Genomic DNA, 57261 nt, shown 5'->3' with positions numbered 1-57261 from the left:
TCCTCGCCCGCGCCGGTGCCCGTCGGCGAGCGGGGCATCGACGCGCGGGACCTGCTCGGCGCGGTGCTGCCCGTGGCCCGGGAGCTGCTGCGCGAGGCCGGCGCGGACCGCTGCGCGGCCGTCTGTGTGGGCGCGGCCGGCATGGCCATGCTGGGCGACGACCTGCGCGCCGCGCTGCCCGCGGCCCTGCGCGACGCGCTCGGCACGGACCGGCTCGCGCTGGCCTCCGACGCGGTGACGGCCTACGCGGGCGCCCTGGGCCAGCGGCCGGGCGCCGTGGTCGCGGCCGGCACCGGGGTGGTCGCGCTCGGCACGGACCTGACGGCCGGGGGCGGCTGGCGGCGCGCCGACGGCTGGGGTCATCTGCTCGGTGACTGCGGCGGCGGGGCCTGGATCGGCCGGGCCGGCCTGGAGGCGGCGCTGCGCGCGTACGACGGGCGGGCGGGCGGCTCGCGGGCCCTGCTGGCGCGCGCGGAGACGGTGTTCGGTCCGGCGCCGGGGCTGCCCGGGAGGCTCTACCCGCGCGCGGACCGGCCGGCCGTCCTCGCCTCCTTCGCCCCCGAGGTGGGGCGCTGCGCGGCGGACGATCCGGTGGCCGCGGGCATCCTGCGGACGGCCGCCGGCCACCTCGCCGCCGCGGCCGCGGCGGTGTGTCCCCCCGGCGTGGGGGAGGTGGCCCTCACGGGTGGTCTGTTCGGCCTGGGCGCCCCACTGCTCGAACCTTTGCAAGAGGGATTGCGTTCGCACATTCCCGGAGTCCGGACGATCTCGGCGCAGGGTGATCCACTGGCCGGCGCGGTGACCGTGGCCACGGCACTCGCGACGGACGGGCTGACGCTCCCGGTGGACGGAACGCTGCTCTGGATCATTTGCTGATCATATCTGCGCTGATCGTATGAGCCATCGAATAAATCCGGACAGACGTTGCGCAGATACCCCCCACCCGAACGTCCGAGCCCCATGAACGACTACGATGCGGCGCCATGAGCTCCCCCACAGGGCCCACGCCCGGCCTGCCTGTACGAATGCCACGTCCCCGCCAGCCCGGACGGCACCGGCGGCCGGAGCCCGTGGCCGCCCCGGCGGGCGCGCCCCCGCTGGTGCTGGCCGTGACCGGTACGCCCGACATCGCCACGCGGCGCCTCGCCGAGGAGACCCTGAGCATCGCCCGCTCCGAGCTCCCCGGCCTGGACGCGCGCGTCGGCTACGTGGACGCGGACGCCGACGCCGAGGGTTTCCCCCCGCTGGAGGCCGTGCTGTCCTTCGCCGCCTCCCAGCGCGCCGCTCGCGATGGCGAAGCGGCTGACGCGGCGGGCGAAGGGAACGTCTGGGCCCAGGCGCCCGACGCCGTCGTCGTGCCGCTGCTCGCGGGGCCGGACAGCGCCGCCCTGCGCCGTATACGCCAGGCCCTGATGAACAGCGGCTCGGCCAGCGAGCTCACCGACACGCTCGGCCCGCACCCGCTGCTCGCCGAGGCGCTGCACGTCCGCCTCTCCGAGGCCGGCCTGTCCCGCGCCGACCGCGCCCGGCTGTTCACGGTGGCGACGGCCGCCGACGGCATCGTGCTCGCCACGGTCGGCGGCGACGAGGCCGTGCAGGCCGCCGGCATCACCGGCATGCTGCTCTCCGCCCGGCTCGCGGTGCCCGTGCTGGCCGCCGCGCTGGACGAGGAGGGCGCCGTGGCCCGCGCCGCCGACCAGCTGCGCGGCTCCGGTTCCCAGCACCTCGCCCTGGCCCCCTGCCTCATCGGGCCGGAGGTCGACGAGACGCTGACCGCCATGGCCGCCAAGGAGGCCGGCTGCGCCGCCGCCGAGCCGCTGGGCGCCTACCCGGCCGTCGGCAAGCTCGTGCTCGCCAAGTACGCCGAGACGCTCGGCATCTCCGTACAGCCGGCGCCGCAGGGCGTGCCGGTCCGCTGACGCGTCATCGGGACACCGCCGCTGGAGGGGCCTCCGCCACAGGAGGCCCCTCCAGGCGTTCCCGGGGGCGTACGGGCCTCCTGGAGCCCGGACGGCATCCGACGGCCCGTCAGGCCCTTGTCGGGCCACCTCGGACGAGCAGCACGCAGGACGCGGCCGGTACCCCGAGCGAGCCGCCCCAGACGGGCATCCCCGTCGAGGGGTCCACGGTGAACCAGGCCACGTCGCCGGACCGCTCGTTGGCGGCGTACAGCAGCCGCCCGTCCGGGCACGCCGTCAGATCCCGGGGCCAGTGGCCCCCGCAGCCCGTGGTGCCGCGCAGCGCGAGGCCGTCGCCCGACGCGTCGAGGGCCAGGGTGGCGATGGCGTCGGCGCCGCGGACGGCCGCCCACAGGAACCGGCCGTCGGGCGAGACGACGGGCGCCGACGGATAGCTCGGCGCCTGTGCGCCCAGAGGCAGGACCCGGGTCTCCCCCACCGGCTCCAGCGTCCCGTCCGCGGCGTCCCAGCGGCAGACGGTGACGGTGGGCTCCAGCTCGTTGAGCACGTACGCCCGGTCGCCGCGCGGATGGAAGACCAGGTGGCGGGGGCCGCTGCCCGGGCGCAGCGCCGTCTCGCCGCGCGGGGCGGGCGCGCCGGTGGCGGGGTCGAGGGCGTACGTCCACACCGAGTCCGTGCCGAGGTCGACGGCCAGCAGCCAGCGCCCCGAGGGGTCGGGCACCACCGCGTGGGCGTGCGGGCCGGCCTGGCGGTCCGCCACCGGTCCGGCGCCGCGGTGCGGGAGCACCGCCGAGGGCCCGCCGGGCAGCCCGCCGCGGCGGACGGGCAGGGCGCTGACGCTGCCCGAGCCGTAGTTGGCGGTGAACAGCCAGGGGCCGGTGGCGGCGAGGTGGGTGGGGCCGTCGCCGCGCACGGGGACGGGTGCCCCGAGCGGCTCGGGGCGGGCCGGGTCGGCCAGCGAGAACGCGGCCGCGCAGCCCTCGTCCGTCTCGCTCACCGCGTAGAGCACGTCACCGCCGGGCGACAGCGCCAGGTACGACGGGTTCGTCACGGCGTCGGTGGTGTACAGGGGCGTCAGGGCGCCGGTGGCGTCGTCGGCCTCGGCGACGGTCAGTCCCGGGCCGCCCGCCTCGGTGAACGATCCGATGTACGCCAGCCGGCGACCCCGCCCCGCCGTTCCCGCACTGCCCGCCATGCCCCGCCCCTCCCGTCGTCGCGGCCGCGGAGGCGACCGTCGGACCCGACGCTACAGGGTGCCACCGACGGTCACGCAGGGTGGTGGGTGACCGGGCGCGGGCTCAGGCGTCGACGAGGACCTCGCGCCGCCCGCCGCGCAGCGGCGCGGCCAGCGAGACGAGGGCGGCCTCCAGCTCGTCCAGGTGGGCGAGGGCGCGCTCCGCGCCGGGGTGGTGGACGACGCCCGCGGGCCCGGCGGCCGGCACGCCCTCGGCCGGGCCGGCCACGGCGAGCAGCGCCGCCTCGACCCGGGCGCAGGCGGCCGTCAGCCGGGCGTCGTGGGACGCGTCGGGGTCGGCGGCGACCTCGGCGAGGCCGCGGGTCTGCCGTACGCACTCGTCGAGGTGGGCCATGACCTCCACCGCCCGGGCGCGGCGCGCCCGCAGCGGGCTGAGGGGGTGCAGCAGCGGCGCCAGCGACACCCGCACCTTGGCGAGCAGGGACTCCAGCTCGGCGACGTGCGGGGCCGGGTCGGCGGCCGCGTCGCCCGCCAGACGGCGCGCGGACTCGGCCGTGCAGCGGCGCACGGCCAGCAGCGCCCGCCGGATCCAGGCGTCGGTGGCGCCGTGGGTGGTGACGGGCAGGACGACGGAGACGGCGATCGCCGCGCCGGCGGCGCCCACGAGGGTCTGCTCCAGGCGCAGCTCCAGCAGGCCCGGGTGGAGCACGCCGAGGAGCCCGTAGAGCAGGCCGGCCATGACGGTCACGAAGAACATCATCCAGCTGTACGAGGGCGCGGCGGTGTAGAAGATCCCGAAGACGCAGACCGCGACGAGGGCGGCGGTGGGCGCGGGGGCGCCGTGCAGCGGCACCGCGACGAGGAGGCCCGCGCCGATGCCCACGAGGGTGCCCACGACACGGCGGAAGCCCCGGACGAGCGTCTCGCCGCGCGAGGCGGTGTTGACGAAGATCCACCAGGCGGTGCCGACGGCCCAGTACCAGCGCTCCTGGGAGACCAGCTGGCCCACGCCCAGGGCGAGGGCGCAGGCGACGGTGTTCTGGACGGCCAGCCGGGTGGTGGGCCGCGCGAGGCCGCGCGCCTGGAGGGGGGCGGGGCCGGCGGGCGGCGGGGTGCGGCGTTCGACGCACCACAGTCCGAAGCGGACGAGACAGGAGGCGGCGAGGGCCAGGGTCACGGCCGCGTACAGCGCGGGCAGCTGGTCCGGCACGGCGTGGAGGAACTGGGTGGCGAAGAACATCATGAAGCCGAAGATCCCCAGCGCCTGGCCGCGGGCTCCCCAGCGCCGCGCGTAGACCCCGCAGAAGACCACGGCGAGGAACACCACGTCACGCGCCAGGGGCAGGCCGTGGAGGGACGCCGCCAGGGCGAGCACGGGCAGGCCGACGACCGGCAGCAGCCCGGTGGTGACCACCTGGCGCCGTACGGTCGCGTCGCCGACGGTGAAGAGCGCGAGGAGCGCGGCGAGCCCGCCGAGGATGACGGCGGGCAGCGGCAGCCCCGCCGACCGGGCGGTGGCGACCGCGAGCCCCACGCCCAGCACGGCGCGGAGTCCGGTGCGCAGCCTCAGCCGCCCCGGATCCGGCGCCACGAACAGCCTCCTCAGCACGAATGCCCGTCCTTCCCGAAGATCGGCACGAAAAAGGCGCTGGGGAGGACCCACAGCGCCATCGACTCCCCCATCAGAGCACCCCGGCGGCTGATGGCTCAAGGCGAGGCGAAAACGCTGTGCCATTGGCCCAGCACCGGGCCGGTGGGGGTGGTCCGGAGGGGGCCAATGGCGCTGAGGTGCGGCCATCTCGTCCCGAGCCCATGGTGGGAAGGAACGGCTACGGCCCGTCCGTCGACGACGGCGTGGTCCGGCGCCCCCGGCGCACCGGACCGCCGGGATCGGGTGATCACTGTGACGACCTCGCCCTTCGGCTCGGGGGACCCCTTCTCCGACCTGTTCGACCGCTTCTTCGGCATGAGCCCGGCGGCCTCGCCGCCGGCGGTCCAGCGCGTACCGATCGGCCGGCTGCTGAGCGACTCCGCGCAGGAGCTGCTGGAGGCCGCGGGGAAGCGGGCCGCCGAGGACGGCGCCGACCTCGACACGCCGCACCTGCTGTGGGCCGCCACCCGGGTGGCGCCCGCGCGCCGTCTGCTCCAGCGGGCGGACGTCGATCCCGACGACCTCGCCGCGCGGCTGGAGGGCTCGCTGCCCGCGGGCGGCGCCGACGGCGAGCCGGCCCTGTCGCCCGCCGCGAAGCGGGCGCTGCTGGCCGCCCACGCCCTGTCCCGGGAGACCGGCTCCTCGTACATCGGCCCCGAGCACATCCTGTCGGCACTGCTGCGGGACCCGGCGTCGGGCGCCGCCGCCGCGCTGGGCGGCGACGGTACCGGCGCCGGCCCGCTGCGCGAGGGACTCGGCGGCGGCCAAGGCGTCGCCGGCGGGCAGGCCGCGGCGGGCGGGCGGAGTGCCACGCCGACGCTCGACGAGTACGGCCGCGACCTGACCGAGGAGGCCCGGGCCGGCCGGCTCGACCCGGTGGTGGGCCGCGCCGAGGAGATCGAGCAGACGGTGGAGGTCCTGTCCCGGCGCGCGAAGAACAACCCCGTGCTCCTGGGCGACCCCGGCGTCGGCAAGACCGCGATCGTCGAGGGGCTGGCCCAGCGGATCGTCTCCGGCGACGTCCCCAAGTCGCTGCGGGACCGCCGGGTGGTCTCGCTGGACCTGGCCGGCCTGGTGGCCGGGTCGAAGTACCGCGGCGAGTTCGAGGAACGCCTGAAGAAGGTGATCGACGAGGTCACCGCCGCGGAGAAGAACGTCGTCCTGTTCGTCGACGAACTGCACACCGTCGTCGGTGCCGGCGGCGGCGCCGAGGGGGCCATGGACGCGGGCAACATCCTCAAGCCCGCCCTGGCCCGCGGTGACCTGAGCGTCGTCGGCGCGACCACCATCGACGAGTACCGCAGGAACGTCGAGAAGGACGCCGCGCTCGAACGGCGCTTCCAGCCCGTGATGGTGCGCGAGCCCACCGTCGACGAGACGGTGGAGATCCTGCGCGGCCTGCGGGACCGCTACGAGGCCCACCACGGCGTGCGCTTCACCGACGAGGCCCTGGACACCGCGGCGGCCCTCTCCGACCGCTACATCACCGACCGGTTCCTGCCCGACAAGGCCATCGACCTGATGGACCAGGCGGGCGCCCGGGTCGCCCTGCGCGGCGGCGCGGACGACGCGGTGACCCGGCTCCAGGACGAACTCACCCGGCTGGGCCGGGAGAAGGACGAGGCGGTCGGCGCCGAGGACTACGAACGCGCCGCCGAGCTCAAACGGCGTGTCCAGGAGACGGAACAGGAGCTCTCCGGGCTCGGCGGCGAACGGGAGCCCACCCCGCGCGTCACCGCCGAGGACATCGCCGAGGTGCTGTCGCGCCGCACCGGCATCCCGTTGTCCCGGCTGACCGAGTCCGAGCGCGAACGGCTGATGAAGCTGGAGGAGACCCTCCACCGGCGCGTCATCGGCCAGGACGAGGCCGTCACCGCCGTGGCGCAGGCGGTGCGCCGCGGCCGCGCGGGCATGGGCGACCCCGGCCGGCCCACGGGCAGCTTCCTCTTCCTGGGCCCCACCGGGGTCGGCAAGACCGAGCTGGCCAAGGCCGTGGCGGAGATCCTCTTCGGCGAGGAGGACCGCCTGATCCGCTTCGACATGAGCGAGTTCCAGGAGCGGCACACGGTCTCCCGGCTCGTCGGCTCGCCGCCCGGCTACGTGGGCCACGAGGAGGCCGGGCAGCTCACCGAAGCGGTGCGCCGCAAGCCGTACAGCGTCCTGCTGTTCGACGAGGTGGAGAAGGCCCACCCCGACGTCTTCAACCTGCTGCTGCAGGTCCTCGACGACGGCCGGCTGACCGACGCCCAGGGGCGCACCGCCGACTTCCGCAACACGGTCGTCATCATGACCAGCAACATCGCCTCGCAGCGCATCCTGGACCACCACGGCGCGGTCGACGAGATCAGGGACGACCTGATGGCCGAGCTTCGCCGGCACTTCCGCCCCGAGTTCCTCAACCGCATCGACGAGATCGTGGTCTTCCACGCCCTGGACCGGAGCGACCTGCTCAGGATCGTCGACCTGCTGCTGGAGAACAGCAGACGCCGCCTCCACGCCCAGCGGATCGGCCTCACCGTCACCGAGCGGGCCAAGGGGTGGCTGGCCGACCGCGGCCACCAGCCGGAGTTCGGGGCCCGGCCGCTGCGCCGGACGATCCAGTCCGAGCTCGACAACCGGCTCGCCGGGCTGCTGCTCGACGGGACCGTCGGACCGGGCGACACCGTGGTGTGCGACGTGCAGGACGACGAGCTGGTGTGCGCCACGCGGCACGAGGAGGCGTCCGACGAGACACCCGCCGAGGATTCCGGCGCGGGGTTCCCCGGATGATCCGGGCCGAGGCTCCGCCGGGCGGGCCGTCGCGTCCTCCCGGCGGGACCATGGAGGGGGGACACGTCCGGTCCGGCCGCCGGACCGGCAGAAGGGTCAGGTGACAGCTATGGCCGCAACGAATCCCGACCCGGACCCGGACCGCACCAGCGGTCTCGAGCCGGGCGGAGGCGTCCCGCCGGGCGAGACGCCTCCCGGCGAGAGCAGCATGTCCGGCGCGGGGCCCCGGCAGCCGGACTACGACCAGCGCGGCTGGGCGACGGCCCCGGTCCTGGTGATCGGCCTGTTCGTGCTCCTGTTCGCGCTGACCGTCATCATCTGGGCCGCCCTGGTCTGACCCGCGCGGCGCGTGCCCGGGGTCCGGCGGTGGGCCATTGGTACAGTGCGAGGCCGCCGATACCGACCACGAGGGAGCCGGGCCCCATGGCCGTGGACGCGCTGGACGCCAGGATCCTGCGGCTGCTGCTGGAGCAGCCGCGGACGAGCGTGCGCGAGTACGCGCGGCTGCTGGGCATCGCGCGCGGCACACTCCAGGCACGGCTCGACCGGCTGGAGCGCGACGGGGTGATCACCGGGACGGGGCCGCGGCTGTCGCCCGCCGCCCTCGGCCACCCGGTGCTCGCCTTCGTCCACATCGAGGTCACCCAGGGCAACCTGGACACGGTGGCGGACGGCCTGGGCTCCGTACCGGAGATCATCGAGGCCTTCTCGATAACGGGCGGCGGCGATCTGATGGCCCGTGTCGTCGCGCGGGACGCGGCACATTTGGAGGACGTGATCCAGCGGCTGGTCCGGCTGCCCGGAGTGGTGCGCACCCGTACGGAGATGGTGCTCCGCGAGCGGGTGCCGTACCGGATGGTGCCGCTGGTGGACGCGGTGGGCCGGGCGGCCGGCGGACGGACCTGACGCCGCGTGCTGACGGCGCGTCCTGACCCCGCGTCCTGACGGTGCGTCCGGAAAAAGCCCCGGCCGGGGGCGTGAGGGGGCCCTGACGGGGACCTGCCTTCTCGTGGCGCATGAGCTGGTGCGATCATCTGCCTCTCATCCCGACCACCGAGAAAAGGTCCGTACATGGAGCGAAGTGGGAGAAGAACCGCGCGTCGTTGGGGCGCCGCCGCGGTGGCCTCGACCGCGGCTGTGGCCGTCGCCCTCCCGGCGACGACGGCCCAGGCGGCCGGCGGTCCGACCGGCATAGCCGCCAAGGGCGCCTTCCTGCTCGACAGCGGCGCCGACCGTGCGCTGTGGGGCAAGGACGCCGACACCAAGCGGCAGATGGCCAGCACCACCAAGATCATGACCGCGGTCACGGTCCTGGGGATCAAGGGCGTCGACCTCGACAGGAAGGTCACCGTCAAGCAGTCCTACCGCGACTACGTGACCCGCACCGGGGCGAGCACGGCGGACCTGCGCACGGGCGACAAGCTGACCGTCCGGCAGCTGATGTACGCCCTGATGCTCCCCTCGGGGTGCGACGCCGCGTACGCGCTCGCCGACACCTTCGGCACCGGTTCCACCGAGGCGGCCCGTACCACCTCGTTCATCGCCAAGATGAACAAGAAGGCCGCCGACCTGGGCATGAAGAACACGCGGTACGACTCGTTCGACGGCATATCCCGGGCGGGGAACAACTACACCACCCCGCGCGACACCGCCAAGCTCGCCCGCAAGGCGCTGGCCAGCAAGACGCTGAGCACGGTCGTCCGCACGACCACCACCAAGCAGAAGGCCGCGAACGTCAATCGCACCTACTACTGGGACAACACCAACAAGCTGCTGGGCAGCTACCAGGGTGCGATCGGCATCAAGACCGGGACCGGCACGGCCGCCGGGCCGTGCCTGGTCTTCGCGGCGCAGCGCGGCAAGCGCACGGTCGTGGGCGTCATCCTCAACGACCCCACCAACCGCTACCCCGACGCCGTCAAGATGCTCGACTGGGCCTTCAAGACGAAGACGTCGGTGAAGCTGCGTCAGCTGCCGCCGTCGGCGCAGAAGGACTGACGCACCCCGGCGGACCTGTCGGTCGATAAAAGATCAGCCGATAAAAGATCAGCCGAGGAAGGTCAGCCGCACCTGGCGGTCGGGGTTGTCGCGGTTCGTGTCGACCAGGCACACCGACTGCCAGGTGCCCAGCTCCAGCCGGCCGCCGATGACAGGGAGCGTCGCGTGCGGCGGCACGATCGCCGGCAGGACGTGGTCCCGGCCGTGGCCGGGGCTGCCGTGCCGGTGCCGCCAGCGGTCGTCGGCCGGCAGCAGGTCGTGCAGCGCGGCGAGCAGGTCGTCGTCGCTGCCGGAGCCCGTCTCCAGGATGCCGATGCCGGCGGTCGCGTGCGGCACGAAGACATTCAGCAGGCCGTCGCGGCCGGCGGCGGCCTCGCGGAGGAAGACCTCGCACTCGTGCGTGAGGTCGTACACCCGCTCCGAGCGGCCGGTGGTCACATGCAGGACGTGGGTGCGGAAGGTGTCGGTCATGACTCCATCTTCCCCGTCTTCCCCTGTGACGTGATCCGGCCCCCGGGAAGCGATCCGGCCCCCGCGGTGTTGGGGCGGGCATGAGGGACAGCGGAACGCGTGCGGCCGAGGCCGAGGTCGATGTCGTCGTCGTGGGCGCCGGGCAGGCGGGCCTGTCCGGCGCGTACCACCTGCGGCGCGCGGGGTTCGAGCCGGAGCGGGACTTCGTGGTGCTGGACGGCTCGCCGGAGCCGGGCGGCGCCTGGCAGTTCCGCTGGCCGACGCTGACGTACGGCCGGGTGCACGGCATGCACGCCCTGCCGGGCATGGAGCTGACCGGCGCGGACGACCGGCGGCCGTCCTCCGAGGTGATCGGCGGCTACTTCGCCGCGTACGAGCGCGCCTTCGACCTGCGCGTGCGGCGGCCCGTACGGGTCACGGCGGTCCGCGAGGGCGACGGCGGCCGGCTGCGCGTCGAGACGTCCCGGGGTGTCTGGTCGGCCCGCGCCCTGCTCAACGCCACCGGGACCTGGGACCGGCCCTTCCGGCCCCGCTACCCCGGCCAGGAGACCTTCCTCGGCCGCCAGCCGCACACCGCCGAGTACCCGGGACCGGAGGCCTTCGCCGGGCAGCGCGTGGTGGTGGTCGGCGGCGGCACCTCGGCCGTGCAGCACCTGATCGAGATCGCCGGGGTGGCGGCCGCCACGACCTGGGTGACCCGGCGTCCCCCGGTCTTCCACGACGGGCCCTTCGACGAGGCCCGCGGTCGCGAGGTCGTCGCGCTGGTCGAGGAGCGGGTGCGGCGGGGGCTGCCGCCGGGCAGCGTGGTGTCGGTGACTGGGCTGTCCATGACGGAGGCGGTGCGGCGGGCCCGCGCGGACGGGGTCCTCGACCGGCTGCCGATGTTCGACCGCGTCACCCCCACCGGTGTGGCGTGGGACGACGGCCGGACCGTCGAGGCGGACGTCATCCTGTGGGCCACCGGCTTCCGTGCCGCGCTGGGCCACCTCGCGCCGCTGCGGCTGCGCGAACCCGGCGGCGGCATCCGTCTGGAGGGCACCCGCGCCGCCCGCGACCCCCGCGTCCACCTGGTCGGATACGGCCCGTCGGCCAGCACCGTCGGCGCCAACCGGGCGGGCCGGGCCGCCGTGCGCGAGATCCGGGCACTGATCGCCGACGCGCCGCCGCGACCTTCCCAACAGGACCTCGCTGCGGCAGTATGAGCCGCCGGACGATCAACCGGTGACCGGGGGGCGACCCGCGGATGACCGGCGGGCGACCGCGCCCGGGGATCGGCGGCGGCCGGGAGGTGCCGAGGTGTCATGCGCGTAGGGCTGTTCGTCACCTGCGTCAACGACATGCTCCACCCGGGCACGGGCCGCGCGGTCGTCTCCCTCCTCGAACGGCTCGGTGTGCGGGTCGGCTTCCCCGCCGAGCAGAGCTGCTGCGGCCAGCCGCTGTACAACACCGGCTACCGGCGCGGCGCCGAGCCCCTGCTGCTGCGGCACGCCGCCGCCTTCCGCGGCTACGACCACATCGTCACCCCGTCCGCCTCCTGCGCCGCCATGGTCCGCGACCACTACCCGCGCATGGCCGCCCGCGCGGCCGCCGAGGGCCGCGGGCCCGCGGCCCGGGCGCTGACCGGGGCGGCCGAGGAGGTGGCGCCCCGGACGTACGAGCTGACCGAGTTCCTCGTGGACGTGCTGGGCGTCACCGACGTCGGCGCGTACTTCCCCCACACCGTCGCCTACCACCCCACCTGCCACGGGCTGCGCGCCCTCCGCCTGGGCGACCGGCCGCGGCGGCTGCTGGAGCACGTCCGGGGGCTCGACCTGCGCGAACCGGACGGCGCCGAGGAGTGCTGCGGCTTCGGCGGCACGTTCGCCGTCAAGAACGCCGCGGTGTCGGCAGCCATGGGCGCCGACAAGGCGCGCGCCGTCCGCGACACGGGCGCCCGCGCGCTGTGCGCGGTGGACAACTCCTGCCTCCTCCACATCGGCGGCGTCCTCGCCCGTGCCGGCTCACACGTCCGGCCGCTGCACCTCGCCCAGATCCTGGCGAGCACGGACGGGAGGATTCCATGAGCCGGACGTACGTGGGCATGCCCGCCTTCCCCCGGGCCGCCGCGGACTCGGTGCGCGACACCACGCTGCGGTCCACCCTGCGGCGCGCCACCCACACCATCCGCGCCCGGCGGGAGCGGGCCGTCGCCGAGCTGGACGACTGGGACGAGCTGCGCGCGGCGGCCGCCGCCGTCAAGGACCGGACGCTGCGTCACCTCGACCACTACCTGCTGCGGCTGGAGGAGAACGTCACCCGCGCCGGCGGCACCGTCCACTGGGCGGCCGACGCGGACGAGGCGAACCGCCTCGTCGCCGGCCTCGTCCGCGCCACCGGGGAGCGCGAGGTCGTCAAGGTCAAGTCCATGGCCACCCAGGAGACCGGCCTCAACGCCGCCCTCGAACAGGCCGGCATCCGGGCCGTCGAGACCGACCTGGCCGAGCTCATCGTGCAGCTCGCCGACGACCTGCCCTCCCACATCCTGGTCCCGGCGATCCACCGCGGCCGGACCGAGATCCGCGACATCTTCCGCGCGCACATGGCGGAGTGGGGGCGTCCGGCCCCCGAGGACCTCACCGACCGGCCGGCCGACCTCGCGGAGGCGGCCCGGCTGCACCTGCGGGAGAAGTTCCTCACCTCGAAGATCGCTGTTTCAGGTGCCAACTTCCTGGTGGCCGAGACCGGCACGGTGGTCGTCGTCGAGTCCGAGGGCAACGGCCGGATGTGCCTGACGCTGCCCGAGACCCTGATCACCGTCGCGGGCATCGAGAAGGTGGTCCCGACCTGGCGGGACCTGGAGGTCTTCCTCCAGCTGCTGCCCCGCTCCTCGACCGCGGAGCGCATGAACCCGTACACCTCGATGTGGACCGGCACCACCGACGGCGACGGGCCGCGCGCCTTCCACCTCGTGCTGCTCGACAACGGCCGCACCGACGCCCTCGCCGACACGGTGGGGCGGCAGGCGCTGCGCTGCATCCGCTGCTCCGCCTGCCTGAACGTCTGCCCGGTCTACGAGCGCGCCGGCGGCCACGCCTACGGCTCCCCCTACCCGGGCCCGATCGGGGCGATCCTCACTCCCCAGCTGCGCGGCCCGGTCTCCCCGCTGGAGGACTCCCTGCCCTACGCGTCCACGCTGTGCGGCGCCTGCTACGACGTGTGCCCCGTCGCCATCGACATCCCGGAGGTCCTGCTCCACCTGCGCGAACGGGTCGCGGAGGGCGGCGAGGCGACGGTCCGGGGCGTACGCGTCCGGATCCGGCCGGCCCGGCGGCGCACGGCCGAGCGGGCCGTGCTGCGCGCGGCCGGCTGGACGCTCGACCACCCGGCGGCGCTGCGCCGGGCGCAACGGCTGGCCGCGCGGTCCCGCCGGCTGCGGCCCCGGCGGCTGCCCGGCCGGCTGGGCGCGTGGACGGACAGCCGGGACCTGCCCGAGGTGCCCGCCGAATCGTTTCGGGACTGGTGGTCCCGGACCCGTGGGGAGGCCCCGTGAGCAGCGATCCGAGCAGGGAGCGCGTCCTGGCGCGGATCCGCCGCGCCCTCGCCGACGTCCCGCGCCACGAGCGGCCCGCCGACCACCCCGTGCCCCGCGCCTACGCGCGCGTCCACGGCACCCGCGCGCCCGGCGGGTCCGCCGCGCTGCTCGCCAACCGGCTGACCGACTACCGGGCCGTCGTGCACCGCACCGGGCCGGACGGGCTGCCGGCGCTCCTGGGCCGGCTGCTGGAGGAGCGCGGCGCGCGGCGCGTGGTCGTACCACCCGGGCTGCCGGAGGCGTGGCTCGCGGGGACGGGCGCGGAACGGGTGCCCGACTCCCCTCCGCTGACGGCCCGTGAGCTGGACGGTGTGGACAGCGTGGTGACGGGGTGCGCGCTGGCGATCGCCGAGACGGGCACGATCGTCCTGGACGCGGGTCCGGGCCAGGGGCGCCGGGCGCTCACCCTCGTGCCCGACCACCATGTGTGCGTCGTACGCGTCGCCGACCAGCTGGTGGACTCGGTGCCGGAGGCCCTGGCCCGGCTGGCGCCCGGCCGGCCGCTGACGTGGATCTCGGGCCCGTCGGCCACCAGCGACATCGAACTGGACCGGGTGGAGGGCGTGCACGGCCCGCGCACCCTGGAGGTGGTCCTCGTGGGCGGGACCGGGGAACCGTGACGGGGGCGCCCCTGCGCGGTGTCACGGTCATCGCCCTCGAACAGGCCGTGGCGGCGCCGTTCGCCACCCGGCAGCTCGCGGACCTCGGCGCCCGGGTCATCAAGATCGAGCGGCCGGGGCGCGGGGACTTCGCCCGGGACTACGACCGGCGGGTCAAGGGGCTCTCCGCCTACTTCGTGTGGGTGAACCGCGGCAAGGAGAGCGTCGTCCTGGACCTGCGGGACGAGGCCGACCGCGCGCTGCTCGGGCGGATCGTCGCCCGCGCCGACGTGTTCGTCCAGAACCTCGGCCCGGGCGCGGCCGGCCGGCTGGGCCTGTCCCCCGCCAAGCTGCGCGCCGCGCACCCCCGGCTGATCACGTGCGACGTCACCGGCTACGGGGCCGAGGGCCCGTACCGCGACAAGAAGGCCTACGACTTGCTGGTGCAGTGCGAGGCCGGGCTCGTCTCGATCACCGGCGGGCCCGAGGCCCCGGCGCGGCCCGGCATCTCGATCGCCGACATCGCGGGCGGGATGTACGCCTACACGGGCGTCCTGGGCGCCCTCTACGAGCGCGAGCGCACCGGCGAGGGCTCCCAGGTGTCGGTCTCGCTCCTCGACGCGCTGGCGGAGTGGATGGGGCAGCCGTACTTCGCCCAGGCCTACGGCGGCGCGCCGCTGACCCGTAGCGGCGCCCGGCACCCGTCCATCGCGCCGTACGGGCCCTACGGCTGCGGCGACGGCGAGCGGGTGTTCCTGAGTGTGCAGAACGACCGCGAGTGGGTGGCGCTGTGCGAGCGGGTGCTGGGACGGCCCGGGCTGGTCCGTGACCCCCGTTTCGCCGACAACCCGGCGCGGCACGCGCACGACGGGGAGCTGACGGAGGTCATCGAGGGGTGCTTCGCGCGGCACACGGCGGACGGGGTGCTGGCGCTGCTGGACGGCGCGGGCATCGCCAACGCCCGGCTGCGGACGGTGGCCGGCTTCGCCGCCCATCCGCAGCTGGCGGCCCGCGACCGCTGGCGGGACTTCTCCTCTCCGGTGGGTCCGCTGCGGGGCCTGCTGCCGCCGGTGGAGGTGGCGGGCCGGGAGGCGGCGATGGGCGCGGTGCCGGGTCTGGGGGAGCACACGGCGGCGATACGGGCCGAGTTCGGGGGCTGAGCGGAGGCGCCCGCGGGTGCTGGGCCGGGCGGTTGCCGCCGCCCGGCCCGCGGCGTTCCCGTCCGACCCGGTCCGGGTCGGTCCGGGTCGGACCGGGTCGGACCGGGTCGGACCGGGTCAGACCTTCGCGGTCAGATGGGCGTCGCGGCGCACCAGCGCGGCGTAGTGCCCGTCGTCGGCGAGGAGTTCCTGGTGGGTGCCGCGTTCGGCGATGCGGCCGCGGTCGAGGACGACGATCTGGTCGGCGTGGCGGACGGTGGAGAGCCGGTGCGCGATGGTGATCGTGGTGCGGCCGGCGGACAGCGCGTCGATGGCCCGCTGGACGGCGTGCTCGGTATGGGTGTCGAGCGCGCTCGTCGCCTCGTCGAGGATGAGCACGGGCGGGTCGCGCAGGATCGTCCGCGCGATGGCCAGGCGCTGCTTCTCCCCTCCGGAGAAGCGGTAGCCGCGCTCGCCGACCAGGGTGTCGTAGCCCTCGGGGAGCGCCGCTATGTAGTCGTGGATCTGCGCCGCCTCGGCCGCGGCCCGGATCTCCTTGTCGGTGGCGTCGGGTTTGGCGAAGCGGAGGTTGTCGGCGACGGAGGCGTGGAAGAGGTAGGTCTCCTGGGAGACCACGCCGACGGCCCGGGCGAGGGTGTCGAAGTCGAGGTCGCGGACGTCGACGCCGTCCAGCAGGACCCGCCCGCCGGTGACGTCGTAGAGGCGGGGCACGAGATAGCCCAGGGTGCTCTTCCCGGAGCCGGTGTGGCCGACGACGGCGAGGCTACCGCCGGCGGGCACGTGGATGTCGATGCCGGAGAGGGCCGTGCCGGGGGGTTCGTAGGAGAAGGTGACGTCCTCGAAGCGGACCTCGCCGCGGATGGTGTCGAGCCGCACGGGCTTCTCGGGCTCGGTGATGTCCACCGGCAGGTCGAGGTATTCGAAGATGCGCTGGAAGAGCGCGACGGAGGTCTGTACCTGCACGCCGGTGGAGAGCAGGCCGACCGTGGGCCGGAAGAGGCCCTGCTGGAGGGAGACGAAGGCGACCAGCGTGCCGAGGGAGATGTCCGGGCCGCCGGTCTTCAGCGCGATGCCCGCGGCCCAGTAGATGAGGGCCGGCATGGCGGCCATGACGATGCCGATGGTGGACATCCGCCACCGCCCGGCCATGTTGGTACGCACCTCGAGGTCGACGAGCCGCTCGGACTCGGCGGCGAAGGAACGGGTCATGGACTCCGAGCGGCCCATCGTGCGGCCGAGCAGGATGCCGCTGACCGAGAGGGACTCGGTGACCATGGCCGCCATGCCCGCCATCTGGTGCTGCCGCAGGGCGGTGATCCGCTTGCGCTCGTCGCCGACCCGGCGGCTGATCCAGACGAAGACCGGCAGCAGGAGGAGGGAGACGACCGTCAGGCGCCAGTCGAGCGCCACCATGGCGATGACGGTGGCGATGACGCTGGTCAGATTGGAGACCAGGGATGTGGCGGTGGAGGTGACGGTGGCCTGCATGCCGCCGATGTCATTGGCGATGCGGGACTGCACCTCGCCGGTGCGGGTGCGGGTGAAGAAGGCGAGGGGCATGCCCTGCAGCCGGCCGTAGACCGCGGTGCGCAGGTCGTGCATGACGCGCTGGCCGACGGTGGTGGAGATCAGGGTCTGGAGCACGCCGAAGACGCTGTTGACGATCGCGGCGGCGATCATTCCCAGGGCGAGCAGGCTGAGCAGGCCGGTGCGGCCGTGCGGGATGGCCTCGTCCAGGACCTCGCGCAGCATGAACGGCGAGGCGACCGTGACGAGCGACGATGCGGCCACGAGCAGCCCGACGAGGGCGAGCCGGCCGCGGTACGGGCGGAAGAGGCGGAGGATGCGGCGCACCTGGGCGGGCTTCTCCGGGTCCGCGGGAGGTGGTGTCCAGTTCAGTTCGTCGTGAGGCATGGGCTCCTTCAGTCGCTCCGAGGGCTCCGACGTCGTACAGAGCTTAGCTCACTGTTACCTATATTCACAATGGACGAGGTCCTGATAACATTGCGATCATGACGGCCCCCGACACGTCCGGCCAGCTCGCCGAGCAGTTGCTGCGGCTGACCCGCAGGCTCCACCGCGCCCAGAAGCGCTACCTGGACCCGGTCGGCATCACCCCCGCCCAGTCGCGGCTGCTGCGCACCGTCGCGCACTACGAGACGCCCCCGCGCATGGCGGATCTCGCGCAGCACCTGGAGGTCGTGCCCCGGGCGGTCACCACCCTGGTCGACGCCCTGGAGGCCAATGGCGCGGTGCGCCGGGTCCCGGACCAGTCCAACCGCCGCGTGACGCGGATAGAGCTCACCGACCAGGGACGGGCGACGCTCCGCGCCCTGCGCGACGCCCGGCGCGCCGCCGTCGAGGACATCCTCGCCCCCCTCGACACCGAGCAGCGCGACGTCCTCGGCGGCCTCCTGGCCACGCTCCTGTCCGGCGCGGACCGCGTCTGACCCACCACCCCGCGCACGGCACGGGCGGGCCCGCGGGGCCCGTACGCGGCCCCGCCGGCCCGCCCGGCGGCGGACGGTGTCCTCAGCAGGCCCGGCGGTCCTCCGTCAGCTCGCCCTGCGCCGTGGCCAGCGTCCGGTCGTAGCAGAGCCCCGGCCCCTGGAGCCGGTAGCGCTCGCGCGAGACCCCGGTGGCGTGGCGCCGCTCGCGCGGCACGTTCTGGTTGTACGCGGCGTCACCCGTGTAGGTGTCGTCCATCCGGGACCAGTCGAGGCGCCGGCCGGCGCGCAGCGTGACGCTGTCGGCCCGGTCGCCCATCGTCATGACGGTCCGCAGGCGGTCCCCGGCGCCGGTCGTGATCGCGCCGTCCATCGTGTAGACGCGGTGGGCGGCGGTCGTCGTCGCCGGCCCGCGTCCGGTGACGGTGACCGTCTCGTCGTCGGTCCAGCGGGCCTTCAGCGCGTCCGCGGTCTCGCCGTCGGTCCAGCGGTGCGCGGACGTGCCCGCGACGGTGCGGGAGACCGTCGTGGCGACCCGCCCGTGCGAGGTGTCGACGTAGCCGGCGACGGTGAGCGCGTGCCCGCCGTCCGACGTCACCCGGTGCTCGGTACTGGGCTCGTACGCCGTGGTGTTCGCCGGGGTGCCCTCGCGGTGCGCGGTGAGCGCGCCGGTCACCCGGTCCGACCCGGCGTCCTGCCAGACCAGCACGTTGACGGGGGTGCTCCAGCCGCTCTGCCCCTCCGGCACACCGGCGACGGAGACCCGCACGGTGTGCGGCCGGCCGTCGTTGAGGAGGCCCGCGAAGGGGGTGAGGTCGTACTCCACGGGCCGCACGTCGAAGGCGCGCGGGCCGGGGATCACGTACCAGAGGAAGGGGTTGGACCAGCCGCCCGTCCACACGGCCGGATACGGTGCCGCGATCCCGGCGAGTCTCCCGTCGACCGAGACCCGCACCTCGCGGTACGGCCCGTCCTTCGCCTTGCACGAGTAGGGCGCCTTGTCCGGCACGGCCAGGTACCAGAACTCCTCGCAGCCGCCGCCCGAGCCGGTGGCGTAGACCTCCGCGACGATACGTTCGCTGTTGGCGGGCGTGGACAGCGTCCCGGTGTGCACGGAGCCCTCGTCGTGCGCGCCGTCCAGGGTGAGGACCTTGTCCGGGGTCCTGGCGGGCTCCGCGCGGCCCTCGGCCTTGTAGAACGTCAGCGTCGCCGTCACCTTGATGACGCCGGTGTACGTCTCGTTGACGAGGTTGCCGATGAGCATCTCGACCGGCTGCCGGTCGCGCAGGGTGGCGGAGTAGCGGGTGACGTCCTTCTCCACCGTCCAGGTGATGCCCTCGGGCGAGGGTTCGGGGGTCGAGGTCCGCAGCACCTCGACCCCGCCTATGCGCAGATAGCCGAGACGGTCGTACTGCCGTCCGGCGACCGCGCCCTCCAGCCGCAGGACGACCTTGTTCCAGCGGTCGCCGCAGCCCTTGGGCGGCAGGTAGGTGCCCTTGTAGGGCGTGTAGTCGCGGAACTCGGTCCGGACGAGGGTCGCCCGGCACGACGTGGTGCCGGGTGTGGTCACGGGCGGACCCGCGGTGACCGGGTCGTGCCAGTCGGTACCGAATTCGGGGGGCGCCGCGGCCGCCGCGGGCCCGGCGAGCGGCAGCAGGCCGAGGAGGGCGGCGCACAGCACGAGAAACAGTCGTCTCATGGGGCAGGAGTGAAGCGCTTCGCCGGGCGGCGCACCAGTAGCGGTCTGGCCTGATCCGGGACCGCGCGGGAAAAACCAGTTGAACCCGGCGCGCCGGTGACGCCAGCCTGGCACGGTCCCCGCCCACCCCTCGCCGAAGCCGGGAACCCATGCGCATTCGCGATCTTCCGTACGCCGACCCGGGCCGACCGGACGTCCGGTCAGGGCCGCGCCTCCTGCTCTGGCTCGGGCGCGAGCAGATCGGCGGTCAGCTGAGGGCCATGCTGTGGGGCACCCTCCACATGGCCTCGGTGGCGCTGTTCCCGCTGGCCGTCGGCATGGCGGTACAGGCCGTCGTGGACCGGTCGGGTGGCCGGCTGGCCATGGCCGGCGGGCTGATGCTGCTGCTCGGCGCGCTCACCACCCTCGGCGACACCATGCTCCACCGCGTGTCGGTGACCAACTGGATCACGGTCGCGGCGCGGCTCCAGCAGCTCCTGGCGCGCCGGACCGCCGAGTTGGGGGCCGCCCTGACCCAACGGGTCGCCGCCGGCGAGGTGGTGGCGGTGTCCACATCCGATGTCGAGAAGATCGGCTGGTTCGTGGAGGGCCTGTCGCGTTTCGTCGCGGCCGCGTTCACCACGGTGGTGGTCTGTGTCGGCCTGGTGGTCTACGAGCCGGCGCTGGGCGGGCTGGTGGCGCTCGGCGTGCCCGTACTGGCCCTGGCCGTCCTGCCGTTGCTGCCGCACGCCACCCGACGGGCCGACGAACAGCGGGAGAAGGCCGGCCGGGCCACCGAGCTCGCCTCGGACACCGTGGCCGGCCTGCGGGTGCTGCGCGGCATCGGTGGCGAGGAGCTGTTCCTCACCCGCTACCGGCGGGCCTCGCAGGAGGTGCGCGCGGCGGCCGTGCGCAGCGCGCGGATGTGGGCGCTGATCGCGGCGGTGCAGGTGGCCCTGCCGGGACTGCTGCTGATCGCGGTGGTCTGGTACGGCATCACGCTGGCCCAGGACGGCCGGATCGGGGTGGGCGAGCTGGTCACGGTCTACGGCGTGGTCACCTTCCTGCTCTTCCCGCTGCGGCAGTTCGAGGAGATCGCCATGGCCTATTCCTTCTCCCGGCCGTCCGCGCAGCGCGCGGCCCGGGTGCTGGCCCTGGAGCGCGGCGCGCCCGCGGCGGAGCGGAAGGAGGACGGTCCCGCGCCCGGTGGCGATCTGTACGAGCCGGCGAGCGGGCTGCTGGCCCCGGCCGGGCTGCTGACGGCCGTGGTGTGCGGCGACCCGGACGCGGCGGGGCGGCTCGCCGACCGGCTCGGCGGGCACCCGCCGGGCGACCGGGAGGACGGACCCTCCGCGCTGCTGGGCGGCGTGGCGCTGGACGAGCTGCCGCTGGAGACCGCCCGGGCGGCGGTGCTGGTCCAGGACAAGGACCCGGTGCTGCTGTCGGGCACGCTGGACGAACTGCTGGACGTGCCGTCCTCGGGCGCGGTGACGGCCCGGGAGGCGCTGACGGCGGCGCAGTGCGACGACGTCCTCGCGTCCCTGGCCCAGGGCTCGCCGGACTGCGGCGGCGATCCGCACCGGGCCCGGATCACCGAGCGCGGCCGGTCGCTGTCGGGCGGCCAGCGGCAGCGACTGGCACTGGCCCGGTCGCTGGTGACCGACCCGGAGGTGCTGGTGCTCGACGAGCCCACCTCGGCCGTCGACTCGCACACCGAGGCACGGATCGCGGACGGGCTCCGCTCCCTGCGGCGGGGGCGCACGACGGTGGTGTTCTCCTCCAGCCCGCTGCTGCTGGACCGGGCGGACCGGGTGGTGTTCCTGCGCGACGGCCGCGTCGCGGCGGCGGGCACCCACGCCGCCCTCGTACGGACCGACCCCGCGTACCGCGCGGTCGTCACCCGAAGGACGGACGACGAGCTCGCCGGGCACGGCGAGCGGGAGCAGATCGAGGAGTCGGCATGATCGGGGTGACGCCCCCGGCGTACGACCCGGCCGCACCGGAGTCGGCGACGACGCTGCCGGTCGGCGGACCGGCCACCGTACGAGGCTATGTGCGCGAGCTGCTGCGCCGGCACCGCACGGCCTTCACCGTGCTGGTGGTGGTGAACGCGGTCGCGGTGACGGCCTCCATGGTCGGCCCGTATCTGCTGGGCGGACTGGTCGAGGACCTCTCGGCGGGCGAGCGCGAGCTCCACCTCGGGCGGACGCTCTCGCTGTTCGCCGTCGCCCTCGCCGTGCAGACGCTGTTCGTCCGCACGGTACGGCTGCGCGGGGCGGTGCTGGGCGAGCGGATGCTGGCGGACCTGCGCGAGGACTTCCTCGTCCGGTCCGTGGCGCTGCCGCCTGGCGTGCTGGAGCGGGCCGGCACGGGCGACCTGCTGTCGCGGATCACCACCGACATCGACCGCCTGGCCGAGGCCATGCGGGAGGCCGTGCCACAGCTGGCCATCGGCTTCGTGTGGACCGGTCTGCTGCTGGGCGCGCTGACGGTGACCGCGCCGCCGCTGGCGCTGTGCGTGCTGCTCGTGCTCCCGCTGCTGATCGCCGGCTGCCGCTGGTACTTCCGCCGGGCGCCGGGCGCCTACCGCTCGGAGGCCGCGGGATACGCGGCGGTCGCCGCCTCGGTGACCGAGACCGTGGACGCCGGGCGGACGATCGAGGCCCACCGGCTGGGCCGCCGCCGGGTGGAGCTCGCCGACCGCCGGGTCGCGCAGTGGACCGCTTGGGAGAACTACACGCTCTGGCTGCGCTCGGTGCTCTTCCCCGTGATCAACCTGACGCACGTCCTGCTGCTCGGCGCGGTCCTGCTCCTCGGCGGCTGGTTCGTGCTGCGCGGCTGGCTGTCGGTGGGCGAGCTGACCACGGGCGCCCTGCTCACACAGATGCTCGTCGAGCCGCTCGGGCTGATCCTGCGCTGGTACGACGAGCTCCAGATCGCCCAGGTGTCGCTGGGGCGACTGGTGGGCATCCGCGAGATCGAGGCCGGGGCCCCGGACGAGCACGTACGGCCGCGGGGCCGGGAGGTGCGGGCCGAGAAGGTGCGCTTCGGCTACACCGAGGGCACCGACGTGCTGCACGGGGTGTCGCTCGACGTCCGGCCGGGCAGCCGGGTGGCGCTGGTGGGCCCCTCGGGCGCGGGCAAGTCCACGCTCGGGCGGCTGCTGGCCGGGATCTACGCGCCGCGCGCCGGCGCGGTGACCCTGGGCGGCGCCGAGCTGTCCCGGATGCCCGCGGAACGCGTGCGCCGCCATGTGGCGCTGGTCAACCAGGAGCACCACGTCTTCGTCGGCTCCCTGCGCGACAACCTGCTGCTCGCCCGGACCGGCGCGGACGAGCAGGAGCTGTGGTCGGCGCTGGAGGCGGTGGACGCGGACGGCTGGGCGCGGGCGCTGGAGGAGGGGCTGGACACCGAGGTCGGCTCGGGCGGTCTCGCCCTCACCCCGGCCCAGGCCCAGCAGGTCGCGCTGGCGCGGCTGGTGCTGGCGGACCCGCACACGCTGGTCCTGGACGAGGCGACGTCGCTGCTGGACCCGCGGGCCGCCCGCCATCTGGAGCGCTCGCTGGCCAAGGTGCTCCAGGGCCGCACCGTCGTGGCCATCGCGCACCGGCTGCACACGGCGCACGACGCCGATGTCATCGTGGTGGCCGAGAACGGCCGGATCAGCGAGCTGGGCAGCCACGACGAACTGGTCGCGGCGGGCGGGGCGTACGCGGCACTGTGGCGCTCCTGGCACCAGTAGCCGCCCCCCGCCGGCCGGGCCGGGGCCCGGGACGGTCAGATGACGTCCAGGGCCCCGAGCCCGCTGATCCCGCCGAGCACCATGAACGCCGGCATGAGCACCTTCACCTCGACTCGGCTGCCGGCCCGGAACCGCAGGCCCTTGGGCGGCCCGAGCGGATACCACCGCTTGCGGGCGATGGGCAGCGGCCACAGGATCGGGCAGCCGGAGACGGTCAGGGCGTCCCCGATGTCGTGCACCAGCGCGCCGAGCACGATCGGCAGGCCCAGCCACAGGTACTCCTGCCCCGGGCCGTCGAACAGCCAGGTGGCGCCGTTGCCCGGCTCGTCCAGGACGCCCGCGAGGATCCAGGCGCTCGTCGCGCCCAGCAGCCAGACCAGGACGTCGCTGGAGGTCCGGGCCGCCCGCCACAGCAGCCCCTCCACGGCGAGCACCATATGGACGAAGAGGATGCCGAGCACGGCCCAGCGGTCCCCGGTCATCGCCAGGGCCGAGGCCCCGGCCCCTATCAGCACGGCCCACAGGGCGGTGTGGGTCAGGGTGCGGTGACCGCCGTTGCGCCGGGGGTCGCCCTTGGCCCGGGTCGTCTTGTACACGGCGTACGAGAGCTGGTCGATGATCCCGCACAGGATGCGGGAGAGCGGGCCGAAGGCGCGCGATATCGTCGCCGACTTGTGATCAAGGTCGGGGGCGAGCGCGGCGCCGGCGCAGATCAGGGCGCCGACGACGACCACGGGCCAGGGCATCGGATGCCCGAGGCCGGCCGCGGCGGCTCCCACCCCCAGCCAGGCTGCCGCCCCCGAGAGCGAGTGCGCCGGTCCCATCATGGTCGTTCCACCCCTTGCTCAGCCGGCGTCCGGACGTCCTGACGCCGTGTCGGCCACTCAGCGTAATGCCCGAATGATCATCGTTCGACCGGCCGGTTCCCTGATCCGGGCGGAGGCCAGGCAGTATGGGGGTGTGACCCTTATCGATCAGATGCCGAGCCATGCCGACCCCGACGCCCTCTTCGAAGCGTTCTCGACCTGGGCCGAGGAGCGCGGCATCACGCTCTACCCCGCTCAGGAGGAGGCCCTGATCGAGGTCGTCTCCGGGGCGAACCTGATCCTCTCGACGCCGACCGGCTCCGGCAAGAGCCTGGTGGCCGCCGGCGCGCACTTCACGGCCCTCGCCAACGACCAGGTCACGTTCTACACCGCGCCCATCAAGGCACTGGTCTCGGAGAAGTTCTTCGACCTGTGCAAGATCTTCGGCACCGAGAACGTCGGCATGCTCACGGGCGACGCCTCCGTGAACGCCGACGCCCCGATCATCTGCTGCACCGCCGAGGTCCTCGCCTCCATCGCCCTGCGCGACGGCAAGGACGCCGACATCGGCCAGGTCGTGATGGACGAGTTCCACTTCTACGCGGAGCAGGACCGCGGCTGGGCGTGGCAGATCCCGCTGCTGGAGCTCCCGCAGGCGCAGTTCGTCCTGATGTCCGCGACGCTCGGCGACGTCTCCCGCTTCGAGGAGGACCTCACCCGGCGCACCGGGCGGCCCACCGCGGTGGTGCGGTCGGCGACGCGTCCCGTGCCGTTGTCGTACGAGTACCGCGCGACGCCGCTGACCGAGACGCTGACCGAGCTCCTCCAGACCCGCCAGGCGCCCGTCTACATCGTCCACTTCACCCAGGCCGCCGCCGTCGAGCGGGCCCAGGCGCTGATGAGCATCAACATGTGCTCGCGCGAGGAGAAGGACGAGATCGCCAAGCTCATCGGCAATTTCCGCTTCACCACGAAGTTCGGCCGGAACCTGTCGCGCTACGTCCGTCACGGCATCGGCGTGCACCACGCGGGCATGCTGCCCAAGTACCGGCGGCTGGTGGAGCGGCTGGCCCAGGCCGGCCTGCTGAAGGTGATCTGCGGTACGGACACGCTGGGCGTCGGCGTCAACGTGCCGATCCGCACGGTGCTCTTCACCGCCCTGACCAAGTACGACGGCCAGCGGGTGCGGACGCTGCGCGCCCGGGAGTTCCACCAGATCGCGGGCCGGGCCGGGCGGGCCGGCTTCGACACGGCCGGCTTCGTGGTGGCCCAGGCCCCCGAGCACGTCGTCGAGAACGAGAAGGCGCTGGCCAAGGCGGGCGACGACCCGAAGAAGCGCCGGAAGGTGGTCCGCAAGAAGGCCCCCGAGGGCTTCGTCAACTGGAGCGAGAACACCTTCGAGAAGCTCATCGCCTCCGAGCCCGAGCAGCTCACCTCCCGCTTCCGGGTCACCCACGCGATGCTGCTGGCCGTCATCGCGCGGCCGGGCAACGCCTTCGAGGCGATGCGCAGCCTGCTGGAGGACAACCACGAGCCGCGCCGCAACCAGCTGCGGCACATCCGCCGGGCCATCGCCATCTACCGCTCGCTGCTGGACGGCGGCGTGGTGGAGCGGCTGGAGGAACCGGACGCGGAGGGGCGCATCGTCCGGCTGACGGTCGACCTCCAGTCCGACTTCGCGCTCAACCAGCCGCTGTCGACCTTCGCGCTCGCCTCCTTCGAGCTCCTCGACCCCGAGTCGCCGTCCTACGCCCTGGACCTGGTCTCCGTGGTGGAGTCCACCCTGGACGACCCGCGCCAGATCCTGGCCGCCCAGCAGAACAAGGCGCGCGGCGAGGCCGTCGCGGTCATGAAGGCGGACGGCGTCGAGTACGAGGACCGCATGGAGCGGCTCATGGACGTCAGCTACCCCAAGCCGCTGGAGGAGCTGCTGACCCACGCCTACGACGTCTACCGCAAGAGCCACCCGTGGGTCGGCGACCACCCGCTGTCGCCGAAGTCGGTCATCCGCGACATGTACGAGCGCGCCATGACCTTCACGGAGTTCACCTCCTACTACGACCTCGCGCGCACCGAGGGCATCGTGCTGCGCTACCTGGCGAGCGCCTACAAGGCGCTGGACCACACCGTGCCGGACGACCTGAAGTCCGACGACTTCGAGGACCTGATCGCCTGGCTGGGCGAGATGGTGCGCCAGGTCGACTCCAGCCTCCTGGACGAGTGGGAGCAGCTGGCGAACCCGGCGGAGGAGACGGCCGAGGAGGCTCAGGAGCGCGCCGACCAGGTCAAGCCGGTCACCGCGAACGCGCGGGCCTTCCGGGTGCTGGTGCGCAACGCCCTCTTCCGCCGGGTGGAGCTCGCCGCCCTGGACAAGGTCGCCGAGCTCGGCGAGATGGACGCCGAGGCGGGCTGGGACGAGGAGCGCTGGGGCGCTGCCATGGACGCCTACTGGGACGAGTACAAGGAGCTCGGCACCGGCCCGGACGCGCGTGGCCCCAAGCTGCTGCGCATCGAGGAGCGCCCGGAGGACGGGCTGTGGCGGGTCCGCCAGACGTTCGCCGACCCCAACGGCGACCACGACTGGGGCATCACCGCCGAGGTGGATCTCGCGGCGTCCGACGAGGAGGGCCGCGCGGTGGTACGGGTCATGGACGTCGGACAGCTGTAGCCTCCGAAGCGCGGCCCGGGGCGCGGGCCCCGTCCGTGGAGGAGTGGCGATGACGAGTCCCGCCGACCGTCTGGTGGGCCTGCTCGACCTGGAACGGATCGACCTGAACATCTTCCGGGGCCGCAGCCCGGACGAGTCGTTGCAGCGGGTCTTCGGCGGGCAGGTGGCCGGGCAGGCGCTGGTGGCGGCCGGGCGGACCACGGACGGGGACCGCCCGGTGCACTCGCTGCACGCGTACTTCCTGCGCCCGGGCCGGCCGGGGGTGCCGATCGTGTACCAGGTCGAGCGGGTCCGGGACGGTCGGTCCTTCACCACGCGCCGCGTGGTCGCCGTCCAGCAGGGTCGCACCATCTTCCTTCTCACCGCTTCCTTCCACCGGCCCGAGCCGGGTTTCGAGCATCAGGTGGCGATGCCGGACGTGCCGGAGCCGGAGAAGCTGCCCCGGCTCGCCGACGAGATCCGCGACCGCCTGGGCGAGCTGCCCCAGGCGCTCCAGCGCATGGAGCGCCGGCTGGCCTTCGACATCCGTTACGTGGACCGGCTGCGCTGGACGTCCGAGGAACTGCGGGACGCCGAGCCGCGCAGCGCGGTGTGGATGCGCGCGGTGGGGCCGCTCGGCGAGGACCCGCTCGTGCACACCTGCGCGGTCACCTACGCCAGCGACATGACCCTGCTGGACGCGGTGCGCCTGCCCGTCGAGCCGCTGTGGGGACCGCGCGGCTTCGACATGGCGTCACTGGACCACGCCATGTGGTTCCACCGGCCCTTCCGGGCGGACGAGTGGTTCCTCTACCAGCAGGAGTCGCCCACCGCCACGGGCGGCCGGGGCCTGGCCCGCGGCCTGATCTTCGACCGGGACGGACAGCTGCTGGCGTCCGTCATGCAGGAGGGCCTCTTCCGCCGCATCACCGACTGAGGGCGCGGCCGCCCCGGCGCCGACGGGTCACGTACCGGAGGACCGCTGCCGCCCCCTCCCGCGCGCAGGCCACACCCGCCCCCACGCCCGGGCCACCGCCCCCGGCCGCGGCCCCGCCCCTGTCACCGGGGCCTCGACGGGAAGCGGTGGCGACGAGGCGGGCACCGGTGGCGGGCCGGGCCGGCGGGCGCGCCCGGGGGCGGGCCGGGTCGCGCGGGCCCGTTCCAGCGCGGTGATCAGGCAGTGGCGGTGCCAGTCGACCTCGTCCCGGTCCCGTGCCAGCAGCAGCTCGGCGACCACCTCGCGGGTGCCCGACGCCTCCGGCGGGGGAGGGACGAGCGCCGGCCGCAGCGCGCTCACATAGGCCCGTTCGTCCGGGTCGGGCACCGCGCGGGCCAGCTCGGCGGGGCCGAGCACGGCGGCGGGCACCGCCGCCCGCTCCCAGGGGTCGCGGGCCCTGGCCGTGAGCTGGTCGAGCCGGCGGGCGCGCCAGCCGCGGGCCCGGCGGTCGGGGTGCTGTTCGAGGGCGGCCTTCAGCAGGGCCGGGGTGCGGCCGGTCAGCGTCTCGGGATGGTGGTCGGCGAACTCCACGAGCTCGGAGACCAGGTAGTACCAGACCACGACGCGGTAGCGGTTGACGGAGAAGCGCACCGGGGCGAAGCAGCCGCCGCGGGCGAGCCGGGCGAAGCGCGCGGGGCCGATGCCCAGCAGCTCGGCGCCCTCGGCCGTGCCCACCACCCACAGACGGGTGCGCAGGGCCTCGGGGAACCCCTCGGCGGACCGGTGCCGCTCGATCTCCTCGCGCGGCACCCGCCGCCGTCCGCCCGGCCCCCCGGCGACCGTCCGCACCTCCCCCAGCTGGACGGCCAGTTCGAGCTCGCGTGGCCTGAGCTCCAGTTCCCGGGCCGCCCGCATGAACGGAATCAAATCTTCCGAAACGCCCCGGCCCTGCTCCTGACGTACCGTCATGGCGTCCTCCCCACCTCCGGTCGATCACTGTCGGTGACGACCGTAGCGGCGCGGCACGCCACCGCGTCAGGCCTGTGGATAACTCGCCGCGGGCTTCCCCTCCCCGCCCTCCGCCGGGCCCCCGCCGATGCGGCCGGCCAGCAGCGTCGTCTCGTAGCCGATGCGGCCGACGTCCGCCCCGGCACCGCCGAGGACGCACAGCCGGCCGTCGTCCCCCACCGCCGTCACGAACAGCACGCCGCCCTCGAACTCGACCATCGTCCGGCGCACCCGGCCCGCCCCGAAATGCCGGCCCGTTCCACCGGCGAGGCTGTGCAGTCCGGACGCCACGGCCGCCAGGCGTTCGGCGTCCGCCCTCTCCAGACTCGCGCTCGCCCCCGTCACGAGTCCGTCGCCGGACAGCACCAACGCGTGGCGTATTTCCCCGACACGCTCGGTCAGACCGTCCAGCATCGCGTCGATTTCCTTGCCGATCGCCATGTCCAGCCTCCCCGTTCCGCCATTCCCCGTAAGTCCGTGCAAGCCTTGCTCACCTCAGTGCTCGCGGCAACCCGGCAGGTCCCTCGGCACGCGTCTGTGCGCCAGTCGGCACACGATCGGGACACGACACGGAAAACGCGCGGAGAAGGCACCGGACGGCTCCCCTTCATTTGACGGAGGTTCAACTCGGCCACCACCGGGCACCCCTTGAGCGACCGCAGGAAATACCGCTCATGAGGGCAGGTGATCCGCGTGTTCGGAAAACTGCGCAAACGCGTCGAAGAGGTGCGGCGGGCCCCCGCCCCACGGCCGCCGGCGCACACCGGGTCCGGTCGGCCCCGGCAGCGCAACCTCTTCGAGGCCGCGGCCGTCTACGTGGCGGCGTGCGCCGAGAACGACGTCGAGAAGAGCGCCGAAGCGGCGCGCTGGGTCTCCCCCGAGGCCCTCAGCTTCGGGGTGAACGAGCTGGCGTGCCGGGCACTGATCGCGCTGGCCCGGGAGCGCGACGAGTCGCCGCAGACCGTGGCGCGCGGCCTGCTGGGGCTGCCCACGCCCACCCCCTGAGCCCGCCGGGCCCGGCGCCACCCTTCCGCGCGGACCGCCCCCGCACGGCATCGGCGTCCCTCTCACCTTCCTGACGGCGCCCCCCGCCACCCCACGGGCCGTCGCCCGCGCCTCGGCGGACATTCCCCGAGCCGTCATCTGCAAGACGCGTACATGCCATTAGCCCAGCTCTACGCTGCCATCGCATGCCCGCGCGCACCCCACCGACTCCCCCCTGCCACGGAGGACCCCGTGCCCGCCGCAGCCCTCACCGACAGCACCCGCCGCCCCCGCCCCGGACTCCGCCGCCGCCCCGCCCCGGCCCTGATAACGGCTCTCGGACTGGCCACCGCCTCCCTCGGTCTGTGGGCCGCGGAGTCGACCGCCGCCCCGGCCGTGCCCACCCCGGACCACGTCGTGGTCGTGGTGTTCGAGAACCACGCCTACGGCCAGGTCATGGGCAGTTCCGGCGCGCCGTACATCAACTCCCTCGCCGCGGGCGGCGCCAGCCTGACCGCCTCGTACGCCGAGACCCATCCCAGCCAGCCCAACTACTACGCCCTCTTCTCCGGGGACACCCAGGGCGTCACCGACGACAGCTGCGTCGAGCCCGGCTTCAGCGACGAGCCCAACCTCGCCTCCGAGTTGCTCGCCCGCGGCAGAACCTGGGCCAGCTACAACGAATCGCTGCCCGCCGAGGGGTCCACCACCTGCAACAGCGGGCAGTACCGCCAGAAGCACAACCCGTGGTTCGGCTTCGGCAACGTCCCCACCACCACCGCCCACACCTTCGGCGCGTTCCCCCGCGACTACGCCACGCTCCCCACGGTGTCCTTCGTCGTGCCGAACATGTGCAGCGACATGCACGACTGCTCCGTGTCCACCGGCGACACCTGGCTGAAGAACAACCTCAAGGGCTACGCCGACTGGGCCAGGACCCACAACAGCCTGCTCCTCATCACCTTCGACGAGGACAACCGCCTCAGCGGCAACCGCATCCCCACCGTCCTGTACGGCCAGCCGGTCAAGCCGGGCACCACCTCCGGCACCACGTACAACCACTACGACGTGCTGCGCACGCTGGAGACGATGTACGGGCTGCCGCACGCCGGGAACGCCGCCGACGCCAAGGACATCACCGGCGTCTGGGCCGGCTGACCGTGTACCTCGCGGACAGCCGCGGCACCGCGCCTCCCACCGGGCGTGCCGCACACCCCGCCGGCCGTGCCACCGCGCCCGGCCGGCGGGCCGCCGTACCGGCCACGGTGCTCGCCCTGGGCACCGTCAGCCTGATCACCGACGTCTCCTCCGAGATGGTCACGGCCGTCCTGCCGCTGTACCTCGTCACGGGACTGGGCCTCTCGCCCCTCGGGTTCGGGCTCCTCGACGGCCTCCACAACGGCGTCGGCGCGCTCGTGCGGCTCCTCGGCGGCCGCCTCTCCGACCGCTGGAGCGGCGGCCACAAGGCCGTGGCGGCCGCCGGCTACGGCCTGTCGGCCCTGTGCAGACCACTGCTCCTCCTCGCGCACGGGCTCCCGCAGATCGGCGCCGTCCTCGCCGCCGACCGGACGGGCAAGGGCCTGCGCACGGCCCCGCGCGACGCGATGATCTCGCTCGCCTGCGCGCCGGAGGTCCGCGGCCGCGCCTTCGGCGTCCACCGGGCCATGGACACCGCCGGTGCCCTGCTCGGACCGCTGGCCGCCTTCCTCATCCTGCGGGTGGCGGCGGAGGGCTACGACGCGGTCTTCGCCGTGAGCGGCTGCGTGGCGGCGCTCGGCGTCCTGGTCCTGCTGCTGTTCGTACCCGGCGGACGGACACGTACCGCCCCGGAACCGCCCGGGTCGCGACCGTCGTCACGAGAGCTGCTGCGCCGCCCGGGCGTCCGCCGGCTGACCGCGTGCGCGATGCTGCTCGGTCTCACCACCGTCAGCGACTCCTTCCTCTACCTCACTCTCCAGCGCCGCCTCGACCTGCCCGGGGCGTGGTTCCCGCTGCTGCCCCTGGGCACCGCGGGGACGTTCCTGCTGCTGGCGGTGCCACTGGGCGCGGTGGCCGACCGCCTCGGCCGGCGGCGGATGTTCCTCTGCGGCCATCTGGCGCTGCTCGCCGCGTACGTCCTGCTCGTCGTCCCCCTCGGCGACTCCCCCGCCCCGGCCGCCGCGGTGCTCGTCCTCCACGGCGCCTTCTACGCCGCCACCGACGGCGTGCTGGCCGCCGCCACCGCCGACACCGTGCCCCGGGCCCTGCGCGGCAGCGGCCTGGCCGTGGTGCAGACCGGTCAGGCGACCGCACGCTTCGTCTGCTCGATCGCCTTCGGCGCCGCGTGGACCGCCTGGGGCGACCGCACGGCCCTGGGCGCCGCGGCGGCCGGGCTGCTGGTCTCCGCCGCCCTCAGCGCACCGCTGCTGCGCCCCTCCCCCACCGACACACCCCCGGAGCACGCCCGTTGAACCGCATCGCGCCCCTCGCCCACCGGCACCGGTTACTGATCCTGCTCACCGCCGTCGTCGTCCTGGCCGCCGTGGCCGTCGGCGCCACGCTGCACGCGGCCGGCCGCGACGCCGGGAAGGACCGCGCCCGCCCCGGCGACCCGGCCGTGCGGAGCGGCGAGGTCACCCTGGACGCGCCCGGACGCGCCCTGTTCCGCACCATGACCTGGGGACCGCACCGCGACGAGATCGTCTCGGTGCCCGGCGACGAGCTGTCCGGGCCGCGCACCGCCTCCGGCGTCCGCTGTCTGCGCTTCCACGCCGCCGCCGGGACCGGCGTCTGCCTGCGGGCGGTACGCGGCGGGCTGCGCGACGGCTACCGGGCCGTCGTCCTCGACGCGCGCCTGCGCGAGCTCGGCCACTACGACCTCGCGGGCATCCCCTCCCGTGCCCGGGTCTCCCCCGACGGCCGCGCCGCCGCGTGGACCGTGTTCGTCAGCGGCGACTCCTACGCGGGCACCGCCTTCTCCACCCGCACCTCGGTCCTCGACGTCCGCACCGGGCGGCTCGACCGCGATCTGGAGAGCTACCGCTTCCTCGTCGACGGCCGGCGGCGCGCACCCGCCGACCTCAACGTCTGGGGCGTCACCTTCGCCGACGCCACCGGCTTCTACGCCACCGCCGCGACGGGCGGGAAGACCTATCTGGTGCGCGGGGACCGGGCCTCGCGCACCCTGACCGCCCTCCACGAGAACGTCGAGTGCCCGTCCCTGTCGCCGGACGGCACGCGCGTCGCCTACAAGAAGCGCGTCCGGGACGCCTCCCCGGACGCGCCCTGGCGGCTGTACGTGCTCGACCTGCGCACCCTGCGCGAGACCCCCACCGCCGAGCGGCGCTCCCTCGACGACCAGGCGGTCTGGCGCGACGCGCGCACCCTGCTGTACTCGCTTCCCGGGAACTACGGCTCGGATCTGTGGACCGTTCCCGCCGACGGTTCCGGCGCCCCGCGGGTGGCCGTGGCGGCGGCCCTCGCCCCCGCGTTCACCGGCAGCTCCCCGGACGCCCGCTAGGCCTTCCCGGAGCGCAGCGGGGCGCCGACGTCGTGCATGTGGCGCAGCGCCCACGCGTACGACTCGACGAGTCCGGTCTCGGTGTACGGCAGCCCCACCGCCCGGCAGTGGTCGCGCACCAGCGGGCGGGCGGCCCGCAGGCGGTGCCGGGGCATGGAGGGGAAGAGGTGGTGCTCGATCTGGTGGTTCAGCCCGCCCATGAACCAGTCGGTGACGACTCCACCGCGGACGTTGCGGGACGTGACGACCTGGCGGCGCAGGTGCCCCCAGCGCTCCCCGTCGGGGTCGGGCATCTCCATGCCCTTGTGGTTGGGGGCGAAGACCATGCCGAGGTGGAGGCCGAAGAGGGCGTGGTGGAGCAGGGCGAAGGCGACCGCCTTGCCGGGCGGCAGCGCGGACAGCAGCAGGGCCGTGTAGCCGACGGCGTGCAGCAGCAGGAACAGCGCCTCGACCCGGCGCTCGCGGGGCTCCTGACGTGCGAGGTCCCGTACGCCCGAGACCTTCAGGTTGATGCCCTCCAGCAGCAGGAGGGGGAAGAACAGGCGTGCCTGATGGCGGGTGAGCCACCGCCCGAACCCCTCGCGGCGGGCGGCCTGCCGCCGGGTCCACACCAGCACGCCCTCGCCCACGTCGGGGTCCTTGTCCACGTGGTTGGGGTTGGCGTGGTGGCGGACGTGCTTGTCGTTCCACCAGGCGTGGCTCATGCCGAGCAGCAGATTGCCGTGCACGAGCCCGAGCAGACGGTTGCCCCGGCGGGAGCCGGCTATCTGCGCGTGCCCGCTGTCGTGGCCGGTGAAGGCGATCCGCGCGGAGAAGACCGCCGCGGGGAGGGCGAGCGCCAGCGTCCACCAGGTGTCGCCGACGGCGAGGAGCGCGACGGCCGTGGCGGCGAGGGCGAGCAGGTCCACGGCGACGGTCAGGGCGTGGCGGGCCCGGTCGCGCTCCAGCAGACCGGCCGCCCGGACCTGTCGCAGGAGCGGGGCGAAGTCGCTTCCCGCACGGGTTTCCACGGGTACGGCGGTGGCCTGGGGCATGGGGTCTCCGAGAGGTGTGGGCTGCGGGTTCCGGCGGTCGGCCCGACCTGACGAAACGTACGGACCGGGGCCCCGCGCGGGCCATAGCGGCACCACCCGGACCGCCCGGGGTGCCCGCCCCCGGTGGCGGCGGGGGGTTGAGTGCACCCCGCGGCCCGCGCCCCCACCCGCAGCCCGCACCCCGCTCCCCGCTCCCCGCGCACAGGGACCTATGGCGTGGCTCACAGGGCGGGTCCGCTCGTCAGGAGTGCCGGGCCTGTACCCTCGGCGGCTGCGCCCCCGGCCGGCCCGAACGTGAGGACTGCTCGGTTCCGTGACCCCACTCCCCGCCCCGACGGCCTCCGTCCTCGCCTCGCTCCTCCCCTGCCGCGCGGTCTTCCTCCCGGGCGCCCCCTCCCGTACGGGACGCGTCGCGTTCTGGCTGCCCGGCGGTGAGGCCCCCGTACCGGCGGACGACAGCACGGAGATCTCCGTCGAGGAGCTGACCGTCGTCGACCCGGACGGGCCGGACACGACCACCGTGTCCGTGCGCGCCTCCGTGCTGCCCGTACGCCGGGCCCTGCCCGTCCTCACCCGCGCCCGCGCCGCCGGCGCCGACGGGACGGCCGTCTTCTGGGGCACCGTGGCCGTGCTGGGCCTCCAGCTCGCCGCGCGCGGCGGGCCGGCCGTCCCCGGCGACCCGCGCCGGGTCCGCGACCTGGCCGCCGCCATGCCGCCGGCCGCCCGCCCGGTCCCGCGGCCGGACGACGGCCCCTCGCGGCCGCCCGAGCCGGAGCCGCTCGTCCGGGCCTTCCTCGACGCCGTCGCGGGTGGTCTGCCCCGCTCCGCGGCCGTCGTGGCGCCCGCGCCCCGGCGACCGCCCCTGCTCCGAACGCCGGCGGCGGACGCCGCCGCCGGTCACGACACGCGCGTACGGCTGTCGCTGCGCGTCGAGGACCTCACACGCACGCACCACGGCAGCGACACGCCCCGGGCCGAGTCCCCGCGCTTCCGGGCCGTGCTCCAGGTGCACGCCGTCGGCGACGCCGCGCTCGTCGCGGACGCGGCGGACGTCTGGTCGGGCACGTCCCCGGCGGGGAGCGCGTTCGGCCCGGCCGCGCGCTCGCGGGCGGTCCTCGCGCTGCGCCGCGCCGCGAGCGCCTGGCCCGCGCTCTCGCCCCTGCTCCCGGCCGCCGTGCCCGACGCGGTCGATCTCGACGACGAGGGGGTCGGCGACCTGCTCGGCGCCGCCGGTGCCGCCCTGGACGCGGCCGGCGTCGAGGTGCACTGGCCGCGCCACCTCGTCCGTACGCTCACCGCGCGCGCCGTCGTCGGCCCGCCGGACGGGGCGGCCGGCACCCCGCCCGGCCGGCGCTCCGGCCCACCGTCACCGCTCTCCGCCGGGGCCCCGCTCGCGCTCGGCTGGCGTTTCGCCGTCGGCGACCGGGAAGTGACCCGTGAGGAGCTCGACCTGCTCGCCGAGGCGCGCCGGCCCGCGGTGCGGCTGCGCGACGGATGGGCGCTCGTCGACCCCGAGGACGTGCGGCGCGCCCAGGCGCGCCGGGAGCGGACCGTCACCCCGGTCGAGGCACTCGGCGCCGCCCTCACCGGCCGGGTCCCGGCCGCGCGCACCGGCGACGAGACCGTCGAGGTCGAGGCCACCGACTGGCTGGCGGCCCTGCGGGACCGCGTCGCCGACCCGGCCCCCGTTCGCGCGCCCCTCGCCCAGCCGGCCGCGCTCGCCACGACCCTGCGCGCGTACCAGCTACGGGGCCTGGACTGGCTGGACCGCATGACCTCGCTCGGCCTGGGCGCCTGTCTGGCCGACGACATGGGCCTGGGCAAGACCGTCACCCTCATCGCCCTCCATCTGCGCCGCCGGGACCGGCCCGGCACGGCCGGGCCCACGCTCGTCGTGTGCCCGGCCTCGCTCCTGGGCAACTGGCAGCGCGAGATCGAGCGGTTCGCGCCCGGCACCCCCGTGCGCCGCTTCCACGGCCCCGCGCGCTCCCTGGAGGGCCTCGCCGGCGACGCGTTCGTCCTCACCACCTACGGCACGCTGCGGCGGGACGCGCCCGCGCTGGCCGGGACCGGCTGGGGGCTGGTGGTCGCCGACGAGGCCCAGCACGTGAAGAACCCGCGCTCCGCGACCGCGAGGGCGCTGCGGACGATCGGCTCGGGGGCGCGGGTGGCGCTCACCGGCACCCCCGTCGAGAACAACCTCTCGGAGCTGTGGGCCGTTCTCGACTGGACGACCCCGGGCCTCCTGGGCCCGCTCGACGCCTTCCACCGGCGCCACGCCCGGGCCGTCGAGGACGGCGCCGACCCGGTCGCGGCCGAGCGCCTCGCCGCGCTCGTCCGCCCGTTCCTGCTGCGCCGCCGCAAGTCCGACCCCGGCATCGCGCCCAAACTGCCGCCCAGGACCGAGACGGACCACGGCGTCGCGCTCACCCGGGAACAGGCGGGGCTCTACGAGGCGGTGGTGCGGGAGCTGCTCGCCGAGATCGCCGGGGCGGACGGCCTCGCGCGCCGCGGGCTGGTCGTCAAGCTGCTCACGGGGCTCAAGCAGATCTGCAACCACCCGGCGCAGTTCCTGAAGGAGCGCGCCCCGGACGGGATCGGGCGGCGCTCGGGCAAGGTCGCGCTGCTCGACCGACTGCTGGACACCGTCCTCGCCGAGGGCGAGAGCGTCCTCGTCTTCACCCAGTACGTCGCGATGGGCCGCATCCTGGAGCGGCACCTGGCGGCGCGCGGCGTGCCGGCACTGTTCCTGCACGGCGGCACTCCTGTGGCCGCCCGCGAGGACATGGTCCGCCGCTTCCAGGAGGGCGCGGTCCCGGTCCTCCTGCTGTCCCTGAAGGCCGCCGGCACGGGACTGAACCTGACGCGGGCCACGCATGTCGTGCACGTCGACCGATGGTGGAACCCCGCGGTCGAGAACCAGGCGACCGACCGGGCGTACCGTATCGGCCAGACCAGACCCGTCCATGTGCACCGGCTCGTCGCCGAGGGCACCGTCGAGGACCGGATCGCCGCACTGCTCGCCCGCAAACAGGCCCTGGCGGACGCGGTGCTCGGCGCCGCCGGGGAGGCCGCCCCGACCGACCTGACCGAACTCACCGACGCGGAACTGGCCGCGCTCGTCGAGCTGCGGGCGAGCTGAGGGCGAGCTGAGCGGGAACGGGAGCGCGTGACGATCGCCGGGCCCCGCGGCTAGAGCCCGAAGAGGCCCGTCGGGAAGCCGGACGGCATGGTCGTGGGCAGCGCGGAGGGGAACCACGACGGCAGGTTGCTGGGCAGTGCCGTCGGCATCCCGGACGGCGGGGAGAAGGGCGCGGAGGAGGGCGACGTCGATGTCGCGTTCCCCGCGCCGGGCGAGGCGTCGCTCCCCGCCGCGCCGCCGCGGTGCCCCACGAGGAGCACCGCGCCCAGGGCCAGGCCGGCCACCACGAGCAGCGTGACGACGGCCAGTACGGCCCGCCGGCCGCCGCCACGGGGCGGCGGTCCGGCCGACCAGGACGGGTCCGCGGGTCCGAAGCCGCCGGACGGCGGTCCGGGAGGTGTTCCGGGGGGCGGTCCGGGTGGAGTGGCCATGGAGCCAGCGTCCCCGCGACCGGCGGGCCGTGACCGTGTGGTGACGGTTCCGCTACAGCCTCCTCGCCTGACCGCGACATTCCACCCGGGGCCGCCGCGTGGCGCTACCGGGCCGAAGGTCCCGCGACCGTACGATTTGACGGATGATGAGAGAGATCACCCCATTAGCGGTCACCCCGGAGGAAGGCCTCCAGACCTGCCAGGTCGTCCGTGTTGAGGTAGTCGACTCCCGCGTCCAGCAGCTCCCGCCAGACCGCCGTACGCGCCGGGCCGGGCGCGTCGGGGGTGGCCCAGAAGCGGACCTTCCGGCGTTCCGCGTGCGCGGTGGCGACGATCCGCCGGAGCGCGGATCTCTCCCGTTCCGGCATGGGGCCCGCGCCCTGCCAGGTGAAGTTCTGGGTCCAGTTGTCGCTGACGAGGGGCGCGAAGGACGCCGGGGCGCCGCCGAGGTCGGCGAGCCGGCCGTCGTAGAAGGCGTGGCGCACCCGCTCGGCCTCCATGGGGGCGCGCGCGCCGCGGTCGCCGGAGACGACGGCCGCGACGGCGCCGCGCCGCACCGTCCCGCCGGCGCAGACGCTGAGCATCTCGCGATAGGGGCGCAGGTGCCGGGAGAGGGCCCGGTAGGTGGCCGCGCCCTCCGACTTGATGTCGATGAGCAGTTGCAGGGTGACGTCGTGACCGGGGTGGACACGGCCGTGATGGGCGCGGACCCGGCGCAGGAGCGGGTCGAGGTAGAGGGCCTCCAGGGTGCGGGCCGGGTCGAGGCCGGAGGGGTCGTGGGCCACGAGGAGCCGGCCCCCGACGAGCCAGATGTCGGCCTCGACGCTGCAGAAGCCGTGCGAGAGCGCGTCGGTGAGCGGGTGGGGGTGTTCGTAGTCGTTGTGCGCGTGGGCACGGCGCAGCGGCGGCCGCGTGCGCCCGGCGGCCGGGGCGGCGGCCGCCGCGGTGGGCGCGGTGAGGGCGCCCGCGAGCGCGGCTCCGAGGGTGAGGACGGCTGCTCGGCGCGTACGGGGCATCGACGGACCTCCAGGCTCGGCGGAATCGGTGACGTCGGTGGACCGGGTGTACCCGGCGGACCGGGTCGATCCGGTGAACTCGGCGGATCGGGCGCGCGAATAGCCGTCTCCCGCGCGCGCCGACGTCTGTGAGTATCGGGGCCCGCCGGGCCGTCCGACAGGTCCGTGCCGAGAGGTGACGGGGCGACTCACCGGGCGTTGCGCGGGGTTCTTCGTGGGCATGCATAAGGCCCTTGCGTCATGGCTGACTTGACGGGACCTCTGGGGTGACGATGGGTAGACGTGTACGCCGCGTACGCGCGGTCACTGCGGTGCTGGTGGCATGGGTCTCCCTGCTCGGCGGCCCGGCGTGGGCCGGCACGGAGGAGGTGTCCCCGCTCCGGCTGGAGGCTCCCTCCTCGCTGGGGCCCGGGGTGACGTACCGGGGCTTCTCGGTGAAGGGCTCGCACGGACCGGCGTACGGGCATCTGCTCACGGTCGATCTGCGCGACCGGCACGTGTCGGTGGACCTGCTGTACCCGGGGGCGGTCGGGGCGCGCGAGCCGGTGTCGCGGCTGGCCGCGGGACGCGGCGCGGTGGGCGCGGTGAACGGCGACTTCTTCAACATCACCGAGACCCAGCACCCCGGTGTGGAGGCGACGGGGGCCCCGGCGGGCCCGGCCGTCGCGGGCGGCCGGGAGCTGAAGGGCGCGGTGCCGGACGGCCAGCGTTTCGGGCCCGCGCTGCCGAAGGGCGCCACCACCGAGGACGTCCTGGCGGTGGGGCGGAACGGGGTGGGCCGCCTGGACCGGCTCATGCTGGAGGGGTCGGTGCGCACCGCGGACGACGAGCTGCCGCTGAGCGGCTTCAACCAGTACGCGATCCCGGTGGACGGCATCGGCGCGTTCACGCCCGTCTGGGGCCGTGCCTCCCGGGTGCGCGCCACCTGCGGCACGGACACCGAGCGGGGCGCGCCGTGCAGCGACGACACGTACGAACTGACCGTGCGGCGCGGACGGGTGGCGTCGGCGGCCGACCGGCCGGGACGGGGCGGGATCGCCCCGGGGTCGGTGGTCCTGGTGGGCCGGGAGGACGGGGCGCGCGAGCTGCGCAAGCTGTCGGTCGGCGACCGGGTGACGGTGAACCCGCGGCTGCGGGCCCGGCGGGCCGGCGCGCTCGCCTTCGCCGTGGGCGGCTTCCCGGTCCTGCGCGACGGCCGGCCGGCCGCGGGGCTGGACCACGCCACGGCGGCCGTGCGGACCGCGGCCGGGCTGGCCGCGCACGGGCGGCGGCTGTATCTGCTGGCACTGGACGGCGGCCCGGCGTACCGCTCCGGGCTGACGGTCGCCGAACTGGCCCGGGCGATGGGGAGGATCGGCGCCGTCGACGCGTTCAACCTCGACGGGGGCGGCTCCTCCACGCTGGTCACGGCCCGGGGTGGCGGGAGCCCGGTGGTGCGCAACCATCCGTCCGGAGGCGCCGAACGACCTGTGGCCAACGGTATCGGCGTCTTTATCCGCCCCTGACAATCACACTTCAATCCCATCCGTTTGAGTGATCGCGCCCGGTGAACTCCCGCTGCTAGCTTCGACAGCGCACCGCGCGGGGAATTCACCGGGCCAGCCGCCCGGGCATTCCCGTATTGCGCGCCGTCACAACGAACGCAGCCGTTTCGGGTACAGCCGTTTTGGATGGGTGGGCATTCGCATATGACGACGTCAGTGGAGTCCGGTACGGGCACGGACGATCCGTCGCACCGGCTGAGTCTGGGCACGGAGGCCGCCCGGAATCTGGCGACCACGACCAAGTCCGTACCGCAGATGCAGGGGATCACCTCGCGGTGGCTCCTGCGGCTGCTGCCATGGGTGCAGGTCCCGGGCGGTACGTACCGGGTGAACCGCCGCCTGACGCACACGCTCGGCGACGGCAAGGTGGAGTTCTTCACCACCGGCGCCGAGGTGCGGGTCATCCCGGCGGAGCTGGGCGAGCTGCCCCTGCTGCGCGGCTTCGCCGACCCCGAGGTGCTGGAGGGCCTGGCGAGCCGGTTCGTCCAGCGCGAGCTGCGGCCCGGCGAGGTGCTGGTGGAGGCCGGCCGACCGGCGGACCAGGTCGTGCTGATCGCGCACGGCAAGGCCGAGAAGGTCCGCGACGGCGAGTACGGCGACGAGGCCGTGCTGGGCGTGCTGGCCGGCGGCGGTTACGTCGGCGACCAGGCGCTCGCCGCGCCCCGGGGAGGCGACTGGGACTTCTCCGTCCGCGCGGTGACCGCCTGCACGGTGCTGACCCTGGCGCGCCAGGAGTTCGACGACGTCCTGGAGCGGTCCCCGGCCCTGCGCGCCCACGTGGAGGGCTTCCGCGCCCGTGCCGCCCGGCCGCGGAACGAGCACGGCGAGTCCGCGATCGACGTCGCCTCGGGCCACGTCGGCGAGCCCGCGCTGCCCGGCGTCTTCGCGGACTACGAGCCGTCGCCCCGCGAGTATCCGCTGAGCGTGGCCCAGACGGTGCTGCGGGTGCACAGCCGCGTCGCCGACCTCTACAACGAGCCGATGAACCAGGTCGAGCAGCAGCTGCGGCTCACCATCGAGGCCCTGCGCGAGCGCCAGGAGCACGAGATGGTCAACAACCGCGAGTTCGGCATCCTGCACAACGCGGACCTGAGCCAGCGCATCCACACCCGCGGCGGCCCGCCCACCCCCGACGACCTGGACGACCTGCTGGCGACGGTCTGGAAGGACCCGTCGTTCCTGCTCGCGCACCCGCGCACCATCGCGGCGATCGCGCGCGAGTTCAACCGCCGGGGCATCTACCCGGACCACGTGGACGTCGGCGGCCACCAGCTGCCGGCCTGGCGCGGGGTCCCCCTCTTCCCGTGCAACAAGATCCCGGTCAGCGAGAACGGGGTCAGTTCCATCCTGCTCATGCGCACCGGGCAGGAATCCCAGGGTGTCGTCGGTCTCCACCGCACGGGAATCGCCGACGAATACCAGCCGAGCCTCTCGGTCCGTTTCATGGGAATCAGCGAAAAAGCCATCATCTCTTATCTGGTCAGCGCCTATTATTCGGCCGCTGTTCTTGTGCCCGACGCTCTCGGAATCCTCGAGAACGTCGAGATCGGGCACTGACGGGGAGAAAGCCGGGCGGGCCCCGTCATGGGGCACAGCCGCCGCCCGGCTCTCCGCCACGCCCCGGCACCGTCGTTCGCCCCGCCCCCGCGCACCGAGCGCACGCCTTCTCACAGATGGGTGACCACCACCAATGACCACGTCAGCGGAGCCGGAGACCTCGGAGCAGCCGGCGCAGAACCGGCTCAGCCTCGGCACCGACGCGGCACGCCAGCTCGCGACGACCACCAAGTCCGTCCCCCAGATGCGCGGGATCTCCTCGCGCTGGCTGCTGCGCGTCCTGCCGTGGGTGCAGGTGTCGGCCGGCACGTACCGGGTCAACCGGCGGCTCACCTACACCGTCGGCGACGGCCGCGTCGAGTTCGTCTCGACGGGCTCCGAGGTCCGGGTCATCCCGCCGGAGCTCGGCGAACTCCCGCTGCTGCGCGGCTTCTCCGACACCGACGCGCTGGAGGCGCTGGCGGACGCGTTCGTCCAGCGGGAGTACGCGGCGGGCGACGCCCTCGTGCAGGAGGGGCAGCCGGCCGACCACGTCTTCCTGATCGCGCACGGAAAGCTCACCAAGACGGGCACCGGCGAGTACGGCGACGAGACCTCGCTCGGCACCCTCGCCGACGGCGACTACTTCGGCGAGCAGGTGCCCCTGGAGCCCGACGGCACCTGGAAGTTCACCGTCCGGGCGGTGACCCGCTGCACCGTCCTCGCCCTGCCCCTCCAGGCGTTCCAGGAGCTGGCCGACCGCTCCGAGTCGCTGCGCGCCCATGTCGCCGGCTTCGCCTCCCGGCCCGTCCGCCCGGCGAACAAGCGCGGCGAGGCGGACATCGCCGTGACGTCCGGCCACTCCGGCGAGCCGGCCATCACCGGCACCTTCGTCGACTACGAGCTCGCGCCGCGCGAGTACGAGCTCAGCGTGGCCCAGACGGTGCTGCGGGTGCACACCCGCGTCGCCGACCTCTACAACGAGCCCATGAACCAGGTCGAGCAGCAGCTCCGCCTGACCATCGAGGCCCTGCGCGAGCGCCAGGAGCACGAGATGGTCAACAACCGCGAGTTCGGCCTCCTCCACAACGCCGACATCAGCCAGCGCATCCACACCCGCAGCGGCCCGCCCACCCCCGACGACCTCGACGAGCTGCTGTCCAGGCGCCGCAAGACGCAGTTCCTGCTGGCCCACCCGCGCACGATCGCGGCGTTCGGCCGGGAGTGCAACAGCCGCGGCCTCTACCCGCAGAACATCGAGGTCCTCGGCACGGCCGTGCGCTCCTGGCGCGGCGTCCCGCTGCTGCCCTGCAACAAGATCCCGGTCAGCGAGGCGGGCACCAGCTCGATCATCGCGATGCGTACGGGCGAGGACAACCAGGGCGTCGTCGGTCTCCACCAGACCGGCATCCCCGACGAGTACCAGCCCAGCCTGAACGTGCGCTTCATGGGCATCAACGAGCAGGCGGTCTCGTCCTACCTGGTGAGCGCCTACTACTCGGCCGCGGTCCTGGTGCCCGACGCGCTGGGCGTGCTGGAGGACGTCGAGACCGGGCGCTGAGCCGTCACGGCCGCACGCCGCTCACCAGGTGCGCGGTCGCGGTGAGCCCGTTGGAGATGGTGGGCGCGACGCTCGTACTGGCCAGCAGGAAGCCCAGCAGGACGCAGACCAGCGCGTGCGAGAAGCGCAGCCCTCCGTTGCGCATGAACACCACGGCCATGATCAGGAGCATCAGGACCACGGAGATCGAAACGGCCATGGCGTACCTCCTCGGCGGAGCGGCTGTCGAGCGTCAGTCTCGCCCATCCCACCGCACCGGCCGGGGTGCCGGGCATACGCCATTCGGGTAGGAAAATCACCGATTCGGCCGGTGCGCGGGAGGCGGCGGGATGCGTGCGGTGACGGCACCTCACCCCGCCGTCCCCGCACGGCCCGGCGGCCGGGCGGCGTTCGACAGGCGTACGACCGCCCGCCGTGCCTAGGCTGACGGAATGAGCCGCACAGTCCGGGACAGCGCACCCGCCCCGGCCGCGGAGGCCGGGGCGCGGGGCGCGGGGGTCCCGGGCTCCGCGGACGCCGGCGCCTGGCGTCGCTTCCTGCACCGCGTGCCCGACGGGTTCGCGGTCTTCTTCGGGCTGATCGGCCTCTACTGCGCGCTCACCTCGCTGATCCCCCCGCTGCGGCGCGCGGCGGCACCGCTGACGGCCATGCTGGACCTGCTGACCGTCCCCACCGCCCCCAACCTCGCGCTCGCCGTCTTCCTGCTGCTGCTCGCGACGGCCACGGCGGCCCGCAAGCGCGTCACCCTGTGGTTCGTCCTGGGCTATCTGACCCTGCTGCTGTTCGCGGACGCCCTGCTGACGGCGGTGGGCTACTGGGACACGATCCCCTCGCTCGTGCTGTGCGTCGTCGCGATGGCGCTGCTCGTCCTCGCCCGGCGGGAGTTCTACGCGGCATCACGGCGCGGCGCGTTCCTGCGGGCCCTGCTCGTCCTCGCGGCGGGGCTGGGCGTGGCGGTCCTCGTCGGCTGGGGCCTGGTGTCGGTCTTCCCCGGCACGCTGGAGGCGGGCGGCGGGAACCGGCTGCTGTTCGTCGCCAACAAGGTGTGCGGCGGCCTCGTCAGCGGACGGCACTTCGCCGGCTACCCGCCGCACTGGGTGTACTTCCTCCTGGGGCTGTTCGGCGCCCTGGCGCTCCTCAACGCCGCCATGTCGCTGTTCCGCTCGCAGCGTCTGGAGGCGGCCCTCCACGACGACGAGGAGCCGCGCATCCGCGCCCTGCTCGGCCGCTACGGCGGACGCGACTCCCTCGGCTACTTCGCGACGCGTCGCGACAAGGCGGTCGTCTTCTCCCCCAGCGGCAAGGCCGCCGTCACCTACCGCGTCGAGGCCGGGGTCTGCCTGGCCTCCGGCGACCCGCTCGGCGACCCCGAGGCCTGGACCCCGGCCGTCGACGCCTGGCTGGAGGTGGCGGGCCGCTACGGCTGGCAGCCGGCCGTCATGGGCGCGAGCGAGGACGGCGCCCGGGCCTACGCCCGCTCCGGGCTGGGCGCCCTGCAACTGGGCGACGAGGCCATCCTGCAGGTGGCCTCGTTCGACCTGGAGGGGCGCGAGATGAGGGTGACGCGGCAGGCCGTCAACCGGGTGGAGCGCACCGGCGCGAGCGTCCGCATCCGCCGCCACTCGGCGCTCGGCGACGAGGAGATGCGGGAGGTCATCCGGCGCGCCGACACCTGGCGGGACACCGAGACCGAGCGCGGCTTCTCCATGGCGCTGGGCCGGCTGGGCGACCCCGCCGACGGGGACTGCCTGCTGGTGGAGGCGTTCGACCGCGACGGCACGATGATCGCGCTGCTGTCGTTCGTGCCCTGGGGGCCGGACGGCGTGTCGCTGGACGTGATGCGCCGCGACCGGGCGGCGCCCAACGGCGTCATGGAGTTCATGGTCACGCGGCTGTGCGCGCAGGCCGGGCGGTTCGGGGTGAAGCGGATCTCGCTGAACTTCGCCGTGTTCCGCTCGGCCTTCGAGGAGGGCGCGCGGATCGGCGCGGGGCCGGTGCTGCGGCTGTGGCGCAGGCTGCTGCTGTTCTTCTCCCGGTGGTGGCAGCTGGAGGCGCTCTACCGCTCGAACGTGAAGTACAACCCCGAATGGCACCCCCGGTTCCTGTGCTACGCCGACGCGGGGGCACTGGCCCGGATCGGGCTGGCCGCCGGCATCGCGGAGGGCTTCGTCGCGGTGCCGAGCCTGGGCAAGCTGTGGCGCCGGGGGCGGGGCGCCGCCGGTGGCCGGCCGGCCTCCACGGCGGGCCTGCCGTCCCTGTCCGAGCTCGGCTTCACCGGCGGCGAGGCGGCCGGCGGGCCCGCCGCGGACGAGCTCGCCGGCCTGCCCGAACAGGTCCGGGTGCGGCGGCACAAGCTGGAGCGGCTGCGCGCCGCGGGCGTCGACCCGTACCCCGTGGACGCCCGCCGCACCCACTCCCTCGCCGCGATCCGCGCCGCGCACGGCGCCCTGGGGCCGTCGACGCGCACGGACCAGCGGGTCGTCGTGACCGGCCGCGTGATGCTCGTCCGCCACCACGGCGGGATCGCGTTCGCCCTGCTGCGCGACTGGTCCGGGGACCTCCAGCTCGTCCTCACCCGGGACGGCTCCGGCGCCGAGCTGCTGCGCCGCTTCGCCACCCACATCGACCTCGGCGACCACGTCGAGGCCGAGGGCGAGGTCGGCACCACCGACCGCGGCGAGCTGTCGGTCTTCGTCACCGCCGCCCGGATGACCGCCAAGTGCCTGCGCCCGCTGCCCGACAAGCGGCACGGCCTGAGCGACCCGGAGGCCCGGGTCCGGATGCGCTACGTCGACCTGATCGTCTCGCCGCGCTCCCGGGAGATCATGCGGGCGCGCAGCGCGGCCGTGCAGGCGCTGCGGCAAGGACTGCTCGAGCGGGGCTTCCTGGAGGTGGAGACACCCATGCTCCAGCAGGTGCACGGCGGCGCCAACGCCCGGCCCTTCACCACCCACATCAACGCCTACGACCTGGACCTGTATCTGCGCATCGCCCCCGAGCTGTATCTGAAGCGGCTGTGCGTGGGCGGCCTGGAGAAGGTCTTCGAACTGGGCCGCACCTTCCGCAACGAGGGCGTGTCGTACAAGCACAACCCCGAGTTCACGATGCTGGAGGCGTACCAGGCCTTCGCCGACTACGACGTGATGCTCGACCTGACCCGCGAGCTGATCCAGCGGGCGGCGGTCGCCGCGCACGGCGCGCAGATCGCCGTACGGACGGACGCGGACGGGCGACGCACCGAGCACGACATCTCGGGGACGTGGCCGGTGCGGACGGTGTACGGCGCGCTGTCCGAGGCCCTGGGGCAGGAGGTGGGGGCCGGTACGTCCGTGGCCGAGCTGCGCGCGCACTGCGACGCGGCGGGCGTGCCGCACCGGCCCGACGACGGGCGCGGCGACATCGTGCTGGAGCTGTACGAGCGGCTGGTCGAGGAGCGCACCACCCTGCCGGTCTTCTACAAGGACTTCCCCACCGACGTCTCGCCGCTCACCCGCCCGCACCGGGCCGACCCGCGGCTGGCCGAGCGCTGGGACCTGGTGGCCTTCGGCACGGAGCTGGGCACGGCCTACTCCGAGCTGATCGACCCCGTCGAGCAGCGCCGCCGGCTGACGGCGCAGTCGCTGCTGGCGGCGGGCGGCGACCCGGAGGCGATGGAGCTGGACGAGGACTTCCTGCGCGCCCTGGAGTACGCGATGCCGCCGACCGGCGGGCTGGGGATCGGGGTGGACCGGCTGGTGATGTTCCTGACCGGGCTGTCGATCCGGGAGACGCTGCCGTTCCCGCTGGTGCGGCACCTGTAGGCGTCTCTTCAGCTGATGTGGTCCCAGCTCACCGTCCTGTCGCACCAGCGCTCCAGCAGGACGCGGTCGTGGCCGACCGCCAGCAGACCGGCGCCGTTCTCGCGGCGGTACGCCTCCACGACGGCCACGAGCGCCGCCGTCGTCGACGCGTCCAGCATCGCGGTCATCTCGTCGCAGATCAGCCAGCGCGGGCGCGGCGCGAGCGCGCGGGCCAGGCAGGCGCGTTGCAGCTGGCCGTCGCTGACCTGGTGGGGGCGGCGGGCGAGCAGCTCGTCCGAGAGCCCGACGGCCGCCGCCAGCCCGGCCACGCGGTCCGGTACGTCGGCGCGCCGGCCGGCGGCGCGCAGTGGCTCGGCGATCAGGTCGCGCAGCCGCAGCCGGGGGTCGGCGGACTGCCGGGGCTGCTGGAACACCACGCCGAACGCGGTGCGCTGGGCGCGCGGGGCGCGGTGGCGCCAGCCCCGGGCGGGTTCTCCGTCGATGACGACGGTGCCGGCGTCCGGCCGGTGCAGCAGCGCGGCGACACGGGCGAGCGTGGACTTGCCGCAGCCGCTGGGGCCGAGCAGGCCCACGGCCTCGCCGTCGGCGACGGTCAGCGAGACGGACCGTACGACGGGTTCGCGCGGGTCGTAGCCCGCGGTGATGCCGCGCAGCTCAAGCACGGGAGGCCTCCTCGGCTGCCGCGTACGGGTGGTGGCAGGCGGCCCCGCCGGCGAGGTCCGGGACGGTGGCGCAGGCGGCCGTCGCCCGGTCGCAGCGGGCGGCGAACGCGCAGCCGTCGGGGAGGTCGCCCAGGTCCGGGGGCATGCCGGGGATGGGGGTGAAGGCCCGTTCGGGCAGCGCGTCCAGCAGGCCGCGCGCGTAGGGGTGGCCGGGTCCCGGCGTGCCGAAGAAGGTGTCGGCACCGGTGAGTTCGACGATGCGGCCGGCGTACATCACGGCCACCCGGTCGGCGATCCGCAGGGCGGCCGCGAGGTCATGGGTGATCATCAGCAGGGCGCGGCCGGCGTCGACGTGCCGGCGCAGTTCGTCGACCGTGCGGTCGACGAGGTCGCGGTCCAGGCCGGTGGTGGGCTCGTCGGCGAGCAGCAGGGGCGCGTCGCCGACGAGCGCGAGGGCGGTGGCGGCGCGCTGGGCGAGGCCGCCGGAGAGCTGGTGCGGGTAGCGGTCGAGGTGCCCGGCGGGGAACGCGGCCCGTTCGGCGGCGGCCTCGGCGGCCGGGCGCAGCGCGCGCCCGCGGACGCCGGTGAGCTCCCGCACGGTCTCCTCCAGCTGGGCCCGGACGGTGCGTACGGGCGTCAGATGGGCGGCGGGGCTCTGCGGGACGAGCCCGACGCGGCGGCCGCGGACGGTGCGGGCGAGGGTGCGTTCGCCGGCGGCCAGCAGGTCCAGGTCGCCGAGGAGGGCCCGGCCCGCGGTGGCCGCGTTGCCGGGCAGCAGGCCCAGGAGGGCGGCGGCCAGGACCGACTTGCCGCAGCCGCTCTCGCCGACGAGGGCCAGGCACTCCCCCGGCGCGAGGCGGAAGGACGCGTCGGTGACGGCGGCGACCTCCCGGCCGCCGCCCATCCGGAACCGTACGGTCAGCCCGCGGACGTCCAGCACGGTCACAGGGCGGGCTCCGATCCGCGGCGCGGGTCGAGGCGGGCGCGCCAGGCGCCGGCCAGGGCCGCGACGGCCAGGGTGGGGACGATGAGGAAGAGGCCGGGGAAGAGGGTCGGCCACCAGTCGCCGGCGAGGAGGGAGCCGCGGCCGGCGTCGACCATGGTGCCGAGGCTGGCCTGGTGCGTGGGCAGGCCCAGGCCCAGGAAGGACAGGGCCGACTCGTGCCAGATGGCGTGCGGGACCATCAGCACCGCCGCGAGCCCGGCCTTCGGCGCCACCGCCGGCAGCAGGTGCCGTACGGTGACGCGCCACCGCGAGGAGCCGCCGGAGACGGCCGCGTCGATGTACGGGCGGGTGCGCAGCGACAGCACCTCGGCCCGGACGATCCGCGCGGTCGACAGCCAGTGGGTGACGGCGACGGACGCGACGACGGGCCAGACACCGGGCCGGAACAGGGCGACGACGACGATGCCGAGCAGCAGGTGCGGCACGGCGGAGAACAGGTCGACGACGCGCATCAGCACCCGGTCCGTCCAGCCCCCGAGGGCGCCCGCGAGGGCTCCGGCCGCCGTGCCGACGACGGTGGCGACGAACGCCGCGACGACGCCGACGAGGAGGGAGACGCGCAGTCCGTGGACGCAGCGGAGCAGCAGGTCGCGGCCGACCTCGTCGGTGCCGAAGGGGTGGGACCAGGACGGGGGGTGGAGCCGGGCGGCCAGGTCGACGGCCCGTTCGTCGAGCGGGAAGGCCAGGGGGACGAGCAGGGCGGTCAGCACGACGACGGTGACGGCGGCGGCCGCGAGGCGCAGACGGGTGCGGCCGGTCATGCGGGGGCGGGTACGGCCGGTCATGCGGGGGCGGGTACGGCCGGTCGTACGGGAGAGGGTGCGGCCGGTCGTACGGGGGCGGGTGCGGTCAGTCATTCCAGCCCACCCTCGGGTCGGCCAGCCCGTACAGCAGGTCGGACAGGAGGTTGCCGACGAGGACGGCGGCCGTGGCGAGCACGGTCAGCGCTGCGAGCAGCGGGAAGTCGACCTTCGTGGCGGCCTCGACCGTGGCCGAGGCGATGCCGGGCCAGCTGAAGACCGTCTCGACCAGCAGCGCGCCGGTGATCAGTTCGGGGACCCGGGAGCCGATGAGGGTGAGGACGGGCAGCAGCCCGGAGCGCAGGGCGTGGTGGAGGAGGACGGTGCGTTCGCGCAGGCCACGGGCGCGGGCGCCGCGCACGGCGTCCTCGGCCAGCGCGTCGCCGACGCCCTGCCGGACGTACAGCACGAACCACGGCAGCTGGGTGACGGCGAGCACGCCGGCGGGCAGGACGAGGTGGGTGGCGACCTGGCCGGCGGTGACGGCGTCGCTTCCGGTGTCGGTGAGGCCGCCGGCGGGCAGCGCGCCGAGGCGGATCGCGAAGAACCAGACGGCGAGCAGGCCCAGCCAGAAGGGCGGGGCCGCCTCGATCGTGTACGCCAGACCGGTGACGGCCCGGTCGAACAGGCCGCCGCGGCGGCGGGCGGCGAGCACGCCGAGGGCGGTGCCGGCGCTGACGGCGACGACGAAGGCGACGCCGCACAGCAGGACGGACCAGCCGAGGCGCTCGCCGATGACCTGGCTCACCGGCTGGCGCAGGGCGGCGGAGTCACCGAGGTCGCCGCTCAGGGCGTGGCCGAGCCACTCCCACCAGCGGGCGACGAAGGGCCGGTCGGCGCCGAGGTTCTCGCGCAGCCGGTCCAGGACCTCCTGACGGGCCCCCAGCCCGGCGGCCCCGGCGTAGGCCCGGGCCGGGTCGAAGGGGGAGGCCGCCGCGATCGCGAACACTCCGAACGTGACGGCCGCGAGGAGCGGGACGGCGGCCAGCAGCCGCCGTCCCGCCATGCGTGCCATGGGCCGCCAGGGGAGGCCAGGGCCCGAGGGGCCCTTGGTGGCGGGGACGGTGGTGCGGCGGGTGGTGCGGCGGGTCACTTCTCGGGCTGCCAGGCCTCGACGTTCCACCATGGGCCGGCGCCGAGGCCGTGGTCGTGCGGCTCGACCTGCGTGGTGAGGTCGCCCCACGTGTCGTTGACGACGTAGAGGTGGTCGACGTGGGTGAGGAAGACGTAGCCGGGGTTGTCGGCGAGGCGGCGCTGGACCGTGTCGTAGGCGGCCTTGCGGGCGGCCTTGTCACCGGAGCGGCGGCCCTCCTCCAGGGCCTTGTCGACGGCGGGGTCGGCGTAGGCGGCCATGTTGTTGAAGCCGTCGAGGGCGAGGGAGGAGTGCAGCAGGTTGTAGAGGTCGAAGTCGGGGTCGGCGGGGTTGCCGCCGCCGGCGAGGACGGCGTCGTCCTTCATCCGCGGCTCGATGACCTCCCAGGTGCCGCTCTGGACCTTGACGTCGATGCCGGCCTTCTTGGCGTCGGAGGCGAAGGCGAGGGCGTGCTCCTCGCGGAGCTTGTCACCCGCGGGGAACCAGAGGGTGAAGGCGGCGCGCTGTCCGTCCTTCTCCCGGATACCGCCGTCGCCGTCCCCGGCCTTCCAGCCGGCGTCGTCCAGCAGCTTCTTGGCCTTGTCCAGGTCGTGCGGGCGCTCGGTGCCCTTGGCGAACCACTCGCTGTCGGTGGGGACGGGCCCGTACCCGGCCCGGCCGGCGCCCTCCAGCAGCTTGCCGACCATGGCCTCGCGGTCGACGGCGAGGTCGAGCGCGCGGCGCACGGCGAGGTCGCCGGTGACCTTGCCGGCGGTGGGCAGGGTGACGCCGCGGAAGTCGGTGGTGCGGGCGGTGATCGTCCGCTTGGACTTGTCGCCCTTGAAGCCCTTGGCGAGGTGGGGCGGCAGGATGGCGCCGTCGAGGTCGCCGGAGCGCAGCCGGGTGGCGCGCACGTCGTCGTCCTTGATGATCGCCATGGTGAGCCTGCCGACCTTGGGCTCGCCGCCCCAGTAGCCGGGGTTGGCCTTGAAGGTCAGCTTCTCGCCCTTGCTCCAGCCGGTGAGGACGTACGGTCCGGTGCCGACGGGCGCGGTGTTGAACGAGCCGGTGTTGACGTCCTGTCCCTTGGCGACGTGCTCGGGGACGATGGGCAGCACGGTGCGCTCGGCGAACGGCGCGTAGGCGTACTTGAGCGAGAAGACCACGGTGTCGTCGCCCTCGGCGGTCACCTTGTCGATGGCGTCGAGCTCGCCCTTGGCGGCGTTGTTGGTCTTCTCGTCGAGGATGGTCCGGTAGGTGAAGACCACATCGGCGGCGGTGAACGGCTTGCCGTCGCTGAAGCGCACACCCCGGCGGAGGCGGAAGGTGTACGTCCGGCCGTCGTCGGAGACCTTCGGCAGCTCGGCGGCGAGCGCAGGCCGGAGCCGCATGGCGGCGTCGCGGCGGAGCAGCCCGTCGAAGATCTTGGAGTTGCCGTCCTTGCCGTACCCGAGCAGCGGGCTGAGCGTCTCCGGCTCGTTGGCCAGCCCCACGACGAGCGAGTCCGACCCCCCACCGGCGGCTCCCCCGCTCCCGGGCGCCGAACAGGCCACCGCCCCCGCCGCGAGAACGCCTGCCATGGCCATGGCGGCCATTCCCCGTATGGACCGGGCCGTCATGCCCCGCACCTCTCATCACGCTGTATTGCTATTGCGAACAAATCGCAATTAAACAACAGGCAAAAGAAGGGGCGGGGATCGGGGGTACATCGGTGCAGGCCAGAGGGGGCTGGCTGGTGAAGGCTGGTGACGTCGGCCCGGGGAGCCAAAGAGGGAGCCACCGGGCCGCACACGACGGCTTCGCGGGGTGCTAGGACGACCGCTCCCCGCCGTCCTCCTCGACGAGAAGGTCGTCCAGGGCGTCCGCGAAGATGTCGTCCATGGCCTCCGCTCCCGCTGTGATCGCCGGACGCAGCTGCTTGCGGTAGACGAGCTCCGTGGTGGCGCTGCCGTTGTGCCCGACGATGCGAGAGATCTCCTCGATCGGGATGCCGTGGTCCGACAGCAACAACACGAAGCTGGTCCGTAACTCCCGCGGCGTCCACGCGGCCGGCCGCTCGAAGCCCGCCTCCTTCAGGAGGGCCCTGAAAAGACGGCGGACGTCGTGCGAGTCACGCTGTTCCCGAGGAGGTCCACCTACCCTCAAGGCCCCGGGCCTCGCCTCCAATGACAAAAAGTCGAGGTAACACCAAGGCCATCAGCGAGAGTCAAGCCATTCATAGCCATCGATCCACCCGATCAAGTCGGAGAATCGAGGTCTGAGGTTTATTCGCTACCTTTTTCTACACTTACCTTTACTAGGGACTCGATGGGCTGGAATAGCCCGGCCTGATCGGTGAGCTGTCCGTCAGAGCTGATGCCTCCGGCGGGGGCGCTCTGGCTCCGGGACGCAGGGGCCAATCGTGCGTCCGCGGGTGCGTCGGGGTTCGGGGGGCTGTCATCCCGCCTGCCGTCGTCCCAGGGCAAGCCGTGGCAGACCAGCCATCAGGGGCCCGGGCGGCGGATCGAGATACTGTCCGGGCTGCCCGCATCACTTACCGTACCCTCAGCCACACCTCGTACGTTTTCTACCGTCAGCCGGAATTCAACTCTTTAAAGAGTTGAGTGGTTTCATGGTTGGGGCCGTATCTCGCCAGAGCTTGCCCGTAGCCTTCAGAAGCGGCCCAAGCCGCGGCAGCAAGGTCTCCAACCTCCCTATAATTCACAGCCAAATTCGCCAGAGTCAAAATAGTCAAGGGGTGTTCTCTACCGACTGCGCCTGCCGCAACTTGGAAAGCCCTCTCCGCATACGGCAAGGCCTCTTGATATCGCCCTTGATGGAAAAATATCGCTGCCAATTGACTGAGTCGATTAGCCGTGGACGAATGCCCATCTCCCAGATTGCTTTCCGTTATCCGGAGCGCTTCCCTGGCCAACGGCAAGGCTTCATCGTACCGCCCGGCGCGTATGTAATCGGCACAAAGATTGTTCATGCAGATAGCCGTCAGCGAACTGCCTACACCGACAAGAGCCTGGGCATCTTCCAATGCCCTGCGGGCCAATCTTTCGGCTTCATGAGGGCGCTTGAGCGATCGATATAGGGCTGCGAGATTACTGCACGCCGCAATAACGGAGGTGTGACGTTTGCCGTAAATTTCCTCGCTCGCACTGAGCGCTTTCCTCGCGAAGGGAAGGCCCTCCGAAGGGCGACCGACATCCCGATACAGTGCTGCAAGGTTATTTAGGCATTGCAGGAGACTCGGCCCGCCGATGCTGGACTTCTCCAACATATGCAATGCCTCTTTAGTTACCTTCAAGGCTTGGTCGTACAGTCCCGCTTCTCGCGCAATTGCCGCCATGTTTCCCAGGATCGTCGCAAAGGTTTCATTGCTAATGAATTCAGGAGGAATGGACCGCAGCAAGGACATTGCTGCGGTCATGTCCTCCGTTGCTCCTTGACTGTCACCCAACGAATGACGTATCGCTCCCCGCACCATGAGGGAATGAAGGTGGCTACGTTCGCCCTCAACGGCTTGGCTACTGGCCTCGACTGCCTGCTCGGCCAGTTCTACCGCCTTCAGTAGATCGCCGTAGTCCTTGTAGTCATCGGCAAGGTTGGAGAGGTTAGTAAAGACGCTCTCCTGATCATCCTCGGCAATGGAGGCCGCGAGGGCGCGTTCCCTGAGTTTTATAGCCTTGGCCGGCTGATCCTGGCTTCTATAGAAAGATGCCGTCTCGGCGATCAGGTACCTGAATTTTTCACTGCTGGCGTCGTCTGGCAGGTGATTGATCAACGTCTCGATATGAGGGAGCAGGGATCTCCACTTGGGCCACGCCCGAAAGTCCCTCACGTCTCCTTGAACGAACTCGGCCATGAGATCAAGCGCCCCAGTCGCACCGGAGGCCGACACATCGGCGAGGTATGACTTTGAGCGTACGACTGCCTGAACAAGCCGATGAATATCGATGGCCGAAGGCCTTAGTTGGATCATGCTGTAAGAAGCGAGCAGGGCCAGCGCTTCGTTCCCGTCTAGCTCGTCTTCGAACGCAGGATCCAAGATTTGCCGCGGTAGATCAGCCGGGGCAAAATACGATAGAACCTCAAGGATCTTGATTGCTTGCGGGTTCCTGGCTGCAATCGCTTCTAGTGTGATATCCCACACGCGCGCGATAGTCCGCTCCGGGTTCCGCCCTTCAGCCGAGGCCCCATGCATCCGCTCTGCATGAGAGCGCAGCCTCGCCAAGTAGTAGGTCGGCTCAACTTGCGTCTGCATTATGTAGGAACCGGCCTGAATAAGCCCCAGAGGCAAGTCCCCCAGCTCTTCTGCAATTGCTTCAAGGGCCGGAGTGGAGAGGGAATTCAAGTCGGCATCAATGAGCTCGACAAGCAGCTGCACCGCCTCTGTGCGGCTCAGAGGATTCAGCGGAATCTCTCTGCCAATCCCGTCCCATCCATACCTTCGTCGCGAGGTGATGATAATGTGCCCTCCTGCAGGGCTGGCAACCAAGTCGTGAATTGACCGCGGTTCTTCGACGTTATCCAGAACTAGAAGCCAGCCAGATGTGCGCTGCAGCCAATTCATGGCCCAAGTAGCACTCTCAGAGGTACTTAGCCCAAGGGCCAGCGATGGCGAAATGGCTTGAGTTAGCCCCGCCAGGCCAAGTGTCAAGTTCTCCGGCGAATCGGCCGCGATCCACCAAGTGGCAACTCTGGACTCGACTCCCACACGCGCCCTTTCCAGGGCAATTCGCGTCTTCCCTGTACCGCCGAGGCCGTGAATTACATACACGGCCTCGGTGCGCAGATCAGAAATTTTAGCCATTTCTGACCGCCGCCCAACGAATCCCACCGTGTCAGCAAACGGAAGGTTCGATAGGCCTTCGACTGAGGCAGGTTCCGAGGAGTCATGGGATACAGTCACCCTACGCATGTCGAAATGCGCATTGGGGCCGGTGCTCGCGACGCCGGAGTTTTGAGACACCGCGATCGAAGAAGAACCTTCAGCCCTTACGTCGTATTTTCGCTTAGATCTCTTCTTCCTGCCCATCAGCGCTGGATGGTCGCAGAATCTCCAGTGCTGGCTATGCCACTGATGACATTCGCCGCTACTGATCGCTCCCCCGAGGCCACGATCGAGTTTGTTCCTTGACCAAGCATCTCTCGCAACTCGTTCGCAAGTTCAGTGTCAGCGAGAATCGCAGCCTTTACACGGACACGCAACACTGCCTGCAGGTCCGGGTCGTTCGGGTCTTCGGCAAGATCGGTTACGGCTGATTCGATCCCGCTTTCGGTACCCCGCCTCGATAGGAGACGCTGGATCAGTCGATACCCGAGAGACACTGTGCCGTCTGCCGCTGCTACTTCCAGCCGTGTGAGAACAGCAGCCCCGTATGTGGAGACTGCCGTTACCGCGAAGGGAACGATTTCTGCAGCGAGCACTTGAGCGTCCACTTACCCCTCCCAAGGTACAGATCCAACTGAGCTTAGCGCTGGGAGGTCAGGATCGGCGTCCACTCGACGAGATCCGCTGACGATGCTGGTGGGCGCACCATGCGCGGGCCAGCGGTAAGAGGCGCACCACGGTGCCGACAGCACCGCTGGCTGTGCCTCCGATGCACGGCGTGCGACCCCAATCCTTCGAAGGTGATCCGAGTGAGTAGCGCGTGGGAATCCACAACCTTGGCACCTGATGCCTGTCTTTCCAGGCCAGGAAGCTGCTCTAGGGTGACGACCCGTGCCCTCCAGAGCCGTGTGCTCTGGGCGGCATGATGGCTCCATGACTGATTCCAGCAGGGCCCCCGTTGAGAGCACCCGACTTACAGCAGTGACCGATGGTGTGGCGCAAGCCTTCACTTGGGAGGCGGACGCGCGGATCGGGGTGCGAGGCCTGGGGGGAGAGGTCGTGATCGAGGCGAACGCCGCAGGTCTCAGGACGCTTGCTGGGCACCTGATGGTGCTTGCCGCGGAGGGTGTTCCCGGTGGGAGTCACCTGCACCTCGAAGAGAGCAACGGGCTGGAGGACGGTTCCCTCAGCCTGGTCCTGGAGCGGTGCGACGAGGAGTGAGGGCGGCCGACGGTCGTAGTGCAGCTGGGGGTGGAGCTGACATCAACGATGGCGGATAGCAGTAGCTGTCTGTGTCTCCCCAGGGGGCGGCTGGCCCGTGGGAACTGAGGGCAGGGGCTTACAAGCAGCTGTCCCCGACCGCAGGACAGGACGACGGGGCTCGCGGCCGTGGTCCGGCGGGATGTGACTGCCGCCCAGTCGACGGCGGAAGGCTGGGCACCCATGCCCGTCATCGAGACCCGGTCCGGTGCATTCGGAGGGGAGGCGGATGGCAGTGGCTGGGACCTAGCAGAAGTGTGGAGCTCAGACCAAGACGACCGGCAGGCCATGCAAGGCAACGGTCATGAAGGGGACTTCACGCTGTCGCAAGCACCAGGGGAACGAACGACGCGCCCGTTACGCAACAGGCAAAAGAAGCGACGTGATCCGGGGGTCACGCCGTCCGGTGCGGGGCCGGGCCCGTTGTGCCGCGTTCTGTGAGGTGGGGGGTCGGGGTCCGGGTGGTGCGGGGTGGGGCGCCCGACAGGAGGGAG

The 57261-nt window shown here is 73.4% G+C and carries 47 protein-coding genes (2 of these 47 running past the window's edge); 26 read left to right on the top strand and 21 right to left on the bottom strand.

Annotated elements, in window-relative coordinates:
• Window positions 1-876 carry the 3' portion of an N-acetylglucosamine kinase gene (locus AC07BS_RS05210; RefSeq protein ID WP_478930346.1) on the top strand. The gene continues 111 nt to the left of window position 1, outside the view, so only the last 876 of its 987 coding nucleotides appear in the window; the start codon falls outside the window, past its left edge; its stop codon occupies window positions 874-876.
• Between the two features lie 107 nt (window positions 877-983).
• Window positions 984-1919 carry a sirohydrochlorin chelatase gene (locus AC07BS_RS05205; protein ID WP_478639692.1) on the top strand — a complete coding sequence of 312 codons (936 nt, stop codon included), beginning with the start codon at window positions 984-986 and terminating at the stop codon, window positions 1917-1919.
• Window positions 1920-2028: 109 nt separating this feature from the next.
• Here AC07BS_RS05205 and AC07BS_RS05200 read toward each other — a convergent pair whose 3' ends face one another.
• Together AC07BS_RS05200 and AC07BS_RS05195 are read right to left on the bottom strand one after the other, a co-directional pair.
• Window positions 2029-3114, bottom strand: coding sequence for a lactonase family protein (locus tag AC07BS_RS05200; protein WP_478930313.1), 1086 nt, complete (start codon window positions 3112-3114; stop codon window positions 2029-2031).
• A 103-nt stretch (window positions 3115-3217) separates the two neighbouring features.
• Window positions 3218-4705: an FUSC family protein gene (locus tag AC07BS_RS05195; protein ID WP_478930311.1), complete on the bottom strand. Its 1488-nt coding sequence runs from the start codon at window positions 4703-4705 to the stop codon at window positions 3218-3220.
• Window positions 4706-5017: 312 nt separating this feature from the next.
• Here AC07BS_RS05195 and AC07BS_RS05190 point away from each other — a divergent pair, with 312 nt between their 5' ends.
• From AC07BS_RS05190 to AC07BS_RS05175, 4 genes are all read left to right on the top strand, one after another.
• Window positions 5018-7534, top strand: coding sequence for an ATP-dependent Clp protease ATP-binding subunit (locus AC07BS_RS05190; protein ID WP_478930310.1), 2517 nt, complete (start codon window positions 5018-5020; stop codon window positions 7532-7534).
• A gap of 109 nt (window positions 7535-7643) precedes the next feature.
• Window positions 7644-7871 carry a DUF6480 family protein gene (locus AC07BS_RS05185; protein WP_478639700.1) on the top strand — a complete coding sequence of 76 codons (228 nt, stop codon included), beginning with the start codon at window positions 7644-7646 and terminating at the stop codon, window positions 7869-7871.
• Between the two features lie 86 nt (window positions 7872-7957).
• A complete protein-coding gene (locus tag AC07BS_RS05180) occupies window positions 7958-8440 on the top strand; it encodes an Lrp/AsnC family transcriptional regulator (protein ID WP_478639702.1) in 483 nt (160 codons plus the stop codon).
• Window positions 8441-8605: 165 nt separating this feature from the next.
• Window positions 8606-9532 (top strand): D-alanyl-D-alanine carboxypeptidase family protein, encoded by a 927-nt coding sequence (locus tag AC07BS_RS05175; protein ID WP_478639703.1) that lies wholly within the window; start codon window positions 8606-8608, stop codon window positions 9530-9532.
• 48 nt (window positions 9533-9580) lie between these two features.
• Here AC07BS_RS05175 and AC07BS_RS05170 read toward each other — a convergent pair whose 3' ends face one another.
• Window positions 9581-10003, bottom strand: coding sequence for a secondary thiamine-phosphate synthase enzyme YjbQ (locus AC07BS_RS05170; protein WP_478639704.1), 423 nt, complete (start codon window positions 10001-10003; stop codon window positions 9581-9583).
• Between the two features lie 80 nt (window positions 10004-10083).
• On the opposite strand from AC07BS_RS05170, the gene AC07BS_RS05165 reads away from it, so the two are divergent.
• The 5 genes from AC07BS_RS05165 (at window position 10084) to AC07BS_RS05145 (ending at window position 15333) form a co-directional block, all read left to right on the top strand.
• Window positions 10084-11205, top strand: coding sequence for an NAD(P)-binding domain-containing protein (locus AC07BS_RS05165; protein ID WP_478639707.1), 1122 nt, complete (start codon window positions 10084-10086; stop codon window positions 11203-11205).
• Between the two features lie 99 nt (window positions 11206-11304).
• Window positions 11305-12066 (top strand): (Fe-S)-binding protein, encoded by a 762-nt coding sequence (locus tag AC07BS_RS05160; RefSeq protein WP_478930306.1) that lies wholly within the window; start codon window positions 11305-11307, stop codon window positions 12064-12066.
• Complete coding sequence (locus tag AC07BS_RS05155; RefSeq protein ID WP_478930304.1) at window positions 12063-13532, top strand: lactate utilization protein B; 1470 nt, start codon at window positions 12063-12065, stop codon at window positions 13530-13532. Before AC07BS_RS05160 ends, AC07BS_RS05155 begins: the two co-directional genes overlap by 4 nt.
• Window positions 13529-14194 (top strand): LutC/YkgG family protein, encoded by a 666-nt coding sequence (locus AC07BS_RS05150; RefSeq protein ID WP_478930302.1) that lies wholly within the window; start codon window positions 13529-13531, stop codon window positions 14192-14194. Before AC07BS_RS05155 ends, AC07BS_RS05150 begins: the two co-directional genes overlap by 4 nt.
• Window positions 14191-15333 carry a CaiB/BaiF CoA transferase family protein gene (locus AC07BS_RS05145; RefSeq protein WP_478930300.1) on the top strand — a complete coding sequence of 381 codons (1143 nt, stop codon included), beginning with the start codon at window positions 14191-14193 and terminating at the stop codon, window positions 15331-15333. The genes AC07BS_RS05150 and AC07BS_RS05145 overlap by 4 nt, the downstream gene beginning before the upstream one ends.
• A 117-nt stretch (window positions 15334-15450) precedes the next feature.
• Here AC07BS_RS05145 and AC07BS_RS05140 read toward each other — a convergent pair whose 3' ends face one another.
• Window positions 15451-17247 carry an ABC transporter ATP-binding protein gene (locus AC07BS_RS05140; RefSeq protein WP_478639719.1) on the bottom strand — a complete coding sequence of 599 codons (1797 nt, stop codon included), beginning with the start codon at window positions 17245-17247 and terminating at the stop codon, window positions 15451-15453.
• A 98-nt stretch (window positions 17248-17345) separates the two neighbouring features.
• On the opposite strand from AC07BS_RS05140, the gene AC07BS_RS05135 reads away from it, so the two are divergent.
• A complete protein-coding gene (locus AC07BS_RS05135) occupies window positions 17346-17783 on the top strand; it encodes a MarR family winged helix-turn-helix transcriptional regulator (protein WP_478639722.1) in 438 nt (145 codons plus the stop codon).
• 82 nt (window positions 17784-17865) lie between these two features.
• Here AC07BS_RS05135 and AC07BS_RS05130 read toward each other — a convergent pair whose 3' ends face one another.
• A complete protein-coding gene (locus AC07BS_RS05130) occupies window positions 17866-19479 on the bottom strand; it encodes a peptide-N4-asparagine amidase (protein WP_478930297.1) in 1614 nt (537 codons plus the stop codon).
• Between the two features lie 149 nt (window positions 19480-19628).
• Here AC07BS_RS05130 and AC07BS_RS05125 point away from each other — a divergent pair, with 149 nt between their 5' ends.
• Window positions 19629-21422: an ABC transporter transmembrane domain-containing protein gene (locus AC07BS_RS05125; RefSeq protein ID WP_478930295.1), complete on the top strand. Its 1794-nt coding sequence runs from the start codon at window positions 19629-19631 to the stop codon at window positions 21420-21422.
• Window positions 21419-23200, top strand: coding sequence for an ABC transporter ATP-binding protein (locus tag AC07BS_RS05120; protein WP_478930294.1), 1782 nt, complete (start codon window positions 21419-21421; stop codon window positions 23198-23200). The genes AC07BS_RS05125 and AC07BS_RS05120 overlap by 4 nt, the downstream gene beginning before the upstream one ends.
• Window positions 23201-23235: 35 nt before the next feature.
• On the opposite strand, the gene AC07BS_RS05115 is transcribed toward AC07BS_RS05120, so the two are convergent.
• Window positions 23236-24027, bottom strand: a complete 792-nt coding sequence (locus tag AC07BS_RS05115) for a metal-dependent hydrolase (protein WP_478639732.1) — start codon at window positions 24025-24027, stop codon at window positions 23236-23238.
• A gap of 133 nt (window positions 24028-24160) precedes the next feature.
• On the opposite strand from AC07BS_RS05115, the gene AC07BS_RS05110 reads away from it, so the two are divergent.
• Window positions 24161-26674 (top strand): DEAD/DEAH box helicase, encoded by a 2514-nt coding sequence (locus AC07BS_RS05110; protein ID WP_478930292.1) that lies wholly within the window; start codon window positions 24161-24163, stop codon window positions 26672-26674.
• Window positions 26675-26723: 49 nt separating this feature from the next.
• Entirely contained in the window at window positions 26724-27590 is an 867-nt protein-coding gene (locus AC07BS_RS05105; protein ID WP_478639736.1) for an acyl-CoA thioesterase, read from the top strand.
• Window positions 27591-27617: 27 nt separating this feature from the next.
• Here AC07BS_RS05105 and AC07BS_RS05100 read toward each other — a convergent pair whose 3' ends face one another.
• Window positions 27618-28559: a DUF6397 family protein gene (locus AC07BS_RS05100; protein WP_478930290.1), complete on the bottom strand. Its 942-nt coding sequence runs from the start codon at window positions 28557-28559 to the stop codon at window positions 27618-27620.
• A gap of 66 nt (window positions 28560-28625) precedes the next feature.
• Complete coding sequence (locus tag AC07BS_RS05095; protein WP_478639740.1) at window positions 28626-29039, bottom strand: roadblock/LC7 domain-containing protein; 414 nt, start codon at window positions 29037-29039, stop codon at window positions 28626-28628.
• A 285-nt stretch (window positions 29040-29324) separates the two neighbouring features.
• Between AC07BS_RS05095 and AC07BS_RS05090 the strand changes: the two genes are divergently transcribed.
• The 4 genes from AC07BS_RS05090 (at window position 29325) to AC07BS_RS05075 (ending at window position 33081) form a co-directional block, all read left to right on the top strand.
• Window positions 29325-29603 carry a hypothetical protein gene (locus AC07BS_RS05090; RefSeq protein ID WP_478641059.1) on the top strand — a complete coding sequence of 93 codons (279 nt, stop codon included), beginning with the start codon at window positions 29325-29327 and terminating at the stop codon, window positions 29601-29603.
• 231 nt (window positions 29604-29834) lie between these two features.
• The gene (locus AC07BS_RS05085; RefSeq protein WP_478930288.1) at window positions 29835-30740 is read left to right on the top strand and encodes an alkaline phosphatase family protein; all 906 of its coding nucleotides are present in this window, start codon (window positions 29835-29837) and stop codon (window positions 30738-30740) included.
• A gap of 2 nt (window positions 30741-30742) precedes the next feature.
• On the top strand, window positions 30743-32032 hold the full coding sequence (locus AC07BS_RS05080; protein WP_478930286.1) for an MFS transporter: 1290 nt from the start codon (window positions 30743-30745) through the stop codon (window positions 32030-32032).
• Window positions 32029-33081: a TolB-like translocation protein gene (locus tag AC07BS_RS05075; protein WP_478930284.1), complete on the top strand. Its 1053-nt coding sequence runs from the start codon at window positions 32029-32031 to the stop codon at window positions 33079-33081. Before AC07BS_RS05080 ends, AC07BS_RS05075 begins: the two co-directional genes overlap by 4 nt.
• On the opposite strand, the gene AC07BS_RS05070 is transcribed toward AC07BS_RS05075, so the two are convergent.
• On the bottom strand, window positions 33078-34115 hold the full coding sequence (locus AC07BS_RS05070; RefSeq protein WP_478930282.1) for a fatty acid desaturase family protein: 1038 nt from the start codon (window positions 34113-34115) through the stop codon (window positions 33078-33080). The two genes, AC07BS_RS05075 and AC07BS_RS05070, sit on opposite strands and share 4 nt — an antisense overlap.
• Window positions 34116-34428: 313 nt before the next feature.
• Between AC07BS_RS05070 and AC07BS_RS05065 the strand changes: the two genes are divergently transcribed.
• Window positions 34429-37257 (top strand): DEAD/DEAH box helicase, encoded by a 2829-nt coding sequence (locus AC07BS_RS05065; protein ID WP_478930281.1) that lies wholly within the window; start codon window positions 34429-34431, stop codon window positions 37255-37257.
• A gap of 50 nt (window positions 37258-37307) precedes the next feature.
• Here AC07BS_RS05065 and AC07BS_RS05060 read toward each other — a convergent pair whose 3' ends face one another.
• Entirely contained in the window at window positions 37308-37688 is a 381-nt protein-coding gene (locus AC07BS_RS05060) for a hypothetical protein (RefSeq protein WP_478930279.1), read from the bottom strand.
• A 164-nt stretch (window positions 37689-37852) separates the two neighbouring features.
• Window positions 37853-38704 carry a phosphatidylinositol-specific phospholipase C/glycerophosphodiester phosphodiesterase family protein gene (locus AC07BS_RS05055; RefSeq protein WP_478930278.1) on the bottom strand — a complete coding sequence of 284 codons (852 nt, stop codon included), beginning with the start codon at window positions 38702-38704 and terminating at the stop codon, window positions 37853-37855.
• 272 nt (window positions 38705-38976) lie between these two features.
• On the opposite strand from AC07BS_RS05055, the gene AC07BS_RS05050 reads away from it, so the two are divergent.
• The 3 genes from AC07BS_RS05050 (at window position 38977) to AC07BS_RS05040 (ending at window position 43345) form a co-directional block, all read left to right on the top strand.
• Window positions 38977-40209 carry a phosphodiester glycosidase family protein gene (locus AC07BS_RS05050; RefSeq protein ID WP_478930277.1) on the top strand — a complete coding sequence of 411 codons (1233 nt, stop codon included), beginning with the start codon at window positions 38977-38979 and terminating at the stop codon, window positions 40207-40209.
• A 183-nt stretch (window positions 40210-40392) separates the two neighbouring features.
• Window positions 40393-41805, top strand: a complete 1413-nt coding sequence (locus AC07BS_RS05045) for a family 2B encapsulin nanocompartment shell protein (protein ID WP_478930276.1) — start codon at window positions 40393-40395, stop codon at window positions 41803-41805.
• A gap of 133 nt (window positions 41806-41938) precedes the next feature.
• Entirely contained in the window at window positions 41939-43345 is a 1407-nt protein-coding gene (locus AC07BS_RS05040; RefSeq protein ID WP_478639760.1) for a family 2B encapsulin nanocompartment shell protein, read from the top strand.
• Window positions 43346-43349: 4 nt separating this feature from the next.
• Here the strand turns inward: AC07BS_RS05040 and AC07BS_RS05035 are convergent, their stop codons facing one another.
• Window positions 43350-43544: a hypothetical protein gene (locus AC07BS_RS05035; protein ID WP_478639761.1), complete on the bottom strand. Its 195-nt coding sequence runs from the start codon at window positions 43542-43544 to the stop codon at window positions 43350-43352.
• A gap of 232 nt (window positions 43545-43776) precedes the next feature.
• On the opposite strand from AC07BS_RS05035, the gene lysX reads away from it, so the two are divergent.
• Window positions 43777-47145: a bifunctional lysylphosphatidylglycerol synthetase/lysine--tRNA ligase LysX gene (lysX, locus tag AC07BS_RS05030; RefSeq protein ID WP_478930274.1), complete on the top strand. Its 3369-nt coding sequence runs from the start codon at window positions 43777-43779 to the stop codon at window positions 47143-47145.
• 8 nt (window positions 47146-47153) lie between these two features.
• On the opposite strand, the gene AC07BS_RS05025 is transcribed toward lysX, so the two are convergent.
• The 8 genes from AC07BS_RS05025 to AC07BS_RS04990 form a co-directional block, all read right to left on the bottom strand.
• A complete protein-coding gene (locus AC07BS_RS05025) occupies window positions 47154-47807 on the bottom strand; it encodes an ABC transporter ATP-binding protein (protein ID WP_478639764.1) in 654 nt (217 codons plus the stop codon).
• Window positions 47800-48711: an oligopeptide/dipeptide ABC transporter ATP-binding protein gene (locus AC07BS_RS05020; RefSeq protein WP_478930344.1), complete on the bottom strand. Its 912-nt coding sequence runs from the start codon at window positions 48709-48711 to the stop codon at window positions 47800-47802. The genes AC07BS_RS05025 and AC07BS_RS05020 overlap by 8 nt, the downstream gene beginning before the upstream one ends.
• A 38-nt stretch (window positions 48712-48749) precedes the next feature.
• Window positions 48750-49598, bottom strand: a complete 849-nt coding sequence (locus AC07BS_RS05015) for an ABC transporter permease (protein ID WP_478930342.1) — start codon at window positions 49596-49598, stop codon at window positions 48750-48752.
• Between the two features lie 64 nt (window positions 49599-49662).
• Window positions 49663-50628, bottom strand: a complete 966-nt coding sequence (locus tag AC07BS_RS05010; protein ID WP_478930272.1) for an ABC transporter permease — start codon at window positions 50626-50628, stop codon at window positions 49663-49665.
• Between the two features lie 74 nt (window positions 50629-50702).
• Window positions 50703-52304 carry an ABC transporter substrate-binding protein gene (locus AC07BS_RS05005; RefSeq protein WP_478930270.1) on the bottom strand — a complete coding sequence of 534 codons (1602 nt, stop codon included), beginning with the start codon at window positions 52302-52304 and terminating at the stop codon, window positions 50703-50705.
• A gap of 190 nt (window positions 52305-52494) precedes the next feature.
• Entirely contained in the window at window positions 52495-52830 is a 336-nt protein-coding gene (locus tag AC07BS_RS05000) for a tyrosine-type recombinase/integrase (protein WP_478930268.1), read from the bottom strand.
• A gap of 427 nt (window positions 52831-53257) precedes the next feature.
• Window positions 53258-55711, bottom strand: coding sequence for an FxSxx-COOH system tetratricopeptide repeat protein (gene fxsT / locus AC07BS_RS04995; RefSeq protein WP_478930266.1), 2454 nt, complete (start codon window positions 55709-55711; stop codon window positions 53258-53260).
• The gene (locus AC07BS_RS04990; protein WP_478930264.1) at window positions 55711-56115 is read right to left on the bottom strand and encodes a hypothetical protein; all 405 of its coding nucleotides are present in this window, start codon (window positions 56113-56115) and stop codon (window positions 55711-55713) included. The genes fxsT and AC07BS_RS04990 overlap by 1 nt, the downstream gene beginning before the upstream one ends.
• A gap of 325 nt (window positions 56116-56440) precedes the next feature.
• On the opposite strand from AC07BS_RS04990, the gene AC07BS_RS04985 reads away from it, so the two are divergent.
• A complete protein-coding gene (locus AC07BS_RS04985) occupies window positions 56441-56728 on the top strand; it encodes an Imm32 family immunity protein (protein WP_478930262.1) in 288 nt (95 codons plus the stop codon).
• Window positions 56729-57161: 433 nt separating this feature from the next.
• On the opposite strand, the gene AC07BS_RS04980 is transcribed toward AC07BS_RS04985, so the two are convergent.
• Window positions 57162-57261, bottom strand: the 3' end of a protein-coding gene (locus AC07BS_RS04980) for a LacI family DNA-binding transcriptional regulator (protein WP_478930260.1). The gene runs 941 nt beyond the window's last position; only the last 100 of its 1041 coding nucleotides appear in the window; its start codon lies beyond the right edge, outside the window — the gene reads right to left on this strand; its stop codon occupies window positions 57162-57164.

It is taken from the genome of Streptomyces sp. NPDC044063 (genome assembly GCF_056434285.1).
This window is presented reverse-complemented; position numbering and strand designations above follow the sequence as displayed.

Coding starts and splice junctions, on each gene's coding strand:
- AC07BS_RS05205 (WP_478639692.1), top strand. CDS start 984: ATGAGCTCCCCCACAGGGCCCACGCCCGGCCTGCCTGTACGAATGCCA.
- AC07BS_RS05200 (WP_478930313.1), bottom strand. CDS start 3,114: ATGGCGGGCAGTGCGGGAACGGCGGGGCGGGGTCGCCGGCTGGCGTAC.
- AC07BS_RS05185 (WP_478639700.1), top strand. CDS start 7,644: ATGGCCGCAACGAATCCCGACCCGGACCCGGACCGCACCAGCGGTCTC.
- AC07BS_RS05180 (WP_478639702.1), top strand. CDS start 7,958: ATGGCCGTGGACGCGCTGGACGCCAGGATCCTGCGGCTGCTGCTGGAG.
- AC07BS_RS05175 (WP_478639703.1), top strand. CDS start 8,606: ATGGAGCGAAGTGGGAGAAGAACCGCGCGTCGTTGGGGCGCCGCCGCG.
- AC07BS_RS05170 (WP_478639704.1), bottom strand. CDS start 10,003: ATGACCGACACCTTCCGCACCCACGTCCTGCATGTGACCACCGGCCGC.
- AC07BS_RS05165 (WP_478639707.1), top strand. CDS start 10,084: ATGAGGGACAGCGGAACGCGTGCGGCCGAGGCCGAGGTCGATGTCGTC.
- AC07BS_RS05160 (WP_478930306.1), top strand. CDS start 11,305: ATGCGCGTAGGGCTGTTCGTCACCTGCGTCAACGACATGCTCCACCCG.
- AC07BS_RS05155 (WP_478930304.1), top strand. CDS start 12,063: ATGAGCCGGACGTACGTGGGCATGCCCGCCTTCCCCCGGGCCGCCGCG.
- AC07BS_RS05140 (WP_478639719.1), bottom strand. CDS start 17,247: ATGCCTCACGACGAACTGAACTGGACACCACCTCCCGCGGACCCGGAG.
- AC07BS_RS05135 (WP_478639722.1), top strand. CDS start 17,346: ATGACGGCCCCCGACACGTCCGGCCAGCTCGCCGAGCAGTTGCTGCGG.
- AC07BS_RS05130 (WP_478930297.1), bottom strand. CDS start 19,479: ATGAGACGACTGTTTCTCGTGCTGTGCGCCGCCCTCCTCGGCCTGCTG.
- AC07BS_RS05125 (WP_478930295.1), top strand. CDS start 19,629: ATGCGCATTCGCGATCTTCCGTACGCCGACCCGGGCCGACCGGACGTC.
- AC07BS_RS05120 (WP_478930294.1), top strand. CDS start 21,419: ATGATCGGGGTGACGCCCCCGGCGTACGACCCGGCCGCACCGGAGTCG.
- AC07BS_RS05115 (WP_478639732.1), bottom strand. CDS start 24,027: ATGATGGGACCGGCGCACTCGCTCTCGGGGGCGGCAGCCTGGCTGGGG.
- AC07BS_RS05105 (WP_478639736.1), top strand. CDS start 26,724: ATGACGAGTCCCGCCGACCGTCTGGTGGGCCTGCTCGACCTGGAACGG.
- AC07BS_RS05100 (WP_478930290.1), bottom strand. CDS start 28,559: ATGACGGTACGTCAGGAGCAGGGCCGGGGCGTTTCGGAAGATTTGATT.
- AC07BS_RS05095 (WP_478639740.1), bottom strand. CDS start 29,039: ATGGCGATCGGCAAGGAAATCGACGCGATGCTGGACGGTCTGACCGAG.
- AC07BS_RS05070 (WP_478930282.1), bottom strand. CDS start 34,115: ATGCCCCAGGCCACCGCCGTACCCGTGGAAACCCGTGCGGGAAGCGAC.
- AC07BS_RS05060 (WP_478930279.1), bottom strand. CDS start 37,688: ATGGCCACTCCACCCGGACCGCCCCCCGGAACACCTCCCGGACCGCCG.
- AC07BS_RS05055 (WP_478930278.1), bottom strand. CDS start 38,704: ATGCCCCGTACGCGCCGAGCAGCCGTCCTCACCCTCGGAGCCGCGCTC.
- AC07BS_RS05050 (WP_478930277.1), top strand. CDS start 38,977: ATGGGTAGACGTGTACGCCGCGTACGCGCGGTCACTGCGGTGCTGGTG.
- AC07BS_RS05045 (WP_478930276.1), top strand. CDS start 40,393: ATGACGACGTCAGTGGAGTCCGGTACGGGCACGGACGATCCGTCGCAC.
- AC07BS_RS05040 (WP_478639760.1), top strand. CDS start 41,939: ATGACCACGTCAGCGGAGCCGGAGACCTCGGAGCAGCCGGCGCAGAAC.
- AC07BS_RS05035 (WP_478639761.1), bottom strand. CDS start 43,544: ATGGCCGTTTCGATCTCCGTGGTCCTGATGCTCCTGATCATGGCCGTG.
- lysX (WP_478930274.1), top strand. CDS start 43,777: ATGAGCCGCACAGTCCGGGACAGCGCACCCGCCCCGGCCGCGGAGGCC.
- AC07BS_RS05020 (WP_478930344.1), bottom strand. CDS start 48,711: ATGGGCGGCGGCCGGGAGGTCGCCGCCGTCACCGACGCGTCCTTCCGC.
- AC07BS_RS05015 (WP_478930342.1), bottom strand. CDS start 49,598: ATGACCGGCCGTACCCGCCCCCGCATGACCGGCCGCACCCGTCTGCGC.
- AC07BS_RS05010 (WP_478930272.1), bottom strand. CDS start 50,628: ATGGCACGCATGGCGGGACGGCGGCTGCTGGCCGCCGTCCCGCTCCTC.
- AC07BS_RS05005 (WP_478930270.1), bottom strand. CDS start 52,304: ATGACGGCCCGGTCCATACGGGGAATGGCCGCCATGGCCATGGCAGGC.
- fxsT (WP_478930266.1), bottom strand. CDS start 55,711: ATGGGCAGGAAGAAGAGATCTAAGCGAAAATACGACGTAAGGGCTGAA.
- AC07BS_RS04985 (WP_478930262.1), top strand. CDS start 56,441: ATGACTGATTCCAGCAGGGCCCCCGTTGAGAGCACCCGACTTACAGCA.